Below are 55,354 nucleotides of genomic sequence, written 5' to 3'. Positions count from 1 at the left end.
TCGGAGTACGCACCCCGGGGGAGCGGACCGTGCGCGACCTCCACCAGGGCGACTTCGACGCCGATGAGTCCGCCATCACCGTGGGTGTGGAGCTGTTCACGGCGGCGGCCCTGCTGGACGCCGCACAGTGATCCGAGCGTGACGGACGGCCCCCACGGGGGCCGTTCCGCCGACCGGCGCAACAGGGTCGTAAGCCAATCGTGCGCACATCGAAATCCCGGTGTGCGACAGCGCCAGAGCCTCAGTTCAGACGCTGTTTGCCTCGAATCGATAACGGCTTCGGAGTAGGTCTGTTTCCGACATCTACGCGCGTTACGATGCCGCGAAGCCAACGCCGCAGGGGCGTTCAGGCCCGGGCACTGGCATGGTGCTCACATGAAGCGCCGACAAGGCGCTCAGGTCAGGTGAAGGAGCCTCCCGTGCGCCGGGTAGCCAAGCTTTCCGCTGCGTGTATCGCCACCGCAGCTCTCGCACTGACTGCCACTGCCTGTGGCAGCACTTCCAACGATGACGACAGCTCGTCGTCCGCCTCCTCGGGCAGCGGCAAGGGCGGCATCAAGATCGGCCTCGCCTACGACGTCGGCGGCCGTGGTGACCGTTCCTTCAACGACTCCGCCGCGCGCGGTGCCGACAAGGCCGCGAAGGAGTTCGGCGGCTCCCTCAAGGAGCTGACCGCCAAGAGCACCGACACCGAGGCCGACCGCGAGCAGCGCCTGACCGACCTCGCCGATGCGGGCTACAACCCGATCGTCGCAGTCGGCTTCTCCTACGCCACCTCGGTCGACAAGGTCGCCGCGAAGTACCCGAAGGTCAACTTCGGTCTCATCGACGCGGTCGCGAAGGCCAAGAACGTCGACAGCATCACGTTCACCGAGGAGCAGGGTTCCTACCTGGCCGGTGTCGCCGCGGCGCTGAAGACCAAGAAGGACCACGTCGGCTTCATCGGCGGCGTGGACACCCCGCTGATCAAGAAGTTCGAGGCGGGCTACGCGCAGGGCGTCAAGGACACCAACCCCAAGGTCAAGGTCGACGTCCAGTACCTGACCCACGGCTCGGACTTCTCCGGCTTCGCCGACCCCGCCAAGGGCAAGGAGGCCGCGTCCGGCATGCTCGACAACGGCGCCGACGTGATCTACGCCGCGGCCGGCTCCTCCGGCAACGGCTCGATCGAGGCCGTCTCCGGCGTCAAGGGCGCCTGGGCCATCGGCGTGGACTCGGACCAGTACAACATCCCGGGTCTGGCCAAGTTCAAGAACTCGATCCTGACCTCGATGGTCAAGAACGTCGACGTCGGTGTCTACGACTTCATCAAGTCCGTCCACGAGGGCAAGCCGCTGACCGGCAACCAGATCTACTCCCTCGCCAAGGGCGGTGTCAGCCTCTCCACCAGCGGTGGCTTCATCGACGACATCCAGCCCAAGCTGGACGAGGCGAAGAAGAAGATCGTCGACGGCACCATCACGGTCAAGACCAGCTGACCTGACGGTTCCCGCCGGAACCCGGGCTCGGCGAGGGGGCCTCGACAACCCCCTCGTCGAGCCATAACAATGTGTCAACTCTACGCGTGTAGCACGGAGTTGCCGCGCTAGCGTCGCCGACGCCTGCCCTCCCCTACGCAGCCCCTTTTCCCCGAGGAGAGTGCGCCATCAACGCGTCCAGCCCTCCCGCTGCCGTCGAACTGCGCGGCATCACCAAGCGATTCCCAGGCGTCGTCGCCAACAAGGACATCGACATCACCGTCCGCACGGGCACCGTCCATGCCCTCTGCGGCGAGAACGGTGCCGGCAAGTCCACCTTGATGAAGATCCTCTACGGCATGCAGCAGCCGGACGAGGGCACCATCACGGTGAACGGCGAGACGGTCACCTTCCACACCCCCGCCGACGCCATCGCCCGCGGCATCGGCATGGTGCATCAGCACTTCATGCTCGCCGACAACCTCACCGTCCTGGAGAACGTCGTCCTGGGCGCGGAGAAGCTGTACGGCATCGGCGGCAAGGCCCGCGCGAAGATCAGGGAGATCTCCGACGCGTACAGCCTGAACGTCCGCCCCGACGTCCTCCTCGAGGAGCTCGGTGTCGCCGACCGCCAGCGCGTGGAGATCCTCAAGGTCCTCTACCGCGGCGCCAAGACACTGATCCTCGACGAGCCCACCGCCGTCCTCGTGCCCCAGGAGGTCGACGCCCTCTTCGACAACCTGCGGGAGCTGAAGGCGGAAGGTCTCACGGTCATCTTCATCTCGCACAAGCTGGGTGAAGTCCTCTCCGTCGCCGACGAGATCACCGTCATCCGCCGCGGCACCACCGTCGGCACCGTCGAGCCCGCGGGCACCACGACCAAGCAGCTCGCCGAGCTCATGGTCGGCAGCGAACTGCCCACCCCGGCGACCGAGGAGTCCACGGTCACGGACGTCCCGCTGCTCAAGGTGGACGGCCTGCGCCTGGCCCAGACCGACCTTGACGGCGTCGAGCGGATCATCCTCGACGACATCTCCTTCACCATCCACCAGGGCGAGGTCCTCGGCATCGCCGGCGTCGAGGGCAACGGCCAGTCCGAGCTGGTCGAGGCCATCATGGGCATCCGTGCCCTGAACTCCGGCACGATCGCCCTCGACGGCAAGGACATCTCCCACATCCCCACCCGCCACCGCCGCGAGGCCGGCGTCGGCTACATCCCCGAGGACCGCCACCGCCACGGCCTGCTCCTCGAGGCCCCGCTGTGGGAGAACCGCATCCTCGGCCATGTCACCGAGAAGCCCAACTCCCGCGGCCAGCTCCTCGACATCAAGGGCGCCCGCACCGACACCGAGCGCATCATCCAGGCGTACGACGTCCGCACCCCCGGCATCGACGTCACCGCCGCCTCGCTGTCCGGCGGCAACCAGCAGAAGCTGATCGTCGGCCGCGAGATGAGCCACGCGCCCAAGCTGCTCATCGCCGCCCACCCGACGCGCGGCGTGGACGTCGGCGCGCAGGCCGCGATCTGGGACCACATCCGCGAGGCCCGCCGCGAGGGCCTGGCCGTGCTGCTGATCTCCGCCGACCTGGACGAGCTCATCGGCCTGTCCGACACCCTGCGGGTGATGTACCGCGGCCGACTGGTCGCCGACGCCGACCCCGCCACCATCACCCCCGAGGAGCTGGGCTCCGCCATGACCGGCGCGGCCACCGGTCACCTGGAGCACGCAGAGGGCTCCGCAGACGACTCCGCAGGGGACTCCGCAGCGATCTCCGCCGAGGACGACGAGGACGACGCCCGATGAACAAGCTGACCCAACGCATCGACAAGGAGCGGCTGCTCCTCGGCATCGCGGCCCCGCTGCTCGCGGTCGTCGCCGCGCTCGTCGTCACCACCCTGGTCATCCTCGCCACCGGCAAGAACCCGGGTGCCGCCTTCAGCGACATGCTGACCTACGGCTCCGCCAGCGACAGCCAGGTCTACATCCTCAACAAGGCGACGACGTACTACCTGGCGGGCGTCTCGGTGGCCATCGGCTTCCGGATGAACCTGTTCAACATCGGCGTCGACGGCCAGTACCGCATCGCCGCGTTCTTCGCCGCGGTCCTCGGCGGCGCGCTGACCACGCCGGGCTGGATCTCCATCCCGCTGATCATCCTGTGCGCCATGGCCACCGGTGCCGTGTGGGCGGGCATCGCGGGCGTGCTGAAGGTGACCCGCGGGGTCAGCGAGGTCATCTCGACGATCATGCTCAACGCGATCGCCACCGCGATCATCGCCTACCTGCTCCAGCCCGGGAAGCTCGCCGAGCTCCAGGCCGGCGGCACGGTCGTGTCGACCAAGCCGCTGCCGGAGTCGTCGTACTTCTTCCAGATCGACACCGGCGCCGCGGGCGAGCTGTGGGGCTTCATCGTCATCGCCGTGATCGTCGGCATCGCGTACTGGTTCGTGCTCGGCCGCACCCGCTTCGGCTTCGACCTGCGCACCGTCGGCCAGTCCGAGAGCGCCGCCGCCGCGAGCGGTGTCTCGGTGAAGAAGATGATCGCGACCAGCATGCTCATCTCCGGAGCCATCGCCGGTCTGATCGGCATGCCGACCCTGCTCAACGACAGCCACCAGTTCAGCAACGACTTCCCCGTGGGCATCGGCTTCACCGGTATCGCCATCGCCCTGCTCGGCCGCAACAACCCGGTCGGCATCGCGCTGGGCGCCCTGCTGTGGGGCTTCCTGGAGCGCACCACCAACCACCTGGAGTTCGAGGGCTACGACAAGGAGATCCTCGGCGTGATCCAGGGCGTCATCGTCCTGTGCGTCGTCATCGCCTACGAGGTCGTACGCCGTTACGGGCTCAAGCGTCAGCAGCAGCGGGTCGGCGCCGAGCTCGCCGCCCAGGCCGCCACCCGGACCCAGAAGCAGGAGGTGGCGTGATGACTGCCACGATGACCGACACGCCGCCCCCCGCGGCACCCAAGGCGGACACCGCCACCCGGTCGGGCCGCTCGCTCGGCCAGATCCTGATGATCGTCGCCGGCGCGCTGCTGCTGGTCGCAGCAGTCCGCGTCATCTCCGGCTCCGACCAGCTCACCTCCGAGGGCCAGGTCTCCGCCGCCCTCAGCCTCGCCGTGCCGATCGGCCTCGCCGGTCTCGCCGGCCTGTGGTCCGAGCGCTCCGGTGTGGTCAACATCGGCCTCGAAGGCATGATGATCCTCGGCACCTTCGGCGCCGGCTGGATCGGCTGGCAGTCCAGCCCCTGGCTCGGCCTGCTGTGCGGTGTCGGCTTCGGCATCGTCGGCGGTCTGCTGCACGCGGTCGCGACCGTCACCTTCGGCGTCGACCACATCGTCTCCGGTGTCGCGATCAACCTGCTCGCCCTCGGCACCACCCAGTACCTCGCCAAGCTCTTCTTCGTGGACGGCAAGGCGGCCGACGCGGGCGGCAACCCCAAGCAGTCCCCGCCCGTCGACTCCCTGCCCACCTTCGATGTCCCGGGGCTGTCCAGCGGGCTGCACTCGATCGAGAACCACCACTGGTTCCTGATCTCCGACATCGCCGGCATCCTCGGCGGCCTGTTCACCGACCTGTCCGTGGTGACGGTCCTGGCGGTCGCGCTGTTCGTCGGCAGCTGGTGGCTGCTGTGGCGCACCTCGTTCGGTCTGCGGCTGCGCTCCTGCGGCGAGAACCCGATCGCCGCCGAGTCCCTCGGTGTCAACGTCTACAAGTACAAGTACATGGCCGTGGCCGTCTCCGGTGGCCTCGCCGGCCTCGGCGGCGCCTTCCTGGCCCTGGTCACCTCGCACAGCTACCTCGAAGGCCAGACCGGCGGCCGCGGTTACATCGGTCTCGCCGCGATGATCTTCGGCAACTGGCGGCCCGGCGGTCTCGCCATGGGCGCGGGCCTGTTCGGCTACTCCGACGCGCTCCAGCTGCGCAACGGCGGCGAGACCGTCCACGCGCTGCTGCTCCTGCTGTTCGTGCTGCTGCTCGCGATGGCCGGCTGGAAGCTGTACAAGAAGGCGCACTGGCAGGGCGGCATCAGCCTCCTGGTGGCCGCCGGCGTCCTGGTCTGGTACCTGGTCACCGACGAGGTCCCGAGCGACTTCGTGGGCGCCACCCCGTACGTCGTCACCCTGCTGGTGCTGTCGCTGTCCGCGCAGCGCCTGCGGATGCCCAAGGCGGACGGCATGCGCTACCGGAAGGGCCAGGGCAAGTGACGGGCGTCGACTGGGGTGCGCTGCGGGCGGCGGCCCGGGACGCCATGTCCCGGGCGTACGCCCCGTACTCCGGCTACCCGGTCGGCGTCGCCGCCCTGGTCGACGACGGCCGCACGATCACCGGCTGCAACGTCGAGAACGCCTCCTACGGCCTCGGCCTGTGCGCCGAGTGCGGTCTGGTCTCGGAGCTGCACAACTCGGGGGGCGGCCGGCTCACGCACTTCACCTGCGTGGACGGCCGGGGCGAGGTCCTCGTCCCCTGCGGCCGCTGCCGTCAGCTGCTGTACGAGTTCGGCGGCCCGGACCTGCTCCTGGAGACCCCGGCGGGGATCCTGCCGCTGTCCGAGATGCTCCCGCAGGCCTTCGGGCCTGAGCATCTCACCAAGTAATTCTCGGAAGGAAAGCCCTGCATGGCCATGGACGCCATCTCCGTCATCCGCACCAAGCGGGACCGCGGTGAACTCAGCGACGAGCAGATCGACTGGGTCATCGACGCGTACACCCGCGGGGAGGTCGCCGACGAGCAGATGTCCGCGCTCGCGATGGCGATCCTGCTCAACGGCATGAACCGCGGCGAGATCGCCCGCTGGACGGCCGCGATGATCGCCTCCGGCGAGCGCATGGACTTCTCGTCCCTGTCCCGCCCGACGGCGGACAAGCACTCCACGGGCGGCGTCGGCGACAAGATCACGCTCCCGCTGGCGCCCCTGGTGGCGGCGTGCGGGGCGGCCGTGCCCCAGCTCTCGGGCCGCGGCCTCGGCCACACCGGCGGCACGCTCGACAAGCTGGAGTCGATCCCCGGCTGGCGCGCGCTGCTCTCCAACGAGGAGATGCTGCACGTCCTCGACACCACCGGCGCGGTGATCTGCGCGGCGGGCGACGGCCTGGCCCCGGCGGACAAGAAGCTGTACGCCCTCCGTGACGTCACCGGCACCGTCGAGGCGATCCCGCTGATCGCGTCCTCGATCATGTCGAAGAAGATCGCGGAGGGCACGGGGTCGCTGGTCCTGGACGTCAAGGTCGGCACCGGCGCCTTCATGAAGACCATCGAGGACGCGCGGGAGCTGGCGTCCACGATGGTGGGCCTCGGCACGGACCACGGCGTGAAGACGGTGGCGCTCCTGACCGACATGTCGACCCCGCTGGGCCTCACGGCCGGCAACGCCCTCGAAGTCCGCGAGTCGGTGGAGGTCCTGGCGGGCGGCGGTCCGTCGGACGTGGTGGAACTGACCATCGCGTTGGCCCGCGAGATGCTGGACGCGGCGGGCGTGAAGGACGCCGACCCGGCGAAGGCGCTGGCCGACGGCTCGGCGATGGACGTGTGGCGCCGGATGATCGCGGCGCAGGGCGGTGACCCGGACGCGGAGCTGCCGGTGGCCCGCGAGCAGCACGTCATCAAGGCGGGCGCCTCGGGCGTGCTGACCCGCCTCGACGCCTACGGCATCGGCGTCGCCGCCTGGCGCCTCGGCGCGGGCCGTGCCCGCAAGGAGGACCCGGTGCAGGCGGGCGCGGGCGTGGAACTCCACGCCAAGCCGGGCGACACGGTGACGGAGGGCCAGCCGTTGCTGACCCTGCACACGGACACCCCGGAACGCTTCGAGTATGCGTTGCAGTCGATCGAGGGGTCCTACGACATCGGGGCGGCGGGTACGGCGTTCACGGCGTCGCCTGTCGTGCTGGAACGTATCGCCTGACCTGCATTTTCCTCATTCGGGTGAACGGGATCGGTGGACCGCCGCCGGTCCCGTTCGGCATGCTGGGATCGGTGACGCAACCGAAGGAGACCGCCATGAGCGCACTCACCGTGGGTCACGATCCCGAGCAGAGCTGGGACGACCTCGTCCGGTTCTGGGAGGAGATGGACTGGCCCGAGGGCAGCAAGGTGGAGATCATCGAGGGGATCATCACCGTGTCACCTGCTCCCGCGCCTCGTCACAACGTGATCGCGGCCCGTATCCAGCGTCGCCTGTACTCCGTGATTCCTGAGGACTGGGAGATCTTCCAGACCCAGGCCATCGCCGTCCCGTCGCGTCTGGGCATGTTCATCCCGGACATCCTGGTCGCCCCGGTCCACGAGTGCACCGAAGCGGACTCCTATCTGCCGGGTGCCGTCGCCGAACTCGTCGTGGAGGTCACGTCCAGGAAGAACGCCAGGCACGACCGCGTGAGCAAACCAGCCGCCTACGCCTCCGCGGGTATCCCCCTCTACCTCCTGGTCGACCGCTGGGCCCCCGAAGGCCCCACCGCGACCCTCTACGGAGAGCCTCAGGGGGACGTCTACCGCCCGCTGGCCGTGGCGAAGTTCGGTGAGCTGCTCACCATCCCGGCGCCGTTCGACCTCGTCATCGACACCAGCGAGTTCCCCGAGACGTGAGTCAACCGAGCAGCGCCGCCACAACCACCAGCACCGGCACCGACAACACCGTCGACACCAGGATCGAGTCGCGGGCCAGGCGTTCGCCCACGCCGTAGGTCGAGGCGTAGGTGTAGAGGTTCTGCGCGGCCGGCAGTGCCGAGGTCACCACCACGTCGAGGAGTTGGGCTCCGTGGAGGCCGAAGACCCCGGCGGCGAGCGCCCAGGCCGCTGCCGGCTGACCCACCGACTTCAGCGCGACCGAGAGCAGGACGAGCTGCCGGTCCGGCCCCCGGCCGGGCATCGTGCTGCCGCACAGGGAGATGCCGAAGGCGAGCAGGACCGCGGGGACCGACATGCCGCCGATGAGGGTCAGAGGGTCCATGACGGGGGCCGGGACCTTCAGACCAGCCGCCGAGACCGCCACCCCGGCCAGCGAGCCGACCGCGATCGGGTTGCGCAGCGGGGTGAGCAGCCGTAGCCACAGCGGCCTCTTCCCACCTGAGCCCGACGCCAGGTCCAGCACGGTCAGCGCGACCGGGGTCACCCCGACCAGCTGGAACAGCAGCACCGGTGCCACGAGCGAGGCATCGCCCAGGACGTACACCGCGATCGGGATGCCGAGGTTGCCGGAGTTGACGTAGGACGAGCACAGCGCGCCGATCGTCGTACGGCCCAGGCCCCAGCCCCGGACGACACCCACCGCCACGAAGACGCCCGCCGCCGCGGTGGTGCTGAGCGCGGTCACCAGGAGGCGGCTGGAGAAGATCACCGAGAGGTCGGCCCGGGCCAGCGTGGTGAACAGCAGGGCGGGGGAGGCGACATGGAAGGCGAGCTTGGTCAGGACCTCCCGGCCCTGGTCACCGAGGTAGCCGCGCAGACCGATGAGATAGCCGACCGCGATGACCACAGCGATCACCGCGAAACCGGTCAGCACTCCCTGCACGGAGGCTCCTCAAGGGTGAGGAGGGCGTGGCGTATCCAGGGAGGTGCTGATGGGTGGCGCATACAGGTAACCCTCGGGGGCAGGGGGCACCCAGGTCAACGTGATCCTTCCCGCGCGGTGGAGGCGGCGGCCGATGAATTACGCCCGCCCGCCAGGTCTACCGATCGTGGACGCCATGACACCCGCTGTACTCGTGTTGGCCGGCCCCGTCACCCGGGACGAGGTGAGGGGGCTGGGCGACGAGGTCCGGGCGCTGTTGCGGACGACCCGGGCCGGCGTCGTGGTGTGCGACGTCGCCGGGCTCGGACCGCCGGGCCTGGGCACCGTCGACCTGCTCGCCCGGCTCCAGCTCGCGGCCCGGCGCGCCGGGGGCCGGATCAGGCTGCGCCACCCCGATCCCGCGCTACCTGCCCTCCTTGACCTCGTCGGCCTCCCCTTCGAGGTGGAGGGGCAGGTCGAACAGGGGGAACCAGCGCTGGGTGTCGAGGAAGAAGTGGAACCCGGTGAGCCGGCCGTCTGAGATCTCCAGCACCTGGACCGCCCAGGGGCTGTAGCCGCCCTTCTCCGGGTCCGGCTTGTACTGGGCGAACCCCGGCAGGCCGTTGACCTGCACCGGCAGCAGACGGGAGCCCTCGCAGGCCGAGCCCAGGGTCGTCATGAAGCCCGTGATGTCGTCGTGGCCCGTCAGCCACAGGTCGAACGGCGGCATCGTCATGATGGCGTCCTCGTGGAGGAGGGCCGTCAGCGCCGTCATGTCATACCCCTCGAACGCCTTCACATAGCGCTCCAGGAGCTTCTGCTGCTCCTCGTCCAGCGGGTCGGACACGGCCGCGTCGGCGCCGTGCTCCTCCCGCTCGGCGAGGGTGGCACGGGCGCGCTGGAGGGCGCTGTTGACCGAGGCGACGGAGGTGTCGAGCAGTTCGGCGACCTCGCTCGCCTTCCAGGCCAGCACCTCGCGCAGGATCAGCACCGCGCGCTGCTTGGGCGGCAGTTGCTGGAGGGCGGCCATGAAGGCGAGCCGTACGGTCTCCTTGGCGACCGCCGCGTCCGCCGGGTCCTCGACGGTCGGCAGGATGCGGTTGTCCGGCATCGGTTCCAGCCAGGTGTGGTCGGGGCGGGGGGAGAGGGCGGCCTGGGCGAGGGGCGTCGACTCGGTGAGGTCCATGGGGCGGGCGCGCTTGTTGCCTGCCGTCAGCATGTCCAGGCAGACGTTTGTCGCGATGCGGTAGAGCCAGGAGCGGAGGCTGGAGCGGCCCTCGAACTTGTCGTAGCTCCGCCAGGCCCGCACCATCGTGTCCTGCACGGCGTCCTCGGCCTCGAAGGAGGAGCCGAGCATGCGGTAGCAGTACCCCGTCAGCTCGGTGCGGTGCTTCTCGAGCCTGATGTCGAGGTCTGTCGTCGTCGCCGTAGTGTCCGTCATCGTCCACCCACCCCTGTGGCCGTGCTGCGTCGCGCCTTTGCGCCCAGTACTCGGAAACTACCGCAGGGGTCTGACAATGGCGTGCCGAGTGGGTGAACGTGCAGGTCAGAGGGTTTTCGCCCCCGCCGCCCCTTCCCGTCCCGTCCCCAGGGGCCGCTGCCCCCTCGCCCCCGCTCCCAGGGGCTCCGCCCCCGGACCCCCGCTCCTCAAACGCCGGAGGGGCTTAAAGGGGGCAGCCGCCCCCGCCGGCACCGCTGGGGCTGGAAGGGACAGCCATCCGGCTGGATCCGGGGGCGCGGACTGGGGCAGCTGTCACGTTGGCTCTGGAGGGGCGGAAGGGGCAGTCGTCCCGTGGGGACCGGAGGGGCGGAACGGGAAAGCCGCCCCGCCGGTTCCGGGGGGGGCGAAAGGGAGCGCCGCCCGCCCGTACTGCCGAGCGCTGACGGGAAGAGTCGCCCCGCCGGCATCGCCGTGCCCTGAAGCGGACAGTCGCCCCGCCGGCACTCCCGAGGGCTGAAAGGGACAGTCGCCCCGCCGGCACTCCCGAGGGCTGAAAGGGACAGCCGCCCCGCCGGCACTCCCGAGGGCTGAAAGGGACAGTCGCCCCGCCGGCACTCCCGAGGGCTCAAACGGACAGTCGCCCCGCCGGTACAGGCCTGGCCCTCGCCCCGCCAAGGCGCAAAGTCGATCCCCCCGGTCGACCGACCTCGACCGGGGGGAAAGGGGGCGTGCGGCTCAGGCCGTGGCGAGCCGCTGCTGGGCCCGGGCCGCACGTGTTCCGAGGACGGTGATCGACACCACGCCGAGCACCGCCAGCAGTCCGACCCCGACCGTGCCGGTCCAGCCGCCCGCGTGGAAGGCGAGCGCGCCGACCGTGCTGCCCGCGCTGGAGCCGATGTAGTAGGCGGACTGGTAGAGGGCCGAGGCCTGGGCGCGGCCGTGGGTGGCCGTCTTGCCGACCGCCGAGGACGCCACCGCGTGGCCCGCGAAGAAGCCGCCGGTGATCAGGACCAGGCCGAGGAGGACCAGGGGGAGCGAGCTCGCGAGGGACAGGAGCAGACCTGCCGCCGTCGTACCGCCGGCCGCGTACAGCGCGCCCCGGCGGCCCAGGCGGCCCACCAGTCGGCCCGCCGTCGACGCGGACACCGTGCCCACCAGGTAGACCAGGAAGATCGAGCCGACGATGCCCTGGGGGAGCGAGAAGGGCGCCTCGGTCAGCCGGTACCCGATCACCGTGTACACGCCGCCGAAGACGGTCATGAACAGCGCGCCGATGGCGTACAGGCGGCGCAGGAGGGGGTCGGCGAGGTGCTCGCGGACCGTGCCCAGCAGGACCCCCGGCTTCAGGGAACCCGGCTTGAAGTGCCGCGGCGCCGGCAGCAGCAGGCGGAACGCCACCGCGCAGGCCACCGCGAGCGCGCCGATGACCCCGACGGCCACCCGCCAGCCCCACTCCTGCGCGACCCAGCCGGTGATGACCCGGCCGCTCATCCCGCCCACGCTGTTGCCCGCGACGAACAGGCCGATCGCCGTGACCAGTGCCTTCGGGCGGACCTCCTCGGCGAGATACGCCGTGGCGGAGGCGGGCAGCCCGGCCAGCGCCGCACCCTGCACCGCCCGCAGGGCGACCAGCGCGGGCAGGGAGGGAGCGAAGGGGACGAGGATCCCGACGGTCACCGCGACCGCCAGTGAGGCCGTCATGACCGTACGGCGTCCGAAGCGCTCGGAGAAGGCGCTCATCGGGAGGACGAACAGCGCCAGACCGCCGGTCGCCGCCGCCACCGTCCAGCTCGCCTCGCTCGCCGCGACCCCGAACTCGCCGGAGATCAGCGGGAGAAGGGCCTGCGTGGAGTACAGCAGCGCGAAGGTCGCGACGCCGGCGAGGAAGAGGGCGAAGCTCATCCGTCGGTAGCCGGGGCCGCCCGGGGTCAGACGGGTGTCGACGGCAGCGGAGGCGGGGAATGCGGCGTCCACGCGGGTGGACGCCTCGGTACTGGCAGGCATGCCTCGAAGTTACGTACGGCTCCGCTCATCCGTCCAATGCATGGATTCGCCATAATCATTCCCATGGAGCATCAGCAGAGGTCACAGCCGCGCCTGTCACCGTCCAGTGACACAGAAGACATGGTGATGTTGCTGGCCCCGCGGCTCGCCTACTTCGCCGGCGTGGCCCGCACCGAGCACGTCACCCGCGCCGCCCAGGAGATGGACGTACCCCAGTCGACGCTCTCCCGGGCCATGGTCCGCCTCGAACAGGACCTCGGCGTCGACCTGTTCGCCCGTATCGGCCGCACGGTCTCCCTCACCCCCGCCGGCCGCACCTTCCTCGGCTCCGTGGAACGCGCCCTGGGCGAGATCCGGCGGGCCGCCGACGAGGTCCGCGCCGACGCCGACCCGGCCACCGGCAAGGTCGCGTTCGGCTTTCTGCACACCATGGGTTCGGAGACGGTCCCCGGCCTCATCCGGGCCTTCCGCGCCGACCATCCCCGCGTCCGCTTCAGCCTGGTCCAGAACTACGGCGAGGCGATGATCGAACGCCTGCGGGCGGGCGAGCTGGACCTGTGCCTGACCTCCCCGGTCCCGGACGCCCCCGACCTCGTCGCCCGGCGCCTCGACGAGCAGAAGCTGCGGCTCGTGGTCCCCGCCGACCACCCCCTCGCGGCCCGCAGGCGGGTCCGCCTCGCCGAGGCCGCCGAGGAGTCCTTCGTCACCCTGGAGCCCGGCTACGGCCTGCGCCGCATCACCGACGACCTGTGCCAGGAAGCCGGCTTCAAGCCGAGGATCGCCTTCGAGGGTGAGGAGGCGGAGACGCTGCGGGGGCTGGTGGCGGCGGGCCTGGGCGTCGCCCTCCTGCCGCCCCCGGCCTTCCCCCGCCCGGGAGTCGTGGAACTGACGGTCACGGCCCCCCGGGCGGCCCGCGAGATCGGCGTCGCCTGGCTCGACGGCCACCCGGACACGCCGCCGGTGGCCGCCTTCAAGAAGTTCCTGCTGTCGAGACGGGGGAACCTGCTGCCGTGACCTACCGCCGCCGCCCGAACCCCGAGGCGAGCGGCATCCGCAGTCCCAGCGGCGGAGGCGCGGCCAGCGCGTCCTGGACCGGCCGGGACAGCACCCGCCCGAACAGCGCCCCCATCACGAAGTCCTCGGTCAGGGCCTGGACTTCGGCCCGGTACTGGTGCAGCCCGTGCCCGTCGGAGTGCACCTCGAACCGGCACACCTCCCGGTTCGCCTTCTTCGCCCGGGACGCGAGCCGGAACGACAACTCGGGGTCGACCTCCTGGTCGTTGGTCCCGTGCACGATCAGCACCCGCCGTCCCACGAGCTGCCTGACCGGTTCGGAGGCGGCCGCCATGTCCTGCTCCGGCAGCCAAGGAGCGATCGCGACCACGGAGTTGACGGCCTCGTGCCCGCCCGCCCGCAGCGCGGCCCGTGCGCCCATGTCGACGCCGACCAGGGACACGGGGACGTCGCCGTAGCGCCGTACGACCTCGTCGGCCGCCCAGGTGGCGTCGTGCGCGAGATGTGCCTCGCTGCCGTTCCAGCCGCGATAGCGGTAGTGCACGAGGTGGGCCGCGAGCCCGTCGGCGTGCCCCGCACGGGCGAGTCGTCGTCCCAACGCCCTGACGGCGGAGGGGAGTCGCATCGAGGCGGGTCTGCGCAGGGAGGTCTCGTCGCCGCCCGGGAGGAGCAGCACCACCCCGCTCACCGCCGACGGCTCCGGGCCGAGTGTCCTGCCCAGTCGGGCGCTGCGCACCGGCGTCGCTTGCTGTGCCATGGCAGAACAGTGTCAGAAGCCCGGGTGTACGACACGGGGCGGGGCGGTCACCGTTACGTATCGGCGGATTCGTACAGGGAGCGCTCTACGCGCGTAGGAGTTAGAGTGCCCAGATGACGAGCCAGACTGACCGGATGGGGAACTCCCCGAGCTCGGACCAGATCCGCCGAGCACCCAAGGTTCTGCTGCACGATCACCTCGACGGCGGGCTGCGCCCCGGCACGGTCGTCGATCTCGCCCGGGAGGGCGGGTACGCCGGACTCCCCGAGGACGACGCGGACCGGCTGGGCGTCTGGTTCCGGGAAGCCGCCGACTCCGGTTCGCTGGAACGGTACTTGGAGACCTTCTCGCACACCGTCGGCGTCATGCAGACCCGTGAGGCACTGGTGCGGGTGGCCGCCGAGTGCGCCGAGGACCTCGCCGAGGACGGCGTCGTCTACGCCGAGGTGCGCTACGCCCCCGAGCAGCACCTGCAGCAGGGCCTGACCCTCGAAGAGGTCGTCGAGGCCGTCAACGAGGGCTTCCGCGAAGGCGAGCGCCGGGCCAGGGCGAACGGCCACCGCATCCGCGTCGGCGCCCTGCTCACCGCCATGCGGCACGCGGCCCGGGCCCTGGAGATCGCCGAGCTCGCCAACCGCTACCGCGACCTGGGCGTCGTCGGGTTCGACATCGCGGGCGCGGAGGCCGGGTACCCGCCCACCCGGCACCTCGACGCCTTCGAGTACCTGAAGCGCGAGAACAACCACTTCACCATCCACGCCGGCGAGGCCTTCGGGCTGCCGTCCATCTGGCAGGCCCTGCAGTGGTGCGGCGCCGACCGGCTCGGCCACGGCGTGCGCATCATCGACGACATCCAGGTCCACGAGGACGGCACGGTCAAGCTCGGACGGCTCGCCTCCTACGTGCGCGACAAGCGGATCCCGCTGGAGCTGTGCCCCAGCTCCAATCTGCAGACCGGGGCCGCCTCGTCGTACGCCGAGCACCCGATCGGGCTCCTGCGGCGCCTGCACTTCCGGGCCACCGTGAACACCGACAACCGGCTGATGTCCGGCACCAGCATGAGCCGGGAATTCGAGCACCTTGTCGAGGCGTTCGGTTATTCACTCGACGACATGCAGTGGTTCTCCGTCAATGCGATGAAATCAGCGTTCATTCCTTTCGATGAACGACTAGCGATGATCAATGACGTCATCAAGCCCGGATATGCCGAGCTGAAGTCCGAATGGCTGTTCCAGCAGACCGCCTCCACCAGCGGTTCTGTGGACGACAGGGGCTGATCGGGGAAAACCTCGGGTGCGGAATGCGGGCGGGTGTTCACAATCCGTCCGCATTTCGATGTTTGCAGCGGACGGGTTCCCGTGTTTACGGTCATGGACCGCTGACATCCCGTAAACCCATTTCGAGGACGCATTTCATGAAGCAGTCTGCTGCCAAGACCCTCGGTGTCGCCGCCCTCGGTGCCGCCTTCGCCGCCGCCGGCGCGGGTGCCGCGAACGCCGCTCCGGCGGTCCCGGACGCCACCCAGGCGCTCGGCTCCGTCTCCCAGGGGCTCCCCACCGAGAACGTCACCAAGACGCTGCCGGGCGCCGGTGAGGCGCTGGCGCAGGCCCAGCCGGCGGTGGGCACGGGCCTGTCGGCCGCGCAGCCCGCGCTCGAGAAGGTCCTCGCCGACGGCCCGACCGGGCCCGTCGCCGGCCTCCTGGGCGGCCTGCCGGTCGGCCAGGTGCTGCCCGGCAGCGGCACCGGCCTCAACGGACTGCCGCTCGGCTGAGCCCCCGCTCCTCGCACGCGCCGGTGGGGCGCACCCCCGAGATCTCGGGGGTGCGCCCCACCGGCGTCTTCGTACCGGGCGTCACCAGGCGGTCCGGGCCTTCTCCTCCGAGGGGAACAGGATCCACAGGGCGATGTAGAGCAGGAACTGCGGGCCCGGCAGCAGACAGGACACCAGGAAGATCACGCGCATCGTGGTCGCGGAGGTGCCGAAGCGCCGTGCCAGCGCGGCACACACTCCGCCGATCATGCGGCCGTCGGTGGGGCGGGCGAGGCGGGACATTGCGGCTCCTTCGTGAGCGTCGGTGGTCGGGTCCGGGTGACCCTCTCCAGCTGTCTTCAACGCTACGGAGACGAACGCCACACAGCGTCGCTCTACGGTGCGATCCCGACCCTGGGAATCGTCGGGGTCCTACCCTGAGCCGGCTCCTCCTGGCGGACGGTGGCGCGCCGCCGGTGCTCGCTCCTGCGGCGGAGCGACTGGCGCACCGCCGGCACGAACGCGAGGTGCGCGAGGGCCACGCCCGCGGTGTTCAGGAACAGGGAGTCGATGTCGACGACCTGGCCGGGGACGCCGGTCTGGAGCAGCTCTATGCCCAGGGAGATCAGCGCGCCCGCGGCACAGGTGCGGATCAGGGAACCGACCGTGGACGCCCACAGGCGGCCGTGCACCATCGGGAGCAGGAAGCCGAGCGGGGCCAGGAGCGCGAGCCCCTCGCCGATCCGGCGGGCCGCCTCCTGCCCGCCGAGGGCGAGGTCGGCGCGGATGCCGGCGAAGGGGTGCAGGTTGGCCGGGACGACCCAGGGCACGTCCAGCGGCCGCAGCGTGAACCAGGCGACGAACGCGAGGTGTGCGACCAGGAGGGCACCTCCTGCCACACGGACGCGAAGGACGGTATCGCCGCCGACGAAGCCTTGACGCTGCACGATCCCCAAGACGCCCCGCTCGGCACGATCGGTTCCGGAACACCCCGAGGTACCTGGGTGAGGCCTGCGCCACACGTGGTGGCCGGCCCCGCGTCAGCCGCCCGTCACCTCGGTCGACGGCGGCTGGTGGCTGCCCGGCTGGGAACGGACCTCGTCCGTGCAGTCGTAGCGGCGCGGTGGCGTGGCCGAGGGGCCGCCGAGGATGACGGAGCCGTCGCCCTCGGCCGCGGCCGAGTCGGAGAAGGTGCACACGACCTGGGCCAGGGCGTAGGCGGAGAGCTCGGCGGGCGGGGTGCTCAGCCGGAGCGTGTCCTCGGGGTCCTTGGGGCGCGGCCCGCCGACGGTCATGCCGCCGCGCACATACGTCTGGTACCCGGCGTCCCGCTCCGCCGCCGACGGCGTCTCGGCGAGCTGGTCGAGGAGCCCCTGGGCGACCAGCACCCGGCGCTCGGAGTCGGCGGTGCCGTCCGGGACCCGCAGGCTCCGGTCCACGGCCACCAGTGACGCCCCGCACAGCAGGAACACCTGCACGGCCAGCCCGTGCGTGGCCGGCTCCGAGGCGTCCGGCTCGGCCAGCGAACACCGCACCCGTGAGGGCGCCGGCCCGAAGTCGGTGGGCACCTCGGTGGGCCGGATCCCGCACCCGGCGACCAGCAGACCGAGCAGCGGGAGCGTCAGCAGCCGCAGCACCCTCCGCCCGGCACGCGGCGTGCCCGCCCTCTCCTCGCGTCGTCCCAGCGGGCGCATCACGCGTCCCCCTTCTTCGCCCCGGCGTCGTCCTTCTTGGCCTCCATGAGCTGTTCCGCCAGCGCCGAGGCGTCCCGGGGAAGCCGCAGCGTGAAGACGGCACCTCCGTCGGGGGAGTTCTCCGCGGTGATCTCACCGCCGTGGATGTGGGCGTTCTCCAGGGCGATCGAGAGGCCGAGGCCGCTGCCCTCGGAGCGGGGGCGGGAGGCGCTGGCCTTGTAGAAGCGGTCGAAGACATGCGGGAGGACGTCCTCGGGGATGCCGGGACCGTGGTCGCGCACCCCGATGACGACCTCGTCGGCCGCGGCACGCACCGAGACCCGCACCGGGGAGCCGCCGTGCTTGAGGGCGTTGCCGATCAGGTTGGCCAGGATCACGTCGAGGCGCCGCGGGTCGAGACGGGCGTGGATGCCGCGCTCGGCGTCCAGGTCCACCGCGTCCAGCCACGCCCGCGCGTCGATGCAGGCGGTGATCTGGTCGGCCAGGTCCACGTCGTCCAGCACCAGCCGGGCCGTGCCCGCGTCGAAGCGGGTGACCTCCATGAGGTTCTCGACGAGGTCGTTCAGCCTGCGGGTCTCGCTGACCACCAGCCGCACGGCCGGCTCGATCATCGGGTCCATCGAGCCGGACTCGGCCTCCAGCTCCTCCTCCAGGATCTCCGTGACGGCGGTGATCGCGGTGAGCGGCGTGCGCAGCTCATGGCTCATGTCCGCCACGAACCGCCGGGAGGCGTCGTCGCGCGCCGACATGTCCTCGACCCGCTTCTCCAGCGCCTCGGCCGCGTAGTTGAACGTCCTCGACAGGTCCGCGAGTTCGTCGGTGCCCGAGACCCGGAGCCGGGTGTCCAGCCTGCCCTCGCCGAGCCGCCGGGCGGCGACTCCCAGCCGGTGCACCGGCTTCAGTACGGTCGTCGCGGCGGCCTGCGCGAGCAGCGCGGAGCCGATCAGGGCCAGCCCGGTGGCGATACCCAGCGACCAGGCCAGGGAGTTGAGGTCCTTGGCCTCCGGTTCGAGGGACTTGAGCATGTAGCCCGTCGGGCCGCCGCCGATCACCCGTGTCCCGGCGACCAGATACGGCGTGTCGTGGTCGACGGTCCGCTGCCAGTACAGGTGATAGGCGTACTTGTTGGCGGAGTCGACCTGCTGCTTCTCGTTCACCGCCTCGCGCAGTGACACCGGCACGTCCTGGAGCGTGAAGCCGTCCAGGGCGCCCGAATTGCCGTACACCGTCCGGCCCTTGGCGTCGGAGGCCACGAGCAGCACGCTGAAGCGCTGGCTGCTGCCCGCCATCTGCCCGGCCGCCTGCTGGAGTTCGTCCTGCGTGGGGTCCTCGGGCAGGGCGCCCGCGCGGTTCTGCATCTCCTGCTGGAAGTCCCGCAGGACCGCGTCCTGGGCGCGGGTGAGCACCGCCTCGCGGTTGAGCCAGTAGGCGATCCCGGACGCGGACACGGCGGCGGTCAGCGCCACCAGGCCGAACACGACGACAAGACGCAGCCGCAGACTGGTGAAACGCAGCCGTGACCACACACCCCTGCGCGCCGCGAACCAGTCGCGGAACCCCCCTTGCGCTTCGGTCACTGAGGCGAGTCCAGCCGGTAGCCCACGCCCCGCACGGTACGGATCAGCGTCGGGGACGACGGCACGTCCTCGACCTTGGCGCGCAGCCGCTGCACACAGGCGTCCACCAGGCGTGAGTCACCGAGGTAGTCGTGCTCCCACACCAGCCGCAGCAGCTGCTGGCGGGACAGCGCCTGGCCGGGCCGCCGGCTCAGCTCCAGCAGCAGCCTGAGCTCGGTCGGAGTGAGCTGGAGGTCCTCGCCGTTCTTCGTCACGGTCATGGCCGCGCGGTCGATGACGAGCGAGCCGAAGGACGCCGAGTCGTTCGACTCCCGCTCCCCGCGCCGCAGCACGGCCCGGATCCGGGCGTCCAGCACCCGGCCCTGCACCGGCTTGACGACATAGTCGTCGGCGCCGGACTCCAGGCCGACCACCACGTCGATGTCGTCGTTGCGCGCGGTCAGCAGGATGATCGGCAACTGGTCCGTGCGCCGGATGCGCCGGCACACCTCGAACCCGTCGATTCCGGGCAGCATCACATCCAGCACGATCAGGTCCGGCCGCTGCTCACGCAGCAGTTTGAGGCCGTCCTCACCGGTGGCAGCGGTGGCGACCCGGTGTCCCTGGCGCGTCAGAGACAGTTCCAGGGCCGTACGGATGGCGTCGTCGTCCTCGATCAGCAACAGGGAAGGCACGGGCTCATTCTGGCCCATGGAGGGGGTGCGGTTCGACCTGTGGGGACAGGCAGTCCTTACGGCACCCGTCAGTGGGTCCGCTGTGCAATTCCTGGGACGGGCCCCTGTGACAGGTCTGTGACAGTCGGCGGACACGGCCATGAAGGTGCGGCGGCAAGCTTTTCGGCACGGGCAAGGCAGCACCGCCCGAGCAGACCGAACACCGGAAGTCCACGACGGGGGGCGCGAGATGAACACGCTGCACAGCATCAGCACCAGCGCAGTGGTCACGCGACTGCACGACGTGACCCGGGGTTCCGAGAAGTCCGGTGCCGTGAGCGGGCGGGGGTGCGCTCGCGGCACCGGGCGTCAGCACACCGCGTACATGTCGGTGGTTGACACCAGCACGGGGGAATCGCACGGGGGATCGTCGTACAGGGAGGACACGGGGGAGCGTCGTTCGCTGTCGGAGGCGGAGTTCACCGCCTACGTCCAGGAGCGCCGCGCCTCCCTGTACGCAACCGCCTACCACCTGACCGGTGACCGCTTCGAGGCCGAGGACCTGCTGCAGAGCGCGCTGTTCTCGACGTACAAGGCGTGGGACCGGATCAGCGACAAGGCCGCGGTCGGGGGCTACCTCCGCCGCACCATGACGAACCTGCACATCAGCGCGTGGCGCCGCCGCAAGCTGAACGAATACCCGACCGAGGAACTGCCGGAGACGCCCGGCGACACGGACGCGATGCGCGGCACCGAGCTGCGCGCGGTCCTGTGGCAGGCGCTCGCCCGGCTCCCCGAACTCCAGCGCACGATGCTGGTCCTTCGTTACTACGAGGGCCGCACCGACCCGGAGATCGCGGAGATCCTCGACATCAGTGTCGGCACGGTGAAGTCCAGCATCTGGCGGTCCCTGCGCCGCCTGCGCGAGGACGAGGTCCTCAGCTTCGGCCGTGACGAGGAGAACGCCTTCGGGGAGCTCGTGGCCTGAGGGTTGGGGGGAGCGCAAGGAAAACGGGGGACCAGGGGTACCGGCTGGGGGGCCGGTACCCGTGGGGGGAACAACGGGGTCACGGGGGAAGCACCGAGAAGCGGGACTGGAAGGCCGGGGGGCCGTCCGGTCCCGCTTTCGGTGTGCGCTCAGCGCTGGACCTCCATGAGCCGCGCCTCGGCGGGCGTGTCACCGACGGCGACCGCCTCGGCGCGGTCCCGCCCCTCGACCGCGTAGGCGGCGGTGGTGTCCTCGGGGACCGCGACCTCGTCGTCGCCCGGTGTGTCGTCGCACGCGGCGACCGTGGCGGTGCCCAGCCTCTCGCCCGCCGTGAAGTCGGTTCTGCCGCTCGGCAGATAGCGCCGGCCCTCGAAGCTCACCACCCCCGCGCAGGAGGCCGCCGACCCGCCGTCCGCCGTGTCCGCTGTGCAGCCGGCGGCCGCCACCAGCACCGCCACCGTCATGACCAGCCGCGCACGTGTCATCGGCTTCCTTTCCGCGGGGATCCGTTTCCGGTCCTACGACGGAGAAGGCGCCGAAGTCGTTCGGCCGGGTCGCTCAGGCCGCCGGAGTCGCCGCCGGGCGGCGGCCCGCTGCCGCGGCGGCGAGCCGGCCGAGGGCCTCGTCCTTGTCGCAGCGGTGGGCGCCGAGCGCGGTCTGGCGGGCGATGATCGAGCGCTCCCGGCGCATCAGCCGCCAGCCGCGGCGCAGCAGGAACGGCACGGACTTGCGGCCCTCGCGCAGATCCCGCAGGAACCGGCGGCGGAAGGTGCGCACCGGGCCGCGGCTCAGGCACAGCGCGTCGGCCAGCACACCGAGCTCCCGGCAGCGGGTGACGATCTCGGCGGCGAAGATGCCCTCCGCGATGAACAGTGGGGTCCGGTCCATCTCGACCGACTCCTCGCCGGTGCGGGCGCTCAGCGAGATGTCGTAGACCGGGATCTTCGTACGGCCCGTGCGGCACAGGTCGACGATCGCCGCCACCGCGGTGTCCGCGTCCCACGACAGAGGGTGGTCCCAGTCGATGTCGGAGCTCCCCGCCACCAGCGGCAGCGTCGGGTCGTCGCCCTCCTTGTAGAAGTCGTCGAGCCTGAGGACCGGAAGACCGGAACGGGCCGAGAGAAGGGACTTGCCGGAGCCGGAGGGGCCGCAGAGCAGCACGACTCGCGTCGGTATGGGCGGTTGGGAACTCACGGGACACCAGTGTGAGGCATTCACCTGCCGTTCATCGACCCCGCGGGTTGGCTTTGAAGCGCGCGTCACACCTCAACTACCCTTCGTGTCGACACGCTTACCCAGTGCACGGAAAAGGTGGCAGAAACGATGGCCCGACACGCGAACCCGACCGCCCAGCGCACCCTCACCGCTCTCGCCGCCGCGGGTGTCGCTCTCGGCGCAGGCGCCGGGGCGGCCGCCGCGGACTCCGAGCCGCTCGTCGACGTGCTGCACACCCGGCCCACCTCGCTCGGCAACATCGACCCCCAGGCCGGACTCCGCTCCCTCACCGGCACGGTCGGCTACGTCACCGGCCCGGTCGCCGGCCTCAAGCCGAACCCGCTGGCGGGGACGGGAGTGGACCCGCTCGACAACGGGCTGGGGACCCAGCTGGCGGACTTCCAGCCGCTGACCTCGCAGGCGTTGACGGCCCCGGTCGCGCAGGCACAGTCGATCGGGAGCATGCCGGTGGTGGGCCCGGTCACGGGACTGCTGAGCAACTGAACCGGCACCGAGGCCGCTTCGGCGCACAGCCGCGCCTGCCCCTGGCGGAGGGGCAGGCGCGGCTGTGCCGTGTCGTGGTCCGGTGTCAGTACGCGGAGCCGGACGCGCCCAGCGACCCGGTCGGGTGCCACACCGTCTTCGTCTCCAGGAACGCCGTCAACCGGTCGATGCCCGGAGTCGCCGCCCAGTCGTCCACAGGCTGTGGACGCAGAACCCGCTTCAGGTTGTCCGCCGCCGCGATCTCCAGCTCCTTCGCGAGGACCTCGTCCGCGCCCGCCAGATCGATCGCGTTGACGTCCTGGTGGGAGGCGAGGGGAGTCGCGATCTCCGCCGTACGGCCGGACAGGACGTTGACCACGCCGCCGGGGACGTCGGAGGTGGCCAGGACCTCGCCCAGGGAGAGGGCGGGCAGGGGGGACCTCTCCGAAGCGATCACGACCGCCGTGTTGCCCGTGGCGATCACCGGGGCCAGCACCGAGACCAGGCCCAGGAACGACGACTCCTGCGGGGCCAGGACGGCCACCACGCCCGTCGGCTCGGGCGAGGACAGGTTGAAGTACGGTCCGGCCACCGGGTTGCCGCCGCCGACCACCTGGGCGATCTTGTCGGTCCAGCCCGCGTACCAGACCCAGCGGTCGATCGTCGCCGCGACCTGCTCGGCCGCCTTCGACTTCGACAGGCCCTCGGCGTCGGCCACCTCGTGGACGAACTGCGCCCTGCGGCCCTCCAGCATCTCCGCGACGCGGTACAGGACCTGGCCGCGGTTGTACGCCGTCGCGCCGGCCCAGCCGCCGAAGGCCTTGCGCGCGGCCACGACCGCGTCACGGGCGTCCTTGCGGCTGGACTGCGGGGCGTTCGCCAGCCACTTGCCCTTGGAGTCCGTCACCTCGTACACCCGGCCGCTCTCGGAACGCGGGAACTTCCCGCCGACGTACAGCTTGTAGGTCTTCAGCACGGAAAGTCGGTCAGACATCGAGGTACGCCTCCAGGCCGTGGCGGCCGCCCTCGCGGCCGAAGCCCGACTCCTTGTAGCCGCCGAACGGCGACGTCGGGTCGAACTTGTTGAACGTGTTGGACCAGACGACCCCGGCCCGGAGCTTGTTGGCCACGGCCAGGATCCGCGAGCCCTTCTCCGTCCAGATGCCCGCCGACAGGCCGTACTGCGTGTTGTTGGCCTTGGCGACGGCCTCGTCCGGGGTACGGAAGGTGAGGACCGACAGGACCGGGCCGAAGATCTCGTCACGGGCGATGGTGTGCGCCTGGGTGACGTTCGTGAAGAGCGTCGGGGCGAACCAGTAGCCGGAAGACGGCAGTTCGCACTCCGGGGACCAGGGCTCGGCGCCCTCGGCCGCGCCCTTCTCGACGAGCGAGGTGATCCGCGAGAGCTGTTCGGCGGAGTTGATCGCGCCGATGTCGGTGTTCTTGTCCAGCGGGTCGCCGAGGCGCAGGGTGGACAGGCGGCGCTTGAGGGAGTCCAGCAGCTCGTCCTGGATCGACTCCTGGACCAGCAGCCGGGAGCCCGCGCAGCAGACCTGGCCCTGGTTGAAGAAGATGCCGTTGACGATCCCCTCGACGGCCTGGTCGATCGGGGCGTCGTCGAAGACGATGTTGGCGCCCTTGCCGCCCAGTTCGAGGGTGATCTTCTTGCGGGTGCCGGCGACGGTCCGCGCGATCTCCTTGCCCACGGCGGTGGAGCCGGTGAAGGCCACCTTGTTGACGTCCGGGTGCGCGACGAGCGCGGCGCCCGTGTCGCCGTAGCCCGGAAGGATGTTGACGACACCCCTGGGCAGGCCCGCCTGGCGGCAGACGTCCGCGAAGAACAGGGCGGACAGCGGGGTGGTCTCGGCGGGCTTGAGGACGACGGTGTTGCCGGTCGCCAGCGCCGGGGCGATCTTCCAGGCCAGCATCAGGAGCGGGAAGTTCCACGGGATGACCTGGCCGGCCACGCCGAGGGGCTTCGGGCTCGCGCCGAACCCGGCGTGCTCCAGCTTGTCGGCCCAGCCCGCGTAGTAGAAGAAGTGCGCGGCGACCAGCGGGAGGTCGGCGTCGCGGGTCTCCTTGATGGGCTTGCCGTTGTCCAGCGTCTCCAGGACGGCGAGCTCGCGGCTGCGCTCCTGGATGATCCGGGCGATGCGGAACAGGTACTTGGCGCGCTCGGAGCCGGGCAGCGCCGACCACTTCTCGAAGGCCCTGCGGGCGGCCTTCACCGCGCGGTCGACGTCCTCGGAACCGGCCTGGGCGATCTCGGAGAGGACTTCCTCGGTGGACGGCGAGACGGTCTTGAAGACCTTGCCGTCGGCGGCCTCCACGAACTCGCCGTCGATGAACAGCCCGTAGGAGGGGGCGATGTCGACGACCGAGCGGGACTCGGGTGCCGGGGCGTACTCGAATGCGGATGCAGGTGCCATGGTGATCAGTCCACCGTCACGTAGTCGGGGCCGGAGTAGCGGCCGGTGGCCAGCTTCTGACGCTGCATCAGCAGGTCGTTCAGGAGCGAGGAGGCGCCGAAGCGGAACCAGTGGTTGTCCAGCCAGTCCTCGCCGACGGTCTCGTTGACCAGGACGAGAAACTTGATCGCGTCCTTGGTGGTGCGGATACCGCCCGCCGGCTTCACGCCCACCTGCACGCCGGTCTGGGCGCGGTAGTCGCGCACCGCCTCCAGCATCAGCAGGGTGTTCGCGGGAGTGGCGTTGACCGCGACCTTGCCGGTGGACGTCTTGATGAAGTCCGCGCCCGCCAGCATGCCGAGCCAGCTCGCGCGGCGGATGTTGTCGTACGTCGACAGCTCGCCGGTCTCGAAGATGACCTTGAGCCGGGCGGCCGTACCGCAGGCCTCACGCACGGCGACGATCTCGTCGTACACCTTGAGGTACTTGCCCGCGAGGAACGCCCCGCGGTCGATGACCATGTCGACCTCGTCGGCACCGGCGGCCACGGCGTCGCGCACGTCGGCCAGCTTGACGTCGAGGGCGGCGCGGCCGGCCGGGAAGGCGGTGGCCACGGAGGCGACCTTGACGCCGGAACCGGCGACGGCCTCCTTGGCGACGGCCACCATGTCCGGATAGACGCAGACGGCCGCGGTCGCGGGGGCCGTCCGGTCGGTCGGATCGGGGCGGACCGCCTTGGCGCCGAGCGCCCGGACCTTGCCCGGGGTGTCCGCGCCTTCCAGCGTCGTCAGGTCGACCATCGAGATGGCGAGGTCGATGGCGAACGCCTTCGCGGTCGTCTTGATGGAACGCGTACCGAGCGAGGCGGCACGCGCCTCCAGGCCGACCGCGTCCACGCCGGGCAGCCCGTGAAGGAACCGGCGCAGACTGCTGTCGGACGCGGTCACGTCCGTGAGCGGGTGTGCGGCTGATGCAGTGGTGGGCATGGTCACCAGACGAGCATATCTACGCGCGTAGCGGCTGTACACCCCGAGGAGCGGGTTCTCAGGGCACCCGCACACGGGCACGCAGCCGGACGGCGCTTAGGATCGGCCTCATGACGACCGCACCCCCCGAGTCCAGGGACCACATCTACCGCTCACCCATGGCGCTGATCGGCGGTTTCCTTCTCCTCGTCATCATCGGCTGGCTCGGTGTCGACGCCGTCGTCTCCGGCACCGGCCGCACACCGTGGCTGGCGCTCGCCGCCATGATCCTCGTCGTGCCGCTGGTGGTCGCGTTCACCCTGCGCCCGGCCGTCTTCGCCAACGACGACCGGCTGCGCATCCGCAACCCCTTCCGCGTGATCGTGATCCCGTGGGGACAGGTCGAGATGTTCCGCTCCGGCTACTCCAACGAGGTGTTGGTCGAGTCCGGCACCAAGTACCAGCTGTGGGCGATCCCGGTCTCCCTGCGCGGCCGCAAGAAGGCGGCGCGGCAGGCGGCGAGGCAGGCGGCCCGGCCGTCCGACACCCGCCGTCCCGGCAGGGGCCTCGGCCTGCTCGGCGGCGGCATGCAGGCGGACGCCTTCGGCGGCCGTACGTCCGTCCCGGAGCGGCCCGTGCGGGCCGAGACCGACAGGATCATGGACGAACTGCGCGAGAGGCTGGAGGCCCGGGGGAAGGCGAAGGCCTCGCAGGGCGAGGTTTCCGTGCGGTGGGCGTACGAGATCGTGGGACCGGCGGTGGCGGGTGCGGTGCTCGTGACGATTCTGGCGGCTGTGGGGTAACGGCTTCCGGGATGCCGTGGGGTGAACAGATGTACCGGCACCTTGCGGTGGCCTTGCGGTGGCCTTGCGGGGGGTGGTCCGGGGTGTGGGGCGAGCAGAAGTGCCGGCACCGGCAGGGTTGCCGAAGGGGGAGGGGCGGCCCGGACGGGGGCCGCCCCTCGGCTCAGGTGTCGGGCCGCTGCCGGCCCCTTCAGATGCCCGCTGCCGCCGACAGGTCCCGCTTGATGGCGGTCAGGAGGTCCGTCGCCCTGGCGCGGGCCGCCGGGAGGTCGGCGTGGGCGGCGACCGGGACGACCACTTCCAGGTAGCACTTGAGCTTCGGCTCGGTGCCGCTCGGGCGGACGATGACCCGGGCGCCGGTGAGGGTGTAGCGCAGGCCGTCGGTGGGCGGGAGCCGGTCCGTGCCGCGGGTGAGGTCCTCCGCCTCGGTGACGGGCAGGCCGGCCAGCTCCGTCGGAGGGTGCTCGCGCAGTCGTTCCATCGCCGTCGCGATGATCGACAGGTCCTCCACGCGGACCGAGAGCTGGTCCGTGGCGTGCAGGCCGTGGGTCACGGCGAGGTCGTCGAGGAGGTCGGGGAGCGTGCGGTTCTCCTCCTTCAGCTCCGAGGCGAGCTCCGTGATGAGGAGGGCCGCGGTGATGCCGTCCTTGTCCCGTACGCCCTCGGGGTCCACGCAGTAGCCGAGGGCCTCCTCGTAGCCGTAGCGCAGGCCCTCCACGCGGGCGATCCACTTGAAGCCGGTGAGGGTCTCCTCGTGGGGCAGGCCCGCCTTCTCGGCGATCCGGCCGAGGAGGGAGGAGGAGACGATCGACTCGGCGAAGGTGCCCTGTGCTCCGCGGTTCACCAGGTGGGCGGCGAGGAGGGCGCCCACCTCGTCGCCGCGGAGCATGCGCCAGGTGTTGTCCTTTTCCTTGACGGCCACCGCGCAGCGGTCCGCGTCGGGGTCGTTCGCGATGATCAGGTCCGGGTCCGTCTCCCTCGCCTTCGCGAAGGCCAGGTCCATCGCGCCGGGCTCCTCCGGGTTGGGGAAGGCGACGGTCGGGAAGTCGGGGTCGGGGTCGGCCTGTTCCGCGACGAGGTCCGGGGTGGGGAAGCCGGCCCGTGCGAACGCGGCGAGGAGGGTGTCCTTGCCGACTCCGTGCATCGCCGTGTAGACCGTGCGGGCGGTGCGGGGGGAGTGCTCGGCGAGCACGGCGTCCGTGCGGGCGAGGTAGGCGTCCAGGACGCTGTCGTCGAGGGTCTCCCAGCCGGTGTCGGGGCGGGGGACGTCGTTCAGGGACGTGATCGCCTGGATCTCGGCCGCGATCTCCGCGTCCGCGGGCGGGACGATCTGGGAGCCGTCGCCGAGGTAGACCTTGTAGCCGTTGTCGCGGGGCGGGTTGTGGCTGGCGGTGACCTCCACGCCGGCGACCGCGCCGAGGTGCCTTATCGCGTACGCGAGGACGGGGGTGGGGAGGGGGCGGGGGAGGACGGCTGCCTTCAGGCCGGCGCCGGTCATCACGGCCGCGGTGTCCCTCGCGAAGTCCTCGGACTTGTGGCGGGCGTCGTAGCCGATGACGACGACGCCGTCGGGGCTGCCGTGCTTCTTGAGGTACGCGGCGAGGCCGGCGGCGGCTCGGATGACGACCGCGCGGTTCATGCGCATCGGACCCGCGCCGAGTTCGCCGCGGAGGCCGGCGGTGCCGAACTGGAGGGTGCCGCTGAAGCGGGCGGTCAGTTCGGTGACGTCTCCGGCGTCGAGGAGTCCCGCGAGCTCGTCGCGGGTGTCCGGGTCGGGGTCCTCGGCGAGCCAGGTCCTTGCCCGGGCGATGAGATCGTCGTGCACGGTTCGGTCAGCCTCTCGTAGTCGGTCGTCTGCGGGTCCGGTGGGGGCGGGCGTTTTGCGCAGTTCCCCGCGCCCCTGGGGGGGTGGGTTTGTGGTGGGGTCGGGGCCGGGGTGGGGGGTGTCCGTCCTCGGTCCGGCGGTTCTGCTGCTTTGGCTGTCCTCTGTAACGGACGCCGGCCGCTGCGGGCGGACACCCCCCACCCCGTCCCCTTGCCGCCGTACCCGGCCAACGGTTCGTCGCGGCACTAGGGGCGCGGGGAACTGCGCGACCAGCCACGACGCACCTGTACCCGCCCGGCGGGCTGTCAGATGCGGCCGAGCACCCGCGCCAGCAGTGACCCCATCCGGGTCGCGCTGTCACGGCCCGCCTGCAGAACCTCCTCGTGGTTCAGCGGCTCACCCGTCATGCCCGCGGCGAGGTTCGTCACCAGGGAGATGCCCAGGATCTCCGCACCCGCCTCGCGGGCGGCGATCGCTTCGAGGACCGTCGACATGCCCACCAGGTCCGCGCCGATGACGCGGGCCATGCGGATCTCGGCCGGGGTCTCGTAGTGCGGGCCGGGGAACTGGGCGTAGACGCCCTCTTCCAGGGTCGGGTCGATCTCCTTGCACAGGGCGCGCAGGCGGGGGGAGTAGAGATCGGTCAGGTCGACGAAGTTCGCGCCGATGATCGGGGAGGTCGCCGTGAGGTTGATGTGGTCGCTGATCAGGACCGGCTGGCCGGGGCGCATGCCCTCGCGGAGGCCGCCGCAGCCGTTGGTGAGGACGATCGTCTTGCAGCCGGCCGCGACCGCGGTGCGCACACCGTGGGCCACCGCCGCGACGCCGCGGCCCTCGTAGTAGTGGGTGCGGCCGAGGAAGACCAGGGCCCGCTTCTCACCGATCCGGTACGAGCGGATCTTGCCGCCGTGTCCCTCCACCGCCGGCGGCGGGAAACCGGGCAGCTCGGTGACCTGGAACTCGGCGTCGGGGGCACCGAGGGCGTCCACGGCCGGTGCCCAGCCGGAGCCCATCACGAGGGCGACGTCGTGGGTCTCGGCGCCGGTCAGTTCGCGCAGGCGCGCGGCGGCGGCGTCGGCGGCGGCGTGCGGGTCGCCCTGGATGTCGTCCGGAAGAAGAGATGCGTTCACGCGCATGAGGGTAGCCGGTCCGGGCCTACGCGCGTAGATGACAGAGCTGACGGGATGGCGATCGTTGTCTTGTCGTTTCCAACCAATCGGCCCGCCGGGGACGCGTGTGCCTCAGCAGGGGCGCTTGCGCAGTTCCATCACGTAGTCGTGGGGCGCGCCCGCGGACTCCGCCGCGTCCGCGATCTCGCCCAGGTAGCGGGCGGAGGGCAGGCCGCCCTCGTAGCCGTTCAGGACGTACGTCCAGGCGTGCTCCTCACCCTCCAGGGTGTGGACGCGCATGCGCGTGCGGCGGTAGATGTCCAGACCGACGCCTTCCCACCGGTCCATCGACTCGTCGTCGGCGGGGGCGATCTCGTAGAGCGCCACGAACACCTGGGACAGGGGGTCCTCGACGATCGTCGCGAGGGCGCCCTCCCAGCCCATGTGCTCGCCCCCGAAGGTCAGCCGCCACCCGTTCAGCCACCCCGTGGCGCGCATCGGCGAGTGCGGGGCGCGGCGGGTCATCAGCCGCGCGTCGAGGTTGCCGGCGTAAGCGGCGTAGAGCGACATGGGTCGAGGGTACGGCAGCCTTCCCCGGTGTCTCTCCCGTAACAGTGGCGTCTCGGGGTGGCCCCCAGGCCGTGGCACCCCCGGTCGTGCGGGACAATGGAGTACGTGACTCGGATCGTGATCATCGGTGGCGGACCCGGCGGATACGAGGCGGCCCTGGTGGCCGCCCAGCTCGGCGCGGAGGTGACCGTCGTCGACTGCGACGGTCTGGGCGGAGCGTCGGTGCTGACCGACTGCGTGCCGTCGAAGACCCTTATCGCTACGGCCGAGGTCATGACGACCTTCGATTCGTCGTACGAGGAATTGGGGATCATCGTCGCCGATGACACCCCGCCGCTGGAGCAGGCCGCCCGGGTGGTGGGCGTCGACCTGGGGAAGGTCAACCGGCGGGTGAAGCGGCTCGCTCTCGCCCAGTCGCACGACATCACGGCGTCGGTGACGCGGGCCGGTGCCCGGGTGCTGCGCGGGCGTGGGCGGCTTGAGGGCATGCAGGCCCTCGACGGGTCGCGGAAGGTCGTCGTGCGGGCCGCCGACGGGAGCGAGGAGACGCTCGTCGCGGACGCCGTGCTGATCGCCACCGGTGGGCACCCCCGCGAGCTCCCCGACGCCCAGCCCGACGGCGAGCGCATCCTCAACTGGACCCAGGTCTACGACCTCACCGAGCTGCCGGAAGAGCTCATCGTGGTCGGCTCCGGTGTCACCGGTGCCGAGTTCGCCGGTGCCTACCAGGCGCTCGGCTCCAAGGTGACGCTGGTCTCGTCCCGGGACCGGGTGCTTCCCGGCGAGGACCCCGACGCGGCCGCGGTCCTGGAGGACGTCTTCCGCCGCCGTGGCATGAACGTGATGGCGCGCTCCCGTGCCCAGTCCGCCAAGCGGGTCGGGGACCGGGTCGAGGTCACGCTGGCCGATGGTCGTGTCATCACCGGCTCGCACTGTCTGATGGCCGTCGGCGCGATTCCGAACAGCGCCGGGATGGGGCTGGAGGAGGCGGGCGTCAAGCTGCGCGAGTCCGGGCACATCTGGACCGACAAGGTCTCCAGGACCACGGCTCCCGGTGTGTATGCCGCCGGTGACGTGACAGGCGTCTTCGCCCTGGCCTCCGTGGCCGCCATGCAGGGGCGAATCGCCATGTACCACTTCCTCGGCGACGCGGTGGCCCCGCTGAACCTGAAGACCGTCTCGTCGAACGTCTTCACCGACCCCGAGATCGCCACCGTCGGCTACTCCCAGTCGGACGTGGACGGCGGGAAGATCGACGCCCGGGTCGTGAAGCTCCCGCTGCTGCGCAACCCGCGCGCCAAGATGCAGGGCATCCGCGACGGCTTCGTCAAGATCTTCTGCCGGCCGGGCACCGGGATCGTCGTCGGCGGTGTCGTCGTCGCGCCCCGCGCCTCGGAACTGATCCATCCCATCTCGATCGCGGTCGACAACAATCTGACGGTCGAACAGATCGCGAACGCGTTCACCGTTTACCCCTCCCTTTCGGGGTCGATCGCCGAGGTCGCGCGGCAGTTGCACACGCGCAAGGAGACCGGCGGGGCCTGACGGCCGAAAGCGATTCCTGCCTGGTCACAGGGAGTTGCCGACCATTCGCGCGGCATAGGCGGGGGGATTAGGCCCTATACCACTTCCCGCCCTGCCGTGCGAACATCTTCTGCTATTCGGCGCAAACAGCTGAAAGCAGACGGTCGTTGGCGTTACTGTCAGTTTCGTGTTCGCTGCAGAACGTCGCCAATTGATCCTCGAAATGGTGCGGGCCAACGGGGCTGTATCCCTCCGTGAGCTCGCCCGCGTCGTCCAGACCTCCGAAGTGACCGTACGGCGGGACGTGCGCGCGCTGGAGGCAGAAGGACTCCTCGACCGCCGGCATGGCGGTGCGGTATTGCCGGGCGGGTTCACGCGAGAGTCCGGCTTTCCGCAGAAATCGCATCTCGCGACCGCCGAGAAGACGGCCATCGCCGATCTCGCCGCGGGTCTCGTCGAAGAGGGCGAGGCCATTGTGGTGGGGGCGGGTACCACCACCCAGGAGTTGGCACGCCGTCTCGCCCGGGTTCCCGGACTGACCGTCGTGACCAATTCGCTGCTGGTGGCCCAGGCACTCGCCCATGCCAACCGGGTGGAGGTCGTGATGACGGGCGGCACCCTGCGCGGTTCCAACTACGCCCTGGTGGGTTCGGGGGCGGAACAGTCGCTCCAGGGACTCAGGGTCTCGCGGGCCTTCATCTCCGGGAGTGGGCTCACCGCCGAGCGCGGCCTCTCCACGTCCAACATGCTGTCGGCGTCCGTGGACCGGGCGCTGGTGCAGGCTGCCGCGGAGGTCGTGGTCCTCGCCGACCACACCAAGCTCGGCACCGACACGATGTTCCAGACCGTGCCGACGGATCTGATCACCCGCCTGGTCACCGACGAGCCCCCGGCCCACGACGACCGGGCCGGCACGGAACTCCAGGCGCTCGCCGACCAGGGGGTGCAGATCGCCGTGGCCGGCGCGTCGGGAGCGCCGGGGGGTGATCAGGTCCCGGCGCGGCAGCAACAGCGCCGGGACGTGCCGGTGCCGGGCCCCCGCCGCGGCCAGCTCCCGTCGGGCCCTGGCCTGCGCACGGCCACGGCCCTGGGTGACCCGGGCCAGGGCACGGAGCGGGCCCGAGTGGCGGATCTGCGTCGCCGCTGAGCCGTTCGAGGGGGCGCCTCCTTCTTCCCGCCCCCGGCTCGCCTCGCTTTTCGCGCGCCCCCGGCGGCCTTCCGACCCACCCCGGTAGTGCGTACGGAACGGGGTCGACGAACACAGCCGCGGTGAACGGCCCGATCCGGCCGTGCCGCTGATCACGCGATCGGCATCGCGCCCCTGGCCATGCTGTGGTTCGGCGTGTCGGCCGCCGCACGGGCGCGGACCGCGTGGGACCACCATCTCCGGGGGGGCGGGAAGAACGAGGCGCCCCGCGGACCGACTGCGGTCCGGGGGGCGCCTCGGGATGCCGTGGCGGCACAGGGCGTACGAGCTGCGCTCAGTCCTTGATCTCGCAGATCGCCGCGCCCGAGGTGATCGACGCGCCGACCTCCGCGGCCAGGCCCTTGATGGTGCCGGACCTGTGGGCGTTGAGAGGCTGCTCCATCTTCATGGCTTCGAGGACGACGATCAGGTCGCCTTCCTTGACCTCCTGGCCCTCCTCGACGGCGATCTTGACGATCGTGCCCTGCATCGGGGAGGCGAGGGTGTCACCCGAGGCCGCGGGGCCGGACTTCTTCGCCGCGCGGCGCTTGGGCTTGGCGCCCGCCGCGAGACCGGTGCGGGCCAGGGACATGCCGAGGGAGGAGGGCAGGGAGACCTCCAGGCGCTTGCCGCCGACCTCGACGACGATCGTCTCGCGGTCCGCGTCGTCCTCGGCCTCGGTGTCGGCCGGGGCCGCGAAGGGCTTGATCTCGTTGACGAACTCGGTCTCGATCCAGCGGGTGTGGACCGTGAACGGGTCGCCGGAGCCGGTCAGTTCGGGGGCGAACGCCGGGTCCCTGACGACCGCGCGGTGGAAGGGGATGGCGGTGGCCATGCCGTCGACCTGGAACTCGTCCAGGGCGCGGGCGGCGCGCTGGAGGGCCTGCTCGCGGGTGGCGCCGGTGACGATCAGCTTGGCCAGCAGGGAGTCCCAGGCCGGGCCGATGACCGAGCCGGCCTCCACGCCCGCGTCCAGGCGCACGCCGGGACCGGAGGGCGCCTCGAACTTGGTGACGGTGCCGGGGGCGGGCAGGAAGTTACGGCCCGGGTCCTCGCCGTTGATGCGGAACTCGAAGGAGTGGCCGCGCAGTTCGGGGTCGCCGTAGCCCAGTTCCTCGCCGTCGGCGATGCGGAACATCTCCCGCACCAAGTCGATGCCGGCGACCTCCTCGGTGACCGGGTGCTCGACCTGGAGGCGGGTGTTGACCTCAAGGAAGGAGATGGTGCCGTCCTGGCCGACGAGGAACTCGCAGGTGCCGGCGCCCTCGTAGGAGGCCTCCTTCAGGATGGCCTTGGACGCCCGGTACAGCTCGGCGACCTGCTCGTCGGAGAGGAAGGGCGCGGGCGCCTCCTCGACCAGCTTCTGGTGGCGACGCTGCAGGGAGCAGTCACGGGTGGAGACGACGACCACGTTGCCGTGCTTGTCGGCCAGGCACTGGGTCTCCACGTGCCGGGGGCGGTCCAGGTAGCGCTCGACGAAGCACTCGCCGCGGCCGAAGGCGGCCACCGCCTCGCGCACCGCCGAGTCGTACAGCTCGGGGACCTCTTCGAGGGTGCGGGCGACCTTCAGGCCGCGGCCGCCGCCGCCGAAGGCGGCCTTGATGGCGATGGGCAGGCCGTGTTCCTCGGCGAAGGCCACGACCTCGTCGGCGCCGGAGACCGGGTCGGCGGTGCCGGCCACCAGGGGGGCGCCGGCGCGCTGGGCGATGTGCCGGGCGGCGACCTTGTCACCCAGGTCGCGGATGGCCTGCGGGGGCGGGCCGATCCAGATCAGGCCCGCGTCCAGGACCGCCTGGGCGAACTCGGCGTTCTCGGAGAGGAAGCCGTAACCGGGATGGATGGCGTCCGCGCCCGACTCACGCGCGGCGCCCAGGACCTTCTCGATGTCCAGGTAGCTGGTGGCCGGGGTGTCACCGCCCAGGGCGAACGCCTCACCCGCGGCGCGGACATGCAGAGCGTCCCGGTCCGGGTCGGCGTACACGGCCACGCTCGCGATACCGGCATCCCGGCAGGCCCGGGCAACGCGGACAGCGATTTCGCCACGGTTGGCGATGAGCACCTTGCGCACGATTGAGGCTCCCTCCTTGAAACAAGCCGAGTTTAGGGACTGCCGACACGTCTCTTCGACCCGTCCCCCGTGGTGACCTTCCCCACACGGAGCGTGATACGAGCTTGCACGACCCGCGAAATCCCTTGTCGCACCTCGGTACGCAGGGCTCCTCCCGGAAACCCTAGCCCTCCTCTGTGGCCAAGGTCTCTGTGAGAGCGTGCTGCGGACCACTCCGATTCTTTGTGGAGTCCCTACGAATGGCCCAATGATTCTTTGCCCGCGGCGGAACCCTTGTCCCGCGGTTTACCCGTTAGTAGCGTTCGCGCTGTACCGAAGGTACTTCGGGTAACAACAGCACGGCTCGAAAGTGGGTGGGGACCGGTGATACGCAGGCCGGTGGCGTGGGTCGTGGCGGTCGTCCTGTTCGCCGAGGCTCTCGGCGTGGCGATGCTGAACTGGATCATGGGCAATCTCGTCGACGCGCAGAACATGTCGCTGGCCGGTCTGGACCCGGACGCGATGTCGATGTCCTCGAAGATCGGCGGGGTCGTCTTCGGCCTCTACTTCGCTCTGTGCGCGCTGGTCGCCCTGCTGGTGGCGGTGCGCGACCGGCAGCCCGCCGGGCTCGGCCGGGTCCTGCTGATCAGCGTCGCCGTGGTGCACGGCCTGCTGGCCGCGGCGGCCTGGGCGCTGATCGGCCGGCCCCAGTTCGTCTTCATGATCGTGATGCTCGGGCTGATCGTGCTCCTGCTGGTCACCTACGACGCGCAGCGGGGGCCGGCCGCGGCGGGGCCCCGGAACACCGAGGGCCCGGGCGGTCCCGAGGGTGCCGAGGAGCCGCGGGAGTCCCAGGGGGCCGAGGAGCCGCAGGATTCCCGGACGGCCGGCGGCTCGCCGCTCACGCCTCCGCCGGCGCCCACAACTCCGTGATGCGGACGTCCAGGTCGGCCAGCAGGCGGCGCAGCAGCGGCAGGCTGAGGCCGATCACGTTGCCGTGGTCGCCGTCGATGCCCTCGATGAACGGGGCCGAACGGCCGTCCAGGGTGAACGCGCCCGCGACGTAGAGGGGTTCGCCCGAGGCGACGTACGCGGCGATCTCGTCGTCGGTGGGCTCGCCGAAGCGGACGACGGTGGAGGCGACCGCCGAGACGTACCGGCCGCTCGTGGTGTCGTAGACGCAGTGGCCGGTCTGCAGGGTGCCCGCGCGCCCGCGCATGGCCTTCCAGCGGGCCGTCGCCTCCTCGGCGTCGGCCGGCTTGCCCAGGGCCTCGCCGTCCAGGTCGAGCACCGAGTCGCAGCCGATCACCAGCGCCCCCTTGACCTCGGGCTTCGCGGCCACGACGGAGGCCTTCGCCTCGGCGAGGGCCAGCGCCAGTTCGGCGGGGGTGGGGGCGGTGACGGCGTCCTCGTCGACCCCGCTCACGAGCACCTCGGGAGTGAGGCCGGCCTGGCGCAGCAGGCCCAGCCGGGCGGGGGACTGGGAGGCGAGCACGAGTCGGCGGCGCGGCTGATCGGTCATGCGGTCAGCATAGTGCCGGTCAGCGCAGCCCGATCACGATCATCGCGAGCACCATGGCCAGCGCGAGGAAGATGCTCAGTCGCCGAAGCATGACCTGCATGTCACGCATTTCCTTCGGCGGTTCGTTCTCAGGGTCGGACCACAGCATGGTTTCCAGCGTGCGGCGATTTCGTGGAGGGCGCCTGAGTACGCGTACTCAACTTCCCCAAACGGTACTGTGGTTCCATTAGCAGTCCGTGAGAGGGGTATGTGTCGTGTTCACCACCGCTTGGTCCGCCTCGCCTCAGCTCCCCGCCGAAGGCTTCACCCCCAACTGGTCCCGCGAGGGCTTCTGGCGGCAGTCCGTGCGCCAGATCGTCCGGCTCTCGGCGGGCGGCGCGCGGCTGCGGATCCGGCTGTCCCACGCCTACGGCACCTCGCCGGTCCGTCTCGCGGGCGCCACCGTCGGCCGTACGGCCGCGGGGGCGGGCGTCGAACCGGGATCGCTGCGCAGGCTCACGCTTCCGGACGAGATTCCCGCCCGGGGTTCACTGGTGAGCGAGCCGGTCGAACTCGCCGTGGCGGCCGGGGAGTCGGTGACGGTCACCCTGTACTTCGACGCGGCGACCGGGCCCGCGACCTTTCACGCGCAGGCCTTCACCCCCGTGTACCGGGGAGCCGGGGATCTGCTGGGCGAGGTGGACGGACAGGGCTTCGACGCGGTGAGCGAGTCCTGGTACTTCCTGACCGCCGTCGAGACGGACGCGGGCCGCACGGACGGGATCGCGCTGTTCGGGGACTCCGTCACCGACGGGTTCGGATCGACGGTGGGAGCGGACCTGCGGTGGTCCGACGCGCTGGCCCGGCTGACCGGGCGGCCCGTCCTCAACGCCGGGATCGGCGGGAACCTGCTGCTCAACGACTCCGCGTGGTACGGGGAGAAGGGGGTGGGCCGGTTCCGGCGGGACGTGCTGGGCCTGGCCGGCGTGGACACGGTGGTCGTGCTGCTGGGGCTCAACGACATCGGCTTCAGCGAGACCGACGAGCAGCCGACGTACAAGCCCGCGCCGGTGCTGGAGGCGGCCGAACTCATCGCCGGGCATCAGGAGTTGATACGGCAGGCGCGGGGGCTGCGGGTGATCGGGGGCACCCTGCTGCCGTTCGGCGGCTCGGACCACTGGGGTGAGCGTGCGGCGAAGGTGTCGCACGAGGTGAACGAGTGGGTGCGTTGCTCCGGCGCGTACGACGCGGTGGTGGACTTCGCGCGGGAGCTCGCCGGCCCGGAGGATCCGGACCGGCTGCATCCGTCGTACGACTTCGGCGATCACCTGCACCCGAACGATCTCGGGTACCAGGTGATGGCCCAAGCGCTGTCAGCCGTCCTCTAGGCCGGCCAGTAGGTGCGGGACCAGGCCGTCGGCCCCGGCTGGGGCAGGCGGCGGCCCGCGATGCGGGACGGGTCGGACCACGCGGCCCTGGTCTCCTCCGCGCCGGACGGCGGGTCCGTCGCCGCCGCGGCGCGGGCCCGGACCACCGCCAGGGCGGCGGCAAGCTCCTCCGGGGTGGGGTTTCCCCGTACGACCTTGATGTTCATGACGGCTCCCGGCAGGGCTAGAGGGGGATGTTGCCGTGCTTCTTCGGAGGCAGGGACTCGCGCTTGGTGCGCAGTTGGCGCAGGCCCCTGACCACATGGCGGCGGGTGTCCGACGGCATGATCACGGAGTCGATGTAACCGCGCTCGGCCGCGATGTAGGGGTTGAGGAGGGCGTCCTCGTACTCCTGGATCAGCCGGGCCCGGGTCGCGTCCGCGTCTCCCGCCGCCTCGGCCTCCGCGATCGTGCGGCGGTGCAGGATGTTGACCGCGCCCTGGGCGCCCATGACGGCGATCTGGGCGGTGGGCCAGGCGAGGTTGAGGTCCGCGCCGAGGTGCTTGGAGCCCATGACGTCGTAGGCGCCGCCGAAGGCCTTGCGGGTGATCACCGTGATCAGGGGGACGGTGGCTTCCGCGTAGGCGTAGATGAGCTTGGCGCCGCGGCGGATGATGCCGTCGTGCTCCTGGTCGACGCCCGGCAGGAAGCCCGGGACGTCCACGAAGGTGATCACCGGGATGTTGAAGGCGTCGCAGGTGCGGACGAAGCGGGCCGCCTTCTCGGACGCGGTGATGTCGAGGCAGCCGGCGAACTGCATCGGCTGGTTGGCGACGATGCCGACCGGGTGGCCCTCGACCCGGCCGTACCCGGTGAGGATGTTCGGCGCGTACAGCGGCTGCGTCTCGAAGAACTCGGCGTCGTCCAGGATGTGCTCGATCACCGTGTGCATGTCGTACGGCTGGTTCGCGCTGTCCGGGACCAGCGTGTCCAGCTCGCGGTCCTCGTCGGTGACCGCGAGGTCCGCCTCCTCCGGGTAGACCGGCGGCTCGGACAGGTTGTTGGAGGGCAGGTACGACAGCAGCTGCTTGACGTACTCGACGGCGTCCTTCTCGTCCCCGGCCATGTGGTGGGCCACGCCGGACACCGCGTTGTGGGTGCGGGCGCCGCCCAGCTCCTCGAAGCCGACGTCCTCGCCGGTGACGGTCTTGATGACGTCGGGACCGGTGATGAACATGTGCGAGGTCTGGTCGACCATGACCGTGAAATCGGTGATCGCCGGCGAGTAGACGGCGCCGCCCGCGCAGGGGCCGACGACCAGGCTGATCTGCGGGATGACACCGCTCGCGTGGGTGTTGCGGCGGAAGATCTCGCCGTACGCGCCCAGCGAGGCCACGCCCTCCTGGATGCGGGCGCCGCCGGAGTCGTTGATGCCGATGACCGGGCAGCCGGTCTTCAGCGCGAAGTCCATCACCTTGACGATCTTCTGGCCGTAGACCTCGCCGAGCGCGCCGCCGAAGACGGTGAAGTCCTGGGAGAACACGGCGACGGGGCGGCCGTCGACGGTGCCGTACCCGGTGACGACCCCGTCGCCGTACGGGCGGTTCTTGTCGAGCCCGAAGTTGGTGGAGCGGTGACGGGCGAACTCGTCCAACTCCACGAATGAGCCTTCGTCGAGCAGCAGGTCGATGCGCTCACGGGCCGTCAACTTGCCCTTGGCGTGCTGCTTCTCGACGGCACGTTCGGAGCCGGCGTGCGTCGCCTCCTGGATGCGGCGCTGCAGATCCGCGAGCTTGCCCGCGGTGGTGTGGATGTCGATCTCTTCCGGCTCGGACATCGGGATCTGGCTCCCTGCCTGCTCAAAAGGGGGGACGGTTACTCATCCGTAGAGTAGTGGTGCCCCTACGAATCAGCAGTGCGGCGTTTCACACACCTAGGGTGGCTTGCATGACTCCGCGAGATGTTTCAGGAGACGACAGCCGTTGGTCGGACCTCGACCGGCCGCCCCTCAACGCCGCCGCGCTGCGCCGCGGGCTGGTGCGCGAGGGCGGGCTGTGGTCCGGGATCGAGGTGGTGGCCGCGACCGGCTCCACCAACTCCGACCTGGTCGCCCGCGCCGCCGCGGGCAAGGCGGCCGAGGGCGCGGTCCTCGTCGCCGAGGAGCAGAGCGCCGGGCGCGGCCGCCTGGACCGCCGCTGGACGGCACCGCCCCGCTCGGGCCTCTTCTTCTCCGTCCTGCTGACGCCCGGGGACGTGCCGGTCGCCCGCTGGGGGTGGCTGCCGCTGCTCACCGGGGTCGCGGTGGCCACGGGGCTGTCCCGGTCCGCCGGCGTGGACACCGCCCTCAAGTGGCCCAACGACCTCCTGGTGACCGTGGGCGGCGAGGAACGCAAGGCGGGCGGCATCCTCGCCGAGCGCGCGGGCGAGGGCGGCGTCGTCGTGGGCGTCGGCCTCAACGTCACCCTCCGGGAGGACGAGCTGCCCGTCCCCACCGCGGGCTCGCTGGCGCTGGCCGGAGCGGTGAGCACCGACCGGGACCCCCTGCTGCGGGCCGTTCTGCGCTCCCTGGAGGAGTGGTACGACCGCTGGCGCGCGGCGGCCGGCGACCCGACGGTGAGCGGCCTCCAGGAGACGTACGCGGCGGGGTGCGCGACGCTGGGAAGGACGGTACGGGCGGAGCTGCCGGGAGACCGCTCACTGGTGGGGGAGGCGGTCGCGGTGGACGGCGACGGCCGCCTGGTGATCGCGACGGAGGAGGGCGTACAGGAACCGGTGGGCGCGGGAGACATCGTGCACTTGAGACCGGCGTGAGCGGATCCGACTTCTGTCCGAGCGGGGACGTGAGCTACCGCACACCTGCCGTACAGTTGAGGCCGGTCGATACCTGACCGTGACAGATCGGAAGGGCAGCAGGCGTGACCGCAGACGACACGGGCTCCGGCCCGGACGCGATCCCGCACCCGCTCGCCGTGCGTCTCGAACAGCTCATCCTCGGCGCCGAGCGGCGCTACACCCCCTTTCAGGCGGCCCGCACCGCCGGCGTCTCCATGGAGCTGGCCACCCGCTTCTGGCGGGCCATGGGCTTCGCCGACGTCGGCCAGGCCAAGGCGTTCACCGAGGCCGACGTCCTCGCGCTGCGCCGGCTCGCCGGTCTCGTCGAGGCGGGGCTGCTGAGCGAGGCCATGGCCGTACAGGTGGCCCGGTCCACCGGGCAGACCACCGCCCGGCTCGCCGAGTGGCAGATCGACTCCTTCCTGGAGGGCCTGACCGACCCCCCGGAGCCGGGCATGACCCGCACCGAGGTGACGTACCCGATCATCGAGCTGCTCCTGCCCGAGCTGGAGGAGTTCCTCGTCTACGTCTGGCGCCGCCAGCTCTCCGCCTCGGCGGGCCGGGTCGTGCAGGCCGCCGACGACGAGGAGATGGTCGACCGGCGGCTGTGCGTCGGCTTCGCCGACCTCGTCGGGTTCACCCGGCTGACCCGCCGGATGGAGGAGGAGGAACTCGGCGAGCTCGTCGAGGCCTTCGAGACCACCGCCGCCGACCTGGTGGCGGCGCGGGGCGGGCGGCTCATCAAGACCCTCGGCGACGAGGTGCTGTACGCGGCCGACGACGCCGCGGTGGCCGCGGAGATCGCGCTGCGCCTGATCGAGACCATGGCCAACGACGAGACCATGCCCGAGCTGCGCGTCGGCATCGCCTTCGGCACGGTGACCACCCGGATGGGTGATGTCTTCGGTACGACCGTGAACCTCGCCTCCCGGCTGACCTCGATAGCTCCCCGCGACGCGGTCCTCGTCGACAGCGCCTTCGCGGAGGAGCTGATCCGCACCGGCGAGGCCCCCGCCTCCGAGGCGGAGGCGGCCGAGGCCGCGGCCACCGCCGAGAAGGAGGGCGAGGACCCGCCGACCTACCGCTTCGCGCTCCAGCCGATGTGGCAGCGTCCGGTGCGTGGGCTCGGCGTCGTCGAGCCCTGGCTGCTGACCCGCAGGGACGCGCCCCCCTCCTAGCCGCCCTGCCGCACGCACAGGCCGACGATCGGCACGCACAGGCCCGGCGCGGGCTGCGCCGGGTGAGTGGGCTGGGGTGTGGGTGTCGAGGCCGGCGGGGGAGTGGTCCGTGCCGGTCGCGGGGCGGGCGTCGTCGCCGGGGCGTGCGGCGCGATGGTCGCCGTGGGGGTGGGAGCCGGTGCCGGTGCCTGGTCGTTCAGCGCGTCCGGGATCGTGTTGGGAGCCGCCGCGAGGGGCAGGGGGACGGCGGTCGCGGATCCCGCGGGGGCCGGGGAGACGCCCGGTGCGGGGGTCGCGGAGACTCCGCCCATCACCGCGGTCGACGACGGGCTCGCCCGCGGCACGGAACCCACGGTCGCGGCGGCGTTCGTCGCCCGGTCCGTGCCGGGCTGGACGTCCGTGTCCGGATCCGTTCCCGGGGCGGCCTGCGGGTCCGTCTCCGTCGCGCCGAAGCCGCCCATTCCCGCGTCCGGGGTCAGCCGTACGAGGCTCAGGGCGCCCGCGGCCAGGGCGAGGCCGCCCGCGGCGAGCAGGACCTTGCGGGGGCGGGGCTTGCGGTGGCGGCCGCGTGGTCCGAACAGGCGGATGCCGCCCTCCTCCGCCAGTCCTGTCGTCGTCATCGTCGCCGTCATGCTTCCTCCCCTGGGTGCCTGCGCCCCCTGTGCGCCATGGCGGGGCGCACGTTATGCGCTGCCGTGGGCGGTGGGTGTGGAGTTGGGCGGGATGTCACTCGAACGGGGTGTCGGGCGAGTCGGCGGGAACCTTTCGCGGCGGGAGCGGGACTGCGATGATCGGAGCGTTCTTGTTAACCCACGTTAACCGGGAGGGTGTCATGGGCGAGGCGCGGTTCGGGGAGTTCGTGCTGGTGAGGCGGCATGAGGAGGGGGCGGTCGCCGAGCTGGTCCTCGATCGGCCCAAGGCGATGAACGCGGTCTCCACGGAGATGGCGCGGTGTGTCGCCGCCGCCTGCTCGGCACTGGGGGGTGACGCGGCGGTACGGGTTGTCGTGGTGACCTCCACCCATGAGCGGGCCTTCTGCGTGGGGGCCGATCTGAAGGAGCGGAACTCCTTCAGTGACGCCGACATGGTGCGGCAGCGGCCGGCGAGCCGGGGGGCTTACACGGGAGTGCTGGAGCTGCCGGTGCCGACGATCGCGGCCGTGCACGGGTTCGCGCTGGGCGGGGGGTTCGAGCTGGCGCTCTCGTGCGACCTGATCGTGGCCGACCGTACGGCGGTGGTGGGGTTGCCGGAGGTCTCGGTGGGGGTGATCCCCGGGGGTGGGGGGACGCAGCTGCTGCCGCGGCGGGTGGGGGCGGCCCGCGCCGCGGAGCTGATCTTCACGGCACGGCGGGTGGAGGCGGAGGAGGCGCATCGGCTGGGGCTCGTGGACCAGCTGGTGGCCGCCGGGGAGGACCGGGCGGAGGCGCTGGCGCTGGCCGCCCGTATCGCGGCGAACTCGCCGGTCGGGCTGCGGGCGGCGAAGCGTGCGCTGCGGCTCGGGCAGGGGTTGGACCTGCGGGCCGGGCTTGAGGTGGAGGACGCGGCGTGGCGGGCGGTGGCGTTCTCGGGGGACCGGGCGGAGGGGGTGGCGGCGTTCAACGAACGGCGGGCGCCGCGTTGGCCTGGGCAGTGACGGTTGCCTCCGGCGGTTGGGGCTGCGGTTTCGTGCGGGTGCGGGTGCGGGTGTGTGGTGGGTGGTTGCGCAGTTCCCCGCGCCCCTGATGGCTGTGGTGGCCCCGTCGTGGGTCGTGCGGGTGTGTGGTGGGTGGTTGCGCAGTTCCCCGCGCCCCTGATGGCTGTGGTGGCCCCGTCGTGGGTCGTGCGGGTGCGTCGTGGCTGGGCGCGCAGTTCCCCGCGCCCCTGATGCCTGCGGCGGCCTGTTGCGGTGTGTGGTGGCGCGGTTCCTCGCGCCCCTGGTGGCCCGTGCGGGTGCGTGGTCGCGAGGTGCGGCGGACAGTTCGTCCTGGCGCGGGTGACTGTGACTCGCCAGGGGCGCGGGGAACTGCGCGACCAGCCGCATCGGACCCGCACCCGCCCGATGACCCCACCTGTCACGGCCCCACCTCCCGAACGGACCAACCGCACCCCGGCATCCGCCCAAATCATCCCTAACCTGGACTGATGGGTGAGGACATCCGGCTGGCCGCGGTCGTCGCGTTGGCTCAGGGCATGGCGGCGGCGCACGGCTCGCGGGAGGCGTGGCGGGCCGCCGCCGCCGGGGCGTGCCGTGCGCTCGGGGGGAGTTTCGCCGCGTTGTCCGTGTGGGAGCGGGAGCTCGGGCGGCTCAGGGTGCTGGTGAACGTGGGGGAGCGGGCCGCCGGTGAGGAGGAGTTCCCCGAAGGGGAGGCCTATCCCGTGCACCAGTTCCCGGAGATCACCGAGTTTCTGCACGAGCGGTGGGCCGGGGGCGGCGAGCCCAACGCCTGGGTCGAGACGGCGGAGGGTCCGGCGGCCGGGGGCCGGCCCGGGTATGTGCACCAGCGGGTCGCCGCGCTCCGCAGAAGGGGGCGGGGGAGCTGTGTCGTCGCCCCGATCGTGCTGAACGGACGGGCGTGGGGCGAGCTGTATGTGGCCCGGCCCACCGGTGCCCCCGTCTTCGGGCGGGAGGACGCCGACTTCGCCACCGTCCTGGCCGCCGTCGTCGCCGCCGGAATCGCCCAGGCGGAGCGGCTGGAGGAGGCGAGACGGCTGGCGTTCACGGACGCGCTGACCGGTCTCGCCAATCGCCGTGCCGTGGATGTGCGGCTCGACGAGGCCGTCGACCGGCACAAGAGGGACGGAGTCGTCGTCAGTCTCGTCGTGTGCGATCTGAACGGGCTGAAGCGGGTCAACGACACCCGTGGGCACGCCGTGGGCGACCGGCTGCTGGAACGTTTCGGGTCGGTGCTGTCGCTGTGCGGGGCCATGCTCCCGGGCGCCCTGGCCGCCCGGCTCGGCGGGGACGAGTTCTGTCTGCTCGCCGTCGGGCCGTCCGCCGACGACGTGGTCGGGGCCGCCGACGAACTCTGCCGGCGGGCCGGTGAGCTGGAGCTGGGGGAGGGGGTGGCGTGCGGGGTCGCCTCCACCGAGGATCCCATCGGGCCCGTCCGGTCCGCCCGGCGGCTCTTCCGGCTCGCGGACGCCGCGCAGTACCGGGCCAAGGCCGAGCGTGCCGAAAGGCCCGTCGTCGCGGGGCGGGCCGGTCCCGACGATCCCGTCGTACGGCTCGCCGACGCCGCCCCCTCCGGGCGGACGGCCGAGCGGCGGACGTTCCGGGGCCGGCAGCCCTGAGGCGTTCGTCCTTGTAAGGGGCGTAACCCCCACCCAGTAGTGACACCGCGGAATTCAATGCGTACGCTCCTGAATATGGATATGCACACTGTGGTGGTGGGGACGTCCGGGGTCACCGCGTCCGACGTCCTTGCCGTGGCGCGGGACGGTGCCCGTATCGAGCTCTCCGGGGAGGCGCTGGCCGCTCTCGCCGCGGCCCGCGGGATCGTGGACGCCCTCGCGGCCAAGCCCGAGCCCGTCTACGGCGTCAGCACCGGCTTCGGCGCCCTCGCGACCCGGCACATCAGCCAGGAGCTCCGGGCGCAGCTGCAGCGCAACATCGTCCGCTCGCACGCCGCCGGAATGGGGCCGCGGGTCGAGCGGGAGGTCGTACGGGCGCTGATGTTCCTGCGGCTCAAGACCGTCTGCTCGGGACACACCGGGGTGCGGCCCGAGGTCGCGCAGACCATGGCCGACGTGCTCAACGCCGGGATCACGCCGGTCGTCCACGAGTACGGCTCGCTCGGTTGCTCCGGTGACCTCGCGCCGCTGTCCCACTGCGCCCTCACCCTCATGGGAGAGGGGGACGCCGAGGGACCGGACGGGACCGTGCGGCCCGCCGGTGAACTGCTCGCCGAGCACGGGATCGCGCCCGTGGAACTGCGGGAGAAGGAAGGGCTCGCCCTCCTCAACGGCACCGACGGCATGCTCGGCATGCTGGTCATGGCCCTCGCCGACCTGGACATGCTCTACAAGTCCGCCGACATCACCGCCGCCCTGTCGCTGGAGGCACTGCTCGGTACCGACAAGGTGCTCGCGCCCGAGCTGCACGCCATCCGGCCGCATCCGGGACAGGGGGCCTCCGCCGCCAACATGCTCGCCGTGCTGCGGGGTTCGGAGCTCACCGGCCATCACCAGGACGACGCGCCCCGGGTCCAGGACGCCTACTCCGTGCGCTGCGCGCCGCAGGTCGCCGGAGCCGGGCGGGACACCATGGCCCACGCGCGGCTGGTGGCGGAGCGGGAGTTGGCGTCGGCCGTCGACAACCCCGTTGTGCTGCCCGACGGTCGCGTGGAGTCCAACGGCAACTTCCATGGCGCGCCGGTCGCTTACGTCCTCGACTTCCTCGCCATCGCCGTCGCCGACCTCGCGTCGATCGCCGAACGGCGCACCGACCGGCTGCTCGACAAGAACCGCTCCCACGGGCTGCCGCCGTTCCTCGCCGACGACGCCGGTGTCGACTCCGGGCTGATGATCGCCCAGTACACACAGGCCGCGCTGGTCAGCGAGTTGAAGCGGCTGGCCGTACCGGCGTCCGCGGACTCGATCCCGTCCTCCGCGATGCAGGAGGACCACGTCTCGATGGGGTGGTCGGCCGCGCGCAAGCTGCGCACCGCCGTCGACAACCTCACCCGGGTCCTCGCCGTCGAGCTCTACGCCGCCTCGCGCGCCGTCGAGCTGCGCGAGGGCCTGAACCCGGCGCCGGCGACGCGGGCCGCCATCACCGCCGTACGCAAGGCGGGAGTCGAGGGGCCCGGTCCCGACCGGTTCCTGGCGCCGGACCTCGCCGCGGCGGACGTGTTCGTGCGGGAGGGGCGGCTGGTCGAGGCGGTGGAGACGGTCACCGGGCCGTTGCGGTAACGGGAGGACGGGCCCCGCCGTGCGGCGGGGCCCGGAGTGCTACTTGAGCTTGCGCACCTGGGTGTCGATCACCGGGAGCGGGACGGCGGACGTCGTGCCGCTCTGCATCGAGGCGAAGTCGACCGCGTAGTACGTGGAGACGAGGCTGCCGACGCGTACCACCTCGACGGTGAAGGAGCCGGTGCCCTCGCCGTCCATGTCGGCGTCCAGGACGAAGGCCACCGACTCGTCGCCCACGCCGGTCGGCTTGCCCGCGGCGACCTTGGTGATCTTCATCTTCTCGCCCTTGGCCGTGATGGCGAACCCGCCGGAGCAGGGGGCGATGCCGTCGGAGACGGCCTTGAGGGCCTGCCGCGCGCCGTCGCCCTCGTACGAGGAGAGGCCCACGCTGGTCATGGTGACGTCGAAGGAGTCCCCGACGCGCTCCTCCGACGTGACGGTGTTGCTCGCGCCCGCGTCCGAGTCGCCCGGGGGCAGGCCGGTCAGGGCGAAGGCGAGCGGGGCGCACGCGGGCTTGTCCGTCTGCAGCTCGCTCCGGGACCTCGGCAGGGTGTCGTCGCCGTCGGCGATCTTGTCCCTGGGCAGGTCGCTCTGGACGAGCAGCAGCTTCTCCAGCTCGGCCGCCCCGAGCGCCTTCGCGCCCGCTGTGGTCGGCGAGGCGGACGTCTGGGATGGACGGGGGCTCCCGGACGCCTTCGCGTCGCTGTCCGAGCCGCCGCCGCAGCCCGTGACCAGCGCGAGCGACAGCATGCCCACGGTCGCCGTGACACCTGCGCGCACCGTCGATGATCTCTTCATGCGCGGACTATGAAGCTTGCGTCAAGAACACGTCAAGCCGGTTCAAAACCCCAGCCGTTCGCGGCGGACCGAGTAGACGACGAAGCCCGCACCCAGCGTGAGGAAGAGGGTGCCGCCGACGACGTACGGCGTGGTGTCGAAGCTGCCGGTGTCGGCGAGCCGGGTGTCGTCCGTGGAGGTCTCCGCGCTCGTGGTCGTGACCCGCGCCTGGGTGGTGGCCTGCGCGGACGGCTCTGTTCTCGCCGGGCTGTCCTGGGTCGCGTTGGCGGACGGGACGAACCACAGGGCACCCAGCAGGGTCCCCGCGGCGGTGGCGGTCAGCAACGGACGGCGAACGGATGACACGGAATATCGATCCCCTTGTGGTGCTGGCGAATTGGCCGTGTGGGGCGATGTTAGTGAAAGGCGCGGGTCACGGGAAAGTCACGGGAGGCATGGGCTTTACGCTCCGGGCATGAGCACTGAAGAGACATCACGTTATGTACGGCTTCGGGTGGAACTCGTCGTCGAGGTCGACGACCAGGACGCCGTCACCCGGGCCGCACTGGCGCGGATCGCGGAGGATCCGGACATGCCCGACGACGAGCGGGCGCATGCCGAGAGTGCTGTGACGGAAGACACTGCGGAGGCCCTCGCCTATCTCGTGGACCCGTTCGACCTGGTCGGAGAGGTGTCGGGGGTCGAACTGGCCCAGGCTTCCTGGAGCAGCGAGCACATCGACTACGACCCGGATTCGCCGGACTGGGACCTCGACGAGGATGATGTAGAGGAAGACGAGGAAGAAGAGGTCGTCGGCTGAGCGCGCTCGGGAGAATCGTGACCCCGGGCGGCAACCGCCGCCCGGGGTTTCGTCGTCTCAGGTGTCGCACGAACCGACAGACGCACCTTCCGCCACGGCGGACGTGGTGTGCCCCACACCTTCCGAGAAGGTGGAACGGGACGAACCGGTCGTAGCGTTTAGGTTTTATTGACGGGGACTCTCGGGGTTTCTGGGATTTCGGCAACGATGGAGAAGCGTGTGATGACGGTCAGTAAGCGGCGCAGGGGCCTGACGGTCGCGTCCGCTCTGCTCGGCGGAGTGCTGGTGCTCTCTGCCTGTTCCAGTGGCGACGACTCCTCCTCGAAGGGCGGTGGCGGCGACACCTCGCAGGCCAAGGCCGACGAGGCGGCGGCGAAGAAGAGCTCACAGGCCGAGATCAGGATCACGCCCAAGGACGGCACGGACAACGCCTCCATCAACAACTCCGCCGCCGTCACCGTGAGCAAGGGCACGCTCACCGGCGTGACGATGACGACCACCGATGGCGCGAAGGTCGCCGGCGCGCTGTCCGCCGACAAGACCAGCTGGAAGCCCGAGACCCAGCTGGAGCGCTCCACGACCTACAAGGTCGCCGCGGAGGCCAAGGACTCCGACGGGCTCGTCGCCCACGAGAACGCCTCGTTCACGACGGTCTCCCCGTCGAACAGCTTCATAGGCAACTTCACGCCCGAGGACGGCTCGACCGTCGGTGTGGGCATGCCGGTGTCGATCAACTTCGACAAGGCGATCACCAACAAGGCGGCCGTCCAGAAGGGCATCACCGTCTCCTCCAGCAGCGGTCAGGAGGTCGTCGGTCACTGGTTCAACGCCAACCGCATCGACTTCCGCCCCGAGGACTACTGGAAGGAGAACTCCACCGTCACGCTGAAGCTCGCGCTCGACGGTGTGCAGGGCGCCAACGGGGTCTACGGCGTCCAGCAGAAGACGGTCACCTTCAAGATCGGCCGTAACCAGGTCTCGTACGTCGACGCCAAGACCAAGCAGATGAAGGTCACGCAGAACGGCGCGACGATCAAGACCATCCCGATCTCGGCCGGTTCGCCGGACAACAAGACGTACGAAGGCGTCATGGTGATGTCCGAGAAGTTCAAGGAGACGCGCATGAACGGCGCGACCGTGGGCTTCACCGACGACGACGGCAAGGGCGAGTACGACATCAAGGACGTGCCGCACGCCATCCGCCTCACCAACTCCGGCACCTTCATGCACGGCAACTACTGGGGCGCCAAGTCCATCTTCGGCTCCGTGAACACCAGCCACGGCTGCGTCGGCCTCTCCGACACCAAGGGCGCCAACGACACCGGCACCTCGGGTTACTGGATGTACACCCACTCCATCGTCGGCGACGTGGTGGTCGTCAAGAACACCGGCGACAAGACGGTGGCCCCGGACAACGGCCTCAACGGCTGGAACCTGAGCTGGGCCGACTGGAAGGCGGGCTCGGCGGTCTGAGCCACCCGTAGTCCACAGCTTTCCGATGCCGCCCCCAGGGGCGGCATCGGTGTTTCCGGGGCCGCGCACAGCCTTCTCATGCAGCTCTTATGGGGGGCTTATGGAGTCATCACGCGCCGTACCTAGCTTGCGGCCATGTTCTTCACCTACCTGAGGCGCGAACTGCGCCGCCGCAGAAAGGCGGCCCTCGTCGTCGCCTCCGGCCTCGCGCTCGGTATCGCGCTCGTCATCGTGGTCAGTTCCGTGTCGTCCGGCATGGGCAAGGCCCAGGACAAGGTCCTCCAGTCGCTGTACGGGCTGGGCACCGACATGACGGTCACCAAGGCCGCCCCGGCGCAGGCCGATTCCTCGGACCGGCCGCGCTTCCGGTTCGACGCACAGGACAACGGCTCCGGCGCGGAGCAGAGCAGCGACCGGGTGATGGTGCAGGGGTTCCAGACCCTGTCCGCCGCCACGGTCACCAAGGTCGACCGGCAGACCGGCGTCTCGGACGCGGTCGGCGGGCTGAGCCTCCAGGTCATCAAGGTGAGCGGAGAGTTCACCCGCGGGCAGTTCCAGCAGAACCAGAACGGCGGCAACCAGCAGGGCGGCCCGGGCGCCAACGGTGGCGGAAGCGGGCAGCCGCAGGGTGAAGTGCGGGGCGGCGGAGCCAACTTCGACGTCAACAGCTACTCGGTCTTCGGCACCGACGTCACCAAGGCGGCCCTCGGCCCGCTGACCTCCTCCAAGATCACCAGTGGCCGTACGTTCAAGTCGACGGAGACCGACGCCAAGGTCGCGGTCGTCGACTCCGCGTACGCCAAGGAGAAGAAGCTCAAGGTCGGTTCCACCGTCACCGTCAAGAGCGTCAAGTTCAAGGTGATCGGCGTCGCCACCGCGGACAGCGGGGACGCGGCCGCCAACGTCTACGTCCCGCTCACCCAGGCGCAGACCCTCAGCGACTCGAAGAACAAGGTCACCACGATCTACGTCAAGGCGACCGACTCCCAGAAGATCGACTCCGTCAAGTCGACCATCCAGAAGAACATCTCGGGTACGACGGTGACGACCTCGGCGGATCTCGCGGACACGGTCTCGGGATCGCTGTCGACGGCGTCCTCGCTCGCCACGAACGTCGGCAAGTGGCTGTCGATCGCCGTACTCGTCGCCGCGTTCCTCGTCGCCGGTCTGCTGACCTCGTCCGCGGTGTCGCGCCGGGTACGGGAGTTCGGCACGCTCAAGGCGCTCGGCTGGAAGTCGGGACGGGTGACCCGGCAGGTCGTCGGCGAGGCGATGGTCAACGGACTGCTCGGCGGCGCGCTGGGCATCGCGCTCGGTCTCGCCGGCGCGTACGTCGTGACGGCCATCAGTCCCACGCTGCAGGCGCAGCTGGGCGGTGGCGGTGGCGCCAACTCCGGTCCCGGTGGCGGCGGTTTCGGCGGCCCCGGTCGCCAGGCGGCCGCCAAGACGCTGGAGGTCGCCCTGACGGCCCCGGTCAGCGTGACGACGGTGTCGATCGCGGTGGGTCTGGCGGTGGCGGGCGGTCTCATCGCGGGGGCGTTCGGCGGCTGGCGCGCGTCGCGGCTGCGGCCGGCGGACGCGTTGCGGCGAGTCGAGTAGCGGGCGTCGGCGCGCGGTTCCGGTGCGCGGTGCCGGTACGCGGTGCCGGTGCGCCCACGGAGCTGCCTCGCCTTGTCATCTCGCGGGTGCGGGAGTGCTGTGGCCGGTCGCGCAGTTCCTCGCGCCCCTGGGCGGGTGCAGACCAGGCAGGCCCAGCCGTACCCACTCAGCCGCAGCCGACCACGCACCGCCCCATCCCCGAACCCCACCACCCCAGGAGCTCACCATGTACGAACTCAGAAGCGTCACCAAGCGCTACTCCCGAGGCAAGGACACCGTCGACGCGCTCGCCGGTGTGGACCTCACCATCGCCGACGGGGACCGGCTCGTCATCCAGGGCCCCACCGGCGGCGGCAAGTCCACCCTGCTCCAGATGCTCGGCGCACTGGACAAGCCCACGGAGGGCGAAGTCGTCCTGGACGGCACCGACCTGGCCAAGCTCTCGGAGGCCCGGCTGACCCGGGTCCGCAGCGAGAACATCGGCTTCGTCTTCCAGTCCTTCAACCTCATCCCCACCCTGACCGCCCAGGAGAACGTCGAGACCGCCCTCGTACCCCTCGGCGTGAAGGTGAAGGAGCGGCGGGAGCGGGCGGCCGAGGCCCTGACCTCCGTCGGGCTCGGGGAGCGACTGCGGCATCTGCCCTCCGAGTTGTCCGGCGGACAGCAGCAGCGCGTCGCCATCGCCCGGGCCCTCGTCAAGGAGCCGAAGGTGCTCCTCGCCGACGAACCCACCGGCAACCTCGACGAGTCGATGCGCGACGAGATCATGGACGTACTCGAACGCATGTGGAAGGAGCTGGGGCTGACCTTCATCATGGTCACCCACGACTCCGCCATCGCGAAGAAGGCCCCCCGCCTCGCCACGATCCGCAAGGGCCGGATCACCGTGAAGGAGAATGCCGCCTCCTGAACCAGTCAGAACCCTCAACTCCGCCTGAACCCGGCGGTCTTGTAACAGACTTTGCCGCCGGGGAGTTGTCTATTGAGGTCGTGATCACCCCTCGGCATACTGCGATCACCGGGGGGTGCACGTATATGCGTGCGAGTCTCCCCCCGGCCGGGTGAACGGGGAATTCACCCGGTCCTTCTGCAAGGGGGAAACTTGCGCAGACAAGTGAAGAAGGCATGCGCGGCCACGATCGCCACGGCGGCCGCGGTAGCGCTCGCGGCGGGCATGACCAGCCCGGCGTCGGCGGACGCGCAGCAGACGGCGAGCGTCTCGCAGTCGAACAAGGCGCAGCTCACGCCCAAGCACCGCATCACCCTGATCACCGGTGACCGCGTCGTCGTGGACGCCAAGGGCCGGGTCGTGGGCCTGGAGCCCGCGAAGGGCCGCGAACACATACCGGTCCAGCTCCGCAAGGCCGACGGCCACACCTACGTGCTGCCGTCCGACGTCGTCCGCCTGGTGGCGAGCGGCAAGCTCGACCAGCGGCTGTTCGACGTCACCGAGCTCAACAAGGCCGCCACCCGCAAGTCCCAGAGCAAGGGACTGAAGGTGATCGTCGGCTACAAGGGCGCGGCGAGCGCGGCCAAGGACGACGTCCGGGACGCGGGCACCCTCCGCCACTCCCTGGCCTCCCTGAACGCCGACGCGGTGCAGACGCCGAAGGACGAGGCGCCCGAGCTGTGGGACGCGGTCACCAACGGTGACAAGACCGCCTCCGGCATCGCGCACGTCTGGCTCGACGGCGTCCGCAAGGCCAGCCTCGACAAGTCCGTGCCGCAGATCGGCGCGCCGACCGCCTGGGCCAAGGGCTACAACGGCAAGGGCGTCAAGATCGCCGTCCTGGACACCGGCATCGACGCGACCCACCCGGACCTCAAGGACCAGGTGATCGCGGCCAAGAACTTCTCCACCTCCGCCGACGCGACCGACAAGTTCGGCCACGGCACCCATGTCGCCTCCATCGCGGCCGGTACCGGCGCGAAGTCCGGCGGCAAGTACAAGGGTGTGGCGCCGGGCGCCAAGCTCCTCAACGGCAAGGTGCTCAGCGACGACGGCTACGGCGAGGACTCGCAGATCCTGGCCGGCATGGAGTGGGCCGCCGAGCAGGGTGCCGACGTCGTCAACCTCAGCCTGGGCGGCGGCGACACCCCGGAGATCGACCCGCTGGAAGCCGAGGTCAACAAGCTCTCGGAGACCAAGGGCATCCTGTTCGCCATCGCCGCCGGCAACGAGGGCGACTTCGGCGACCAGACCATCGGCTCCCCGGGCAGCGCCGCCTCCGCCCTGACCGTCGGCGCGGTCGACGACAAGGACAAGCTGGCGTCCTTCTCCAGCACCGGCCCCGGCCTCGACGGGCAGATCAAGCCCGACGTGACCGCGCCCGGCGTGGACATCACCGCGGCCGCCGCTCCCGGCAGCCTCATCGACAAGGAGGTCGGCGAGAAGCCCGCCGGCTACCTCACCATCTCCGGTACGTCGATGGCGACCCCGCATGTCGCGGGCGCGGCGGCGATCCTCAAGCAGGAGCACCCGAGCTGGGGCTACGCCGAGCTGAAGGGCGCCCTCACCGGCTCCGCCAAGGGCGGCAAGTACACCCCGTTCCAGCAGGGTTCGGGCCGTATCGCGGTCGACAAGGCCATCACGCAGTCCGTCATCGCCGACCCGGTGTCGGTGAGCTTCGGCACGCAGCAGTGGCCGCACACCGACGACAAGCCGGTCACCAAGCAGGTGACGTACCGCAACCTCGGTACGAAGGACGTCACGCTGAAGCTGACGTCGACGGCCACGAACCCGAAGGGGCAGGCCGCTCCGGCCGGCTTCTTCAAGCTGGGCGCCACCACGGTGACGGTCCCGGCGGGCGGCAAGGCCTCCGTCGACGTCACCGTCAACACCAAGCTGGGCGGCACGCTCGACGGCGCGTACTCCGCGTACGTGGTCGCGACGGGCGGCGGCCAGACCGTGCGCACGGCGGCGGCGGTGCAGCGGGAGGTCGAGTCGTACGACGTCACGCTGAACGTCCTCGACCGTGACGGCAAGCCGGCCAAGAACTACAGCACGGACCTGACCGGCATCTCCGGCCTGGCCGACGGCAAGCGGTTCGCCCCCTACGAGGAGGACGGCTCGGTCACCGTCCGCGTGCCCAAGGGCAACTACATCCTCGAAGGCACGTACTTCGTGGACCCGGAGGACACCACCAAGGGCTCCGACTGGATGGTCCAGCCCAAGCTGAACGTCACGAAGAACACGACGGTCACGCTGGACGCGCGCAAGGCCAAGCCGGTCGACATCACCGTGCCGGACGCGGCCGCCAAGTCGGTGTTCGCCTCACCCGGTTTCCAGGTCAACACGCCCACCGGCGGTTACGGCTTCGGCTGGTTCCTGGACTCCTACGAGGGCTTCCGCACCGCGCACATCGGCCCGCAGGTGACCGACGGTTCGCTCATCGAGCAGTTCGACGGCCACTGGAGCAAGGGCGCCACCGAGCAGTACGACACCATCGCCGGCGGCCCGGTCAAGCAGTTCGCCACCGGTTACACCAAGCACTACAAGGCGAGCGAGCTGGCCACGGTCAAGGTCGGCATGGGCGCCGCGGCCGGCGGCAAGAAGGGCTCCGTCAACGCCGTGGGCTGGCTGCCCGGCTCCTTCTCCGCCTCCTCGATCGGGCTCCAGCAGACCCTGCCGGGCACCCGCACCCTGCACCTGTCCACCCTCGGCGGCGTCAAGTGGGGGATGGACTTCGAGCAGTACAGCGGTGTCGACCCGGACGGCTTCCCGGTCTCCGACGCGTACTACACGCTCGGTGCCGAGCAGTCCTTCCAGGCCGGCAAGTCGTACGCGAAGACCTTCAACACCGCGGTCTTCGGCCCGCATCTCAACGCCGACTTCGGTCTGTACCGCAACGGCAACGACATCCTGGGCTCTCTCCCGCTGTTCGCCGACGGCAGTGGCCACGCCGGTTCCTCCCTGTTCACCTCGGTGAACACCACGCTGTACAAGAACGGTGTCAA

The 55,354-nt window shown here is 70.9% G+C and carries 54 protein-coding genes (2 of these 54 only partly in view); 29 read left to right on the top strand and 25 right to left on the bottom strand.

Annotated features, from left to right (window positions below):
* From AQI94_RS09850 to AQI94_RS09815, 8 genes are all read left to right on the top strand, one after another.
* A protein-coding gene (locus AQI94_RS09850; RefSeq protein WP_031058999.1) for a M20 family metallopeptidase crosses the window boundary here: on the top strand, positions 1–131 show its 3' portion. 1,090 nt of this gene lie to the left of the window's left edge; only the last 131 of its 1,221 coding nucleotides appear in the window; its start codon lies off the left edge, out of view; the stop codon is at positions 129–131.
* Positions 132–419: 288 nt separating this feature from the next.
* The gene (locus AQI94_RS09845) at positions 420–1,478 is read left to right on the top strand and encodes a BMP family lipoprotein (protein WP_031058996.1); all 1,059 of its coding nucleotides are present in this window, start codon (positions 420–422) and stop codon (positions 1,476–1,478) included.
* Positions 1,479–1,678: 200 nt separating this feature from the next.
* Entirely contained in the window at positions 1,679–3,262 is a 1,584-nt protein-coding gene (locus AQI94_RS09840) for an ABC transporter ATP-binding protein (RefSeq protein ID WP_199814400.1), read from the top strand.
* A complete protein-coding gene (locus AQI94_RS09835) occupies positions 3,259–4,386 on the top strand; it encodes an ABC transporter permease (RefSeq protein WP_031058990.1) in 1,128 nt (375 codons plus the stop codon). The genes AQI94_RS09840 and AQI94_RS09835 overlap by 4 nt, the downstream gene beginning before the upstream one ends.
* Positions 4,386–5,669, top strand: coding sequence for an ABC transporter permease (locus AQI94_RS09830; RefSeq protein WP_031058987.1), 1,284 nt, complete (start codon positions 4,386–4,388; stop codon positions 5,667–5,669). The genes AQI94_RS09835 and AQI94_RS09830 overlap by 1 nt, the downstream gene beginning before the upstream one ends.
* On the top strand, positions 5,666–6,058 hold the full coding sequence (locus tag AQI94_RS09825; protein WP_031058986.1) for a cytidine deaminase: 393 nt from the start codon (positions 5,666–5,668) through the stop codon (positions 6,056–6,058). Before AQI94_RS09830 ends, AQI94_RS09825 begins: the two co-directional genes overlap by 4 nt.
* A 27-nt stretch (positions 6,059–6,085) precedes the next feature.
* Positions 6,086–7,363 carry a thymidine phosphorylase gene (locus tag AQI94_RS09820; RefSeq protein ID WP_031058984.1) on the top strand — a complete coding sequence of 426 codons (1,278 nt, stop codon included), beginning with the start codon at positions 6,086–6,088 and terminating at the stop codon, positions 7,361–7,363.
* Positions 7,364–7,458: 95 nt separating this feature from the next.
* Positions 7,459–8,043, top strand: a complete 585-nt coding sequence (locus AQI94_RS09815) for a Uma2 family endonuclease (protein ID WP_031058982.1) — start codon at positions 7,459–7,461, stop codon at positions 8,041–8,043.
* A gap of 1 nt (position 8,044) precedes the next feature.
* On the opposite strand, the gene AQI94_RS09810 is transcribed toward AQI94_RS09815, so the two are convergent.
* A complete protein-coding gene (locus AQI94_RS09810; RefSeq protein WP_031058979.1) occupies positions 8,045–8,968 on the bottom strand; it encodes an AEC family transporter in 924 nt (307 codons plus the stop codon).
* A gap of 133 nt (positions 8,969–9,101) precedes the next feature.
* Between AQI94_RS09810 and AQI94_RS42650 the strand changes: the two genes are divergently transcribed.
* Entirely contained in the window at positions 9,102–9,488 is a 387-nt protein-coding gene (locus tag AQI94_RS42650; protein ID WP_158806463.1) for an STAS domain-containing protein, read from the top strand.
* On the opposite strand, the gene AQI94_RS09800 is transcribed toward AQI94_RS42650, so the two are convergent.
* Together AQI94_RS09800 and AQI94_RS09795 are read right to left on the bottom strand one after the other, a co-directional pair.
* On the bottom strand, positions 9,372–10,388 hold the full coding sequence (locus tag AQI94_RS09800; RefSeq protein WP_031058976.1) for a sigma-70 family RNA polymerase sigma factor: 1,017 nt from the start codon (positions 10,386–10,388) through the stop codon (positions 9,372–9,374). The genes AQI94_RS42650 and AQI94_RS09800 overlap by 117 nt on opposite strands.
* A gap of 735 nt (positions 10,389–11,123) precedes the next feature.
* On the bottom strand, positions 11,124–12,392 hold the full coding sequence (locus AQI94_RS09795; RefSeq protein ID WP_031052390.1) for an MFS transporter: 1,269 nt from the start codon (positions 12,390–12,392) through the stop codon (positions 11,124–11,126).
* A gap of 63 nt (positions 12,393–12,455) precedes the next feature.
* On the opposite strand from AQI94_RS09795, the gene AQI94_RS09790 reads away from it, so the two are divergent.
* The gene (locus tag AQI94_RS09790; protein ID WP_031052388.1) at positions 12,456–13,406 is read left to right on the top strand and encodes a LysR family transcriptional regulator; all 951 of its coding nucleotides are present in this window, start codon (positions 12,456–12,458) and stop codon (positions 13,404–13,406) included.
* A gap of 1 nt (position 13,407) precedes the next feature.
* On the opposite strand, the gene AQI94_RS09785 is transcribed toward AQI94_RS09790, so the two are convergent.
* Positions 13,408–14,163, bottom strand: a complete 756-nt coding sequence (locus tag AQI94_RS09785) for a dienelactone hydrolase family protein (RefSeq protein WP_031052386.1) — start codon at positions 14,161–14,163, stop codon at positions 13,408–13,410.
* Positions 14,164–14,276: 113 nt separating this feature from the next.
* On the opposite strand from AQI94_RS09785, the gene AQI94_RS09780 reads away from it, so the two are divergent.
* Both AQI94_RS09780 and AQI94_RS09775 read left to right on the top strand, forming a co-directional pair.
* Positions 14,277–15,440 (top strand): adenosine deaminase, encoded by a 1,164-nt coding sequence (locus AQI94_RS09780; RefSeq protein WP_031052384.1) that lies wholly within the window; start codon positions 14,277–14,279, stop codon positions 15,438–15,440.
* 137 nt (positions 15,441–15,577) lie between these two features.
* Positions 15,578–15,934 (top strand): hypothetical protein, encoded by a 357-nt coding sequence (locus AQI94_RS09775; protein ID WP_062229686.1) that lies wholly within the window; start codon positions 15,578–15,580, stop codon positions 15,932–15,934.
* Between the two features lie 81 nt (positions 15,935–16,015).
* Here AQI94_RS09775 and AQI94_RS09770 read toward each other — a convergent pair whose 3' ends face one another.
* The 5 genes from AQI94_RS09770 to afsQ1 all read right to left on the bottom strand — a co-directional run bounded on the left by AQI94_RS09770 (position 16,016) and on the right by afsQ1 (position 19,858).
* A complete protein-coding gene (locus AQI94_RS09770; RefSeq protein ID WP_020118749.1) occupies positions 16,016–16,216 on the bottom strand; it encodes a PspC domain-containing protein in 201 nt (66 codons plus the stop codon).
* A 92-nt stretch (positions 16,217–16,308) separates the two neighbouring features.
* Positions 16,309–16,860: a VanZ family protein gene (locus AQI94_RS09765; RefSeq protein WP_031051971.1), complete on the bottom strand. Its 552-nt coding sequence runs from the start codon at positions 16,858–16,860 to the stop codon at positions 16,309–16,311.
* 93 nt (positions 16,861–16,953) lie between these two features.
* Positions 16,954–17,607: a hypothetical protein gene (locus tag AQI94_RS09760; RefSeq protein ID WP_051832546.1), complete on the bottom strand. Its 654-nt coding sequence runs from the start codon at positions 17,605–17,607 to the stop codon at positions 16,954–16,956.
* Positions 17,607–19,184 carry a sensor histidine kinase gene (locus AQI94_RS09755; RefSeq protein WP_031051976.1) on the bottom strand — a complete coding sequence of 526 codons (1,578 nt, stop codon included), beginning with the start codon at positions 19,182–19,184 and terminating at the stop codon, positions 17,607–17,609. Before AQI94_RS09755 ends, AQI94_RS09760 begins: the two co-directional genes overlap by 1 nt.
* Positions 19,181–19,858: a two-component system response regulator AfsQ1 gene (afsQ1, locus tag AQI94_RS09750; RefSeq protein ID WP_185806505.1), complete on the bottom strand. Its 678-nt coding sequence runs from the start codon at positions 19,856–19,858 to the stop codon at positions 19,181–19,183. Before afsQ1 ends, AQI94_RS09755 begins: the two co-directional genes overlap by 4 nt.
* Before the next feature lie 229 nt (positions 19,859–20,087).
* Here afsQ1 and AQI94_RS09745 point away from each other — a divergent pair, with 229 nt between their 5' ends.
* Positions 20,088–20,825, top strand: a complete 738-nt coding sequence (locus AQI94_RS09745; protein ID WP_031051979.1) for a SigE family RNA polymerase sigma factor — start codon at positions 20,088–20,090, stop codon at positions 20,823–20,825.
* Between the two features lie 149 nt (positions 20,826–20,974).
* Here the strand turns inward: AQI94_RS09745 and AQI94_RS09740 are convergent, their stop codons facing one another.
* On the bottom strand, positions 20,975–21,310 hold the full coding sequence (locus AQI94_RS09740; protein WP_031051982.1) for a DUF6281 family protein: 336 nt from the start codon (positions 21,308–21,310) through the stop codon (positions 20,975–20,977).
* 73 nt (positions 21,311–21,383) lie between these two features.
* On the bottom strand, positions 21,384–22,088 hold the full coding sequence (locus tag AQI94_RS09735) for a uridine kinase family protein (RefSeq protein ID WP_079062536.1): 705 nt from the start codon (positions 22,086–22,088) through the stop codon (positions 21,384–21,386).
* A gap of 60 nt (positions 22,089–22,148) precedes the next feature.
* Here AQI94_RS09735 and AQI94_RS09730 point away from each other — a divergent pair, with 60 nt between their 5' ends.
* Positions 22,149–22,544 (top strand): hypothetical protein, encoded by a 396-nt coding sequence (locus AQI94_RS09730; protein WP_031051209.1) that lies wholly within the window; start codon positions 22,149–22,151, stop codon positions 22,542–22,544.
* Positions 22,545–22,629: 85 nt separating this feature from the next.
* Here AQI94_RS09730 and AQI94_RS09725 read toward each other — a convergent pair whose 3' ends face one another.
* Genes AQI94_RS09725 through deoC form a run of 3 tightly spaced genes read right to left on the bottom strand, consistent with a single transcriptional unit; the run spans position 22,630 to position 25,917 of the window.
* Positions 22,630–23,517, bottom strand: a complete 888-nt coding sequence (locus tag AQI94_RS09725; protein ID WP_031051211.1) for an aldehyde dehydrogenase family protein — start codon at positions 23,515–23,517, stop codon at positions 22,630–22,632.
* Positions 23,510–24,952, bottom strand: coding sequence for an aldehyde dehydrogenase family protein (locus AQI94_RS09720; RefSeq protein WP_031051213.1), 1,443 nt, complete (start codon positions 24,950–24,952; stop codon positions 23,510–23,512). Before AQI94_RS09720 ends, AQI94_RS09725 begins: the two co-directional genes overlap by 8 nt.
* Before the next feature lie 5 nt (positions 24,953–24,957).
* On the bottom strand, positions 24,958–25,917 hold the full coding sequence (gene deoC / locus AQI94_RS09715) for a deoxyribose-phosphate aldolase (RefSeq protein ID WP_031051215.1): 960 nt from the start codon (positions 25,915–25,917) through the stop codon (positions 24,958–24,960).
* A 110-nt stretch (positions 25,918–26,027) separates the two neighbouring features.
* Here deoC and AQI94_RS09710 point away from each other — a divergent pair, with 110 nt between their 5' ends.
* Positions 26,028–26,699: a PH domain-containing protein gene (locus tag AQI94_RS09710; protein WP_031051218.1), complete on the top strand. Its 672-nt coding sequence runs from the start codon at positions 26,028–26,030 to the stop codon at positions 26,697–26,699.
* 190 nt (positions 26,700–26,889) lie between these two features.
* Here the strand turns inward: AQI94_RS09710 and AQI94_RS09705 are convergent, their stop codons facing one another.
* From AQI94_RS09705 to AQI94_RS09695, 3 genes are all read right to left on the bottom strand, one after another.
* Positions 26,890–28,524, bottom strand: a complete 1,635-nt coding sequence (locus tag AQI94_RS09705; protein WP_031051219.1) for a phospho-sugar mutase — start codon at positions 28,522–28,524, stop codon at positions 26,890–26,892.
* A 305-nt stretch (positions 28,525–28,829) separates the two neighbouring features.
* On the bottom strand, positions 28,830–29,654 hold the full coding sequence (locus tag AQI94_RS09700) for a purine-nucleoside phosphorylase (RefSeq protein WP_031047694.1): 825 nt from the start codon (positions 29,652–29,654) through the stop codon (positions 28,830–28,832).
* A 111-nt stretch (positions 29,655–29,765) separates the two neighbouring features.
* Positions 29,766–30,203 carry a gamma-glutamylcyclotransferase gene (locus tag AQI94_RS09695; RefSeq protein ID WP_007384315.1) on the bottom strand — a complete coding sequence of 146 codons (438 nt, stop codon included), beginning with the start codon at positions 30,201–30,203 and terminating at the stop codon, positions 29,766–29,768.
* 96 nt (positions 30,204–30,299) lie between these two features.
* Between AQI94_RS09695 and AQI94_RS09690 the strand changes: the two genes are divergently transcribed.
* Both AQI94_RS09690 and AQI94_RS09685 read left to right on the top strand, forming a co-directional pair.
* Positions 30,300–31,748: an NAD(P)H-quinone dehydrogenase gene (locus AQI94_RS09690; protein ID WP_031047688.1), complete on the top strand. Its 1,449-nt coding sequence runs from the start codon at positions 30,300–30,302 to the stop codon at positions 31,746–31,748.
* 166 nt (positions 31,749–31,914) lie between these two features.
* Positions 31,915–32,874: a DeoR/GlpR family DNA-binding transcription regulator gene (locus tag AQI94_RS09685; RefSeq protein ID WP_078902779.1), complete on the top strand. Its 960-nt coding sequence runs from the start codon at positions 31,915–31,917 to the stop codon at positions 32,872–32,874.
* A 334-nt stretch (positions 32,875–33,208) separates the two neighbouring features.
* Here the strand turns inward: AQI94_RS09685 and AQI94_RS09680 are convergent, their stop codons facing one another.
* On the bottom strand, positions 33,209–34,981 hold the full coding sequence (locus tag AQI94_RS09680) for an acetyl/propionyl/methylcrotonyl-CoA carboxylase subunit alpha (RefSeq protein ID WP_031047683.1): 1,773 nt from the start codon (positions 34,979–34,981) through the stop codon (positions 33,209–33,211).
* 363 nt (positions 34,982–35,344) lie between these two features.
* Between AQI94_RS09680 and AQI94_RS09675 the strand changes: the two genes are divergently transcribed.
* Positions 35,345–35,893 (top strand): hypothetical protein, encoded by a 549-nt coding sequence (locus AQI94_RS09675; protein WP_037942758.1) that lies wholly within the window; start codon positions 35,345–35,347, stop codon positions 35,891–35,893.
* Here AQI94_RS09675 and AQI94_RS09670 read toward each other — a convergent pair.
* Positions 35,862–36,482: a nucleoside triphosphate pyrophosphatase gene (locus AQI94_RS09670; RefSeq protein ID WP_031047676.1), complete on the bottom strand. Its 621-nt coding sequence runs from the start codon at positions 36,480–36,482 to the stop codon at positions 35,862–35,864. The genes AQI94_RS09675 and AQI94_RS09670 overlap by 32 nt on opposite strands.
* A 19-nt stretch (positions 36,483–36,501) precedes the next feature.
* Entirely contained in the window at positions 36,502–36,630 is a 129-nt protein-coding gene (gene mmpB, locus AQI94_RS46215) for a morphogenic membrane protein MmpB (RefSeq protein ID WP_107064265.1), read from the bottom strand.
* Between the two features lie 106 nt (positions 36,631–36,736).
* Here mmpB and AQI94_RS09665 point away from each other — a divergent pair, with 106 nt between their 5' ends.
* The gene (locus AQI94_RS09665; protein ID WP_031047673.1) at positions 36,737–37,849 is read left to right on the top strand and encodes an SGNH/GDSL hydrolase family protein; all 1,113 of its coding nucleotides are present in this window, start codon (positions 36,737–36,739) and stop codon (positions 37,847–37,849) included.
* On the opposite strand, the gene AQI94_RS09660 is transcribed toward AQI94_RS09665, so the two are convergent.
* Complete coding sequence (locus tag AQI94_RS09660) at positions 37,846–38,055, bottom strand: acyl-CoA carboxylase epsilon subunit (RefSeq protein WP_031047672.1); 210 nt, start codon at positions 38,053–38,055, stop codon at positions 37,846–37,848. The two genes, AQI94_RS09665 and AQI94_RS09660, sit on opposite strands and share 4 nt — an antisense overlap.
* A 17-nt stretch (positions 38,056–38,072) precedes the next feature.
* A complete protein-coding gene (locus tag AQI94_RS09655) occupies positions 38,073–39,665 on the bottom strand; it encodes an acyl-CoA carboxylase subunit beta (RefSeq protein ID WP_031047670.1) in 1,593 nt (530 codons plus the stop codon).
* Between the two features lie 110 nt (positions 39,666–39,775).
* Here AQI94_RS09655 and AQI94_RS09650 point away from each other — a divergent pair, with 110 nt between their 5' ends.
* Entirely contained in the window at positions 39,776–40,639 is an 864-nt protein-coding gene (locus tag AQI94_RS09650; protein WP_031047667.1) for a biotin--[acetyl-CoA-carboxylase] ligase, read from the top strand.
* A 104-nt stretch (positions 40,640–40,743) separates the two neighbouring features.
* Positions 40,744–41,838 (top strand): adenylate/guanylate cyclase domain-containing protein, encoded by a 1,095-nt coding sequence (locus AQI94_RS09645; RefSeq protein ID WP_031047664.1) that lies wholly within the window; start codon positions 40,744–40,746, stop codon positions 41,836–41,838.
* Here AQI94_RS09645 and AQI94_RS09640 read toward each other — a convergent pair.
* Positions 41,835–42,470, bottom strand: coding sequence for a RodZ family helix-turn-helix domain-containing protein (locus AQI94_RS09640; protein ID WP_031047661.1), 636 nt, complete (start codon positions 42,468–42,470; stop codon positions 41,835–41,837). The genes AQI94_RS09645 and AQI94_RS09640 overlap by 4 nt on opposite strands.
* Positions 42,471–42,670: 200 nt before the next feature.
* Between AQI94_RS09640 and AQI94_RS09635 the strand changes: the two genes are divergently transcribed.
* The 3 genes from AQI94_RS09635 (at position 42,671) to hutH (ending at position 46,728) form a co-directional block, all read left to right on the top strand.
* Positions 42,671–43,471, top strand: coding sequence for an enoyl-CoA hydratase/isomerase family protein (locus AQI94_RS09635; RefSeq protein WP_031047658.1), 801 nt, complete (start codon positions 42,671–42,673; stop codon positions 43,469–43,471).
* 488 nt (positions 43,472–43,959) lie between these two features.
* Complete coding sequence (locus AQI94_RS09630; protein WP_031050832.1) at positions 43,960–45,108, top strand: GGDEF domain-containing protein; 1,149 nt, start codon at positions 43,960–43,962, stop codon at positions 45,106–45,108.
* A gap of 81 nt (positions 45,109–45,189) precedes the next feature.
* Entirely contained in the window at positions 45,190–46,728 is a 1,539-nt protein-coding gene (hutH, locus tag AQI94_RS09625) for a histidine ammonia-lyase (RefSeq protein WP_031050830.1), read from the top strand.
* Positions 46,729–46,767: 39 nt separating this feature from the next.
* Here the strand turns inward: hutH and AQI94_RS09620 are convergent, their stop codons facing one another.
* Both AQI94_RS09620 and AQI94_RS09615 read right to left on the bottom strand, forming a co-directional pair.
* A complete protein-coding gene (locus tag AQI94_RS09620) occupies positions 46,768–47,526 on the bottom strand; it encodes a hypothetical protein (RefSeq protein WP_031050828.1) in 759 nt (252 codons plus the stop codon).
* 42 nt (positions 47,527–47,568) lie between these two features.
* Positions 47,569–47,850: an LPXTG cell wall anchor domain-containing protein gene (locus tag AQI94_RS09615; protein WP_031050827.1), complete on the bottom strand. Its 282-nt coding sequence runs from the start codon at positions 47,848–47,850 to the stop codon at positions 47,569–47,571.
* Positions 47,851–47,980: 130 nt separating this feature from the next.
* Here AQI94_RS09615 and AQI94_RS09610 point away from each other — a divergent pair, with 130 nt between their 5' ends.
* From AQI94_RS09610 to AQI94_RS09590, 5 genes are all read left to right on the top strand, one after another.
* The gene (locus AQI94_RS09610; RefSeq protein ID WP_031050824.1) at positions 47,981–48,325 is read left to right on the top strand and encodes a hypothetical protein; all 345 of its coding nucleotides are present in this window, start codon (positions 47,981–47,983) and stop codon (positions 48,323–48,325) included.
* Positions 48,326–48,532: 207 nt separating this feature from the next.
* Positions 48,533–49,798, top strand: a complete 1,266-nt coding sequence (locus AQI94_RS09605; protein WP_031050822.1) for a L,D-transpeptidase — start codon at positions 48,533–48,535, stop codon at positions 49,796–49,798.
* 135 nt (positions 49,799–49,933) lie between these two features.
* Complete coding sequence (locus AQI94_RS09600; RefSeq protein WP_062229684.1) at positions 49,934–51,397, top strand: ABC transporter permease; 1,464 nt, start codon at positions 49,934–49,936, stop codon at positions 51,395–51,397.
* Positions 51,398–51,623: 226 nt separating this feature from the next.
* A complete protein-coding gene (locus AQI94_RS09595) occupies positions 51,624–52,307 on the top strand; it encodes an ABC transporter ATP-binding protein (protein WP_031049717.1) in 684 nt (227 codons plus the stop codon).
* A gap of 204 nt (positions 52,308–52,511) precedes the next feature.
* Positions 52,512–55,354, top strand: partial view of a S8 family peptidase gene (locus AQI94_RS09590; RefSeq protein WP_031049721.1) — the 5' portion only. The gene runs 478 nt beyond the window's last position; 2,843 of the gene's 3,321 nt are visible here — the first part of the coding sequence; the start codon lies at positions 52,512–52,514; its stop codon lies beyond the right edge, outside the window.

The sequence above is a fragment of the Streptomyces pseudovenezuelae genome (genome assembly GCF_001513955.1).
In the GTDB taxonomy this organism is placed as follows: domain Bacteria; phylum Actinomycetota; class Actinomycetes; order Streptomycetales; family Streptomycetaceae; genus Streptomyces; species Streptomyces pseudovenezuelae.
This window is presented reverse-complemented; position numbering and strand designations above follow the sequence as displayed.

What these genes read in the sequence shown, in the direction of transcription:
- AQI94_RS09835 (WP_031058990.1), top strand. Translation starts at nt 3,259, where the DNA reads ATGAACAAGCTGACCCAACGCATCGACAAGGAGCGGCTGCTCCTCGGC.
- AQI94_RS09830 (WP_031058987.1), top strand. Translation starts at nt 4,386, where the DNA reads ATGACTGCCACGATGACCGACACGCCGCCCCCCGCGGCACCCAAGGCG.
- AQI94_RS09820 (WP_031058984.1), top strand. Translation starts at nt 6,086, where the DNA reads ATGGACGCCATCTCCGTCATCCGCACCAAGCGGGACCGCGGTGAACTC.
- AQI94_RS09815 (WP_031058982.1), top strand. Translation starts at nt 7,459, where the DNA reads ATGAGCGCACTCACCGTGGGTCACGATCCCGAGCAGAGCTGGGACGAC.
- AQI94_RS42650 (WP_158806463.1), top strand. Translation starts at nt 9,102, where the DNA reads ATGAATTACGCCCGCCCGCCAGGTCTACCGATCGTGGACGCCATGACA.
- AQI94_RS09800 (WP_031058976.1), bottom strand. Translation starts at nt 10,388, where the DNA reads ATGACGGACACTACGGCGACGACGACAGACCTCGACATCAGGCTCGAG.
- AQI94_RS09795 (WP_031052390.1), bottom strand. Translation starts at nt 12,392, where the DNA reads ATGCCTGCCAGTACCGAGGCGTCCACCCGCGTGGACGCCGCATTCCCC.
- AQI94_RS09790 (WP_031052388.1), top strand. Translation starts at nt 12,456, where the DNA reads ATGGAGCATCAGCAGAGGTCACAGCCGCGCCTGTCACCGTCCAGTGAC.
- AQI94_RS09785 (WP_031052386.1), bottom strand. Translation starts at nt 14,163, where the DNA reads ATGGCACAGCAAGCGACGCCGGTGCGCAGCGCCCGACTGGGCAGGACA.
- AQI94_RS09780 (WP_031052384.1), top strand. Translation starts at nt 14,277, where the DNA reads ATGACGAGCCAGACTGACCGGATGGGGAACTCCCCGAGCTCGGACCAG.
- AQI94_RS09775 (WP_062229686.1), top strand. Translation starts at nt 15,578, where the DNA reads ATGAAGCAGTCTGCTGCCAAGACCCTCGGTGTCGCCGCCCTCGGTGCC.
- AQI94_RS09770 (WP_020118749.1), bottom strand. Translation starts at nt 16,216, where the DNA reads ATGTCCCGCCTCGCCCGCCCCACCGACGGCCGCATGATCGGCGGAGTG.
- AQI94_RS09760 (WP_051832546.1), bottom strand. Translation starts at nt 17,607, where the DNA reads ATGCGCCCGCTGGGACGACGCGAGGAGAGGGCGGGCACGCCGCGTGCC.
- AQI94_RS09745 (WP_031051979.1), top strand. Translation starts at nt 20,088, where the DNA reads ATGAACACGCTGCACAGCATCAGCACCAGCGCAGTGGTCACGCGACTG.
- AQI94_RS09740 (WP_031051982.1), bottom strand. Translation starts at nt 21,310, where the DNA reads ATGACACGTGCGCGGCTGGTCATGACGGTGGCGGTGCTGGTGGCGGCC.
- AQI94_RS09730 (WP_031051209.1), top strand. Translation starts at nt 22,149, where the DNA reads ATGGCCCGACACGCGAACCCGACCGCCCAGCGCACCCTCACCGCTCTC.
- AQI94_RS09725 (WP_031051211.1), bottom strand. Translation starts at nt 23,517, where the DNA reads ATGTCTGACCGACTTTCCGTGCTGAAGACCTACAAGCTGTACGTCGGC.
- AQI94_RS09720 (WP_031051213.1), bottom strand. Translation starts at nt 24,952, where the DNA reads ATGGCACCTGCATCCGCATTCGAGTACGCCCCGGCACCCGAGTCCCGC.
- deoC (WP_031051215.1), bottom strand. Translation starts at nt 25,917, where the DNA reads ATGCCCACCACTGCATCAGCCGCACACCCGCTCACGGACGTGACCGCG.
- AQI94_RS09710 (WP_031051218.1), top strand. Translation starts at nt 26,028, where the DNA reads ATGACGACCGCACCCCCCGAGTCCAGGGACCACATCTACCGCTCACCC.
- AQI94_RS09695 (WP_007384315.1), bottom strand. Translation starts at nt 30,203, where the DNA reads ATGTCGCTCTACGCCGCTTACGCCGGCAACCTCGACGCGCGGCTGATG.
- AQI94_RS09690 (WP_031047688.1), top strand. Translation starts at nt 30,300, where the DNA reads ATGGAGTACGTGACTCGGATCGTGATCATCGGTGGCGGACCCGGCGGA.
- AQI94_RS09670 (WP_031047676.1), bottom strand. Translation starts at nt 36,482, where the DNA reads ATGACCGATCAGCCGCGCCGCCGACTCGTGCTCGCCTCCCAGTCCCCC.
- mmpB (WP_107064265.1), bottom strand. Translation starts at nt 36,630, where the DNA reads ATGCTGTGGTCCGACCCTGAGAACGAACCGCCGAAGGAAATGCGTGAC.
- AQI94_RS09660 (WP_031047672.1), bottom strand. Translation starts at nt 38,055, where the DNA reads ATGAACATCAAGGTCGTACGGGGAAACCCCACCCCGGAGGAGCTTGCC.
- AQI94_RS09655 (WP_031047670.1), bottom strand. Translation starts at nt 39,665, where the DNA reads ATGTCCGAGCCGGAAGAGATCGACATCCACACCACCGCGGGCAAGCTC.
- AQI94_RS09650 (WP_031047667.1), top strand. Translation starts at nt 39,776, where the DNA reads ATGACTCCGCGAGATGTTTCAGGAGACGACAGCCGTTGGTCGGACCTC.
- AQI94_RS09640 (WP_031047661.1), bottom strand. Translation starts at nt 42,470, where the DNA reads ATGACGGCGACGATGACGACGACAGGACTGGCGGAGGAGGGCGGCATC.
- AQI94_RS09635 (WP_031047658.1), top strand. Translation starts at nt 42,671, where the DNA reads ATGGGCGAGGCGCGGTTCGGGGAGTTCGTGCTGGTGAGGCGGCATGAG.
- AQI94_RS09630 (WP_031050832.1), top strand. Translation starts at nt 43,960, where the DNA reads ATGGGTGAGGACATCCGGCTGGCCGCGGTCGTCGCGTTGGCTCAGGGC.
- hutH (WP_031050830.1), top strand. Translation starts at nt 45,190, where the DNA reads ATGCACACTGTGGTGGTGGGGACGTCCGGGGTCACCGCGTCCGACGTC.
- AQI94_RS09620 (WP_031050828.1), bottom strand. Translation starts at nt 47,526, where the DNA reads ATGAAGAGATCATCGACGGTGCGCGCAGGTGTCACGGCGACCGTGGGC.
- AQI94_RS09610 (WP_031050824.1), top strand. Translation starts at nt 47,981, where the DNA reads ATGAGCACTGAAGAGACATCACGTTATGTACGGCTTCGGGTGGAACTC.
- AQI94_RS09605 (WP_031050822.1), top strand. Translation starts at nt 48,533, where the DNA reads ATGGAGAAGCGTGTGATGACGGTCAGTAAGCGGCGCAGGGGCCTGACG.
- AQI94_RS09600 (WP_062229684.1), top strand. Translation starts at nt 49,934, where the DNA reads ATGTTCTTCACCTACCTGAGGCGCGAACTGCGCCGCCGCAGAAAGGCG.
- AQI94_RS09595 (WP_031049717.1), top strand. Translation starts at nt 51,624, where the DNA reads ATGTACGAACTCAGAAGCGTCACCAAGCGCTACTCCCGAGGCAAGGAC.